Raw genomic sequence first — 57,260 nt, 5'->3', positions numbered from 1 at the left:
TGAGCCGTAGTCCCTGCGGATCAGGTGCAGGCACAGGTCGAGCCCGGCGGCGGCGCCGGCGGAGGTCAGGATCTGCCCGTTGTCGACGTACAGCACGTCAGGGTCGACGTCGATGTCCGGGTGGCGTCCGGCGAGTTCGGCCGCGGCCGCCCAGTGCGTGGTGGCGCGCAGCCCGGAGAGCAGACCGGCTGCGGCGAGCGTGAAGGTGCCCGTGCAGATCGAGGCGATCCGCGTCCCGTCGGCGGCCGCGGCCCGCAGCGCTTCGAGCGCGGCGTCGGGGACGGGCCGGGATAGGTCGGCGCTGCCGGGCACGATGATCGTGTCCGCGTCCGCGAGCCCCTCCAGGCCCCAGGGTGCCCGGAGGGTGAACAGACCGGCGTCGGTCTCGGTCTCGGCGGCGCAAACACGCACTCGATAACCCGGCCGCCCGCCGGGCAGCCGGGTGCGGCCGAAGACCTCGATGGGGGTGGACAGGTCGAACGGGATGACGGTGTCCAGTGCCAGGACGGCCACGGTATGCATGGCGGCAACGTACGTCAGAGCCGGGTTCTCGCCAAGCGCGTGCACCGGAACCGACGGCTGTATCCCCGCCCGTGGGCTGGCCTGGGATTCGATGGCGGTATCTCTGCGAAGCCTGTCACTAATGCCACTGTTCGGTGGGCGGGGCGCTGATTAATGTCTGCGTGAGGGTCCCGATCGGGGCCGTGTGACCTCTGCCTTTTTGAGGCTCCGCCGTTCTTCGAATCTTGAGGGCCCATAGTGACCAAGTTCTTCCTGACGCTGCATGTGCTGGCCGCCATCCTCGCGGTCGGCCCGGTCACCGTCGCCGCCAGCATGTTCCCCGCGGCCCTGCGGCGCGCCCAGGCCGACCCGCGGGATGTGTCCGCCCTCGCCTCGCTGCGGCTGCTGCAGCGCATCTGCTCGGTCTACGCGTTCGTGGGCATCGCCGTCCCCCTCACCGGACTGGTGACCGCGCAGAGCCTGGGCGTGCTCGGCAGTGCCTGGCTGATCGCCTCGATCATCCTCACGATGGCGGCGGCCGTGGTGCTCATCGTCCTCGTCCTGCCGCGCCAGGAGGCGGCGCTCGCAGCGGTGGCCGGAGCAGGGCAGGGTGGCGAGGGCGCTGGCGGCCAACTCGCGGAGGGGGCGGGCACGGTGGCCGTCGGAGAGCGCACCAGCTCTCAACTCGCCATGTACACCGGCATCTTCAACCTCCTCTGGGCCACCGTCACCGTCCTCATGATCATCAGGCCGGGTTCCACGACCGGCGCCTGACCCGCCCGCGACCGACAACCTCGGGCGGTGGCCCCCGTGGTACTGGAGCTTCAACCGTGAAGCCGGGGGCACACGGTCTTCCGTCAACCTCTGACCGGGCTGCATGGAAGGAGACAGGACGTGCACCCAGATACGTCGGTCGAGCTCGCCAAGGTGTGGGCGTCACGCGGAGGAGCGACGATGTTCGTCATCGTCTTCGTCGTCTTCGCGATCGCCCTCGTGGCCCTGCTGATGCGGGGCAAGCACCGCCGATGAGCGGGTGCCGCCACGCCGTCGGGCAGGCGAGGGTGATCAGAGGAAGTGGAAGCCCGGACGCGGGTGCATCAGGAAATCGTGGTGCGAGATGTTCCATGCGTACGCACCCGCCATCGCGAACACCACCCGGTCGCCGGCCCGCAGACCCCGCACCGGAACCTGCCGGGCCAGAACGTCCTTCGGGGTGCACAACTGCCCCGCGAACGTCACCCGGTCCTGCCGCGCCTCGGACCGTGGCCAGGGATGCGGCCACGGCCCGGCCGCCGGGAGCACGGTGCACGGCTGGTCGTGGCCCTTGGCCGCCGGGGTGCGCAGATGGTGGGTGCCGCCGCGCACCACCGCGAACTCCTCGCCGTGGTTGCGCTTCACGTCCAGGACCTCGGTGGCATACCAGCCGCAGTACGCGGTCAACGCCCGCCCCGGCTCGATGCGGAGCGTAAGGCCGGGGTGCGCCGCACAGAGCCGGGCGAGGCCCTCGCCGTACGCGGCCCAGTCGAAGCGCGCTCCGGGGTCGGCGTAGTCGACGCTCATCCCGCCGCCGACGTTCACCTCCGCGAGGCGGATGCCGTGCCGTGCGGCCAGTGCCTGCGACCACGTCACGATGGAATCGGCGACGGCGAGCTGCCGCGGTGCGTCGAGACCGCTGGCCAAATGGGCGTGCACACCCAGCAGATGCAGCTGGGGGAGGCTGCCGTCGGTGAACAGGGAGACCGCGGTGTCCGCGTCGACCGGGTCGAGACCGAAGGGCGTGGGGCGTCCCCCCATCGCGAGGGAACTGCCCGCGAGAGACGCGGCGTCGAGGCCGAGATTGAACCGGAGCAGGACGCCCACGCGGGTGTGCGGCGCCACCCGGGCGGCGAGCGAGGCCAGCATCCGCAGCTCGTAGAGGCTCTCGACGTGGAAGCGTGCCACGCCGAGCTCCAGGGCTGCAGTGATCTCCTCCGGTGTCTTGCCGGGGCCGCCGAAGGCCAGCGAGTGCCCGGCCACCGCCTTGGCCACATGGGCGAGTTCGCCGCCCGACGAGACCTCGTAGCCGTCGACGTGCGGGCCCAGGGTGGTCAGGATCTCCGGCTCGGGATTGGCCTTGGCGGCGTAGTGGAGCTCGACCTGCCGGGGCAGCGCGGCGCGCACCGCGGCGACGTGGGCGTCGAGCGCGGACAAGTCGTACAGATACGCCGGGAGTTCCTCGGCGGCGAGACCGAGGGCGTGCTCACGTACGACGGTGGTGGGGGCGGCGGTCATCCGGCGGTGCTCCAAGGTGCGTCGGTACGGGCACCCAGGTCCCGTACGTGCTCGGCGAGCGTAAAGGGTGAGGTGAGGCGGACATAGCCCGCGTCCCGGTCGGCCTTGCGCTCCCAGCGGGTGAGCAGATTGGCCTTCGCGGGCAGCGGCACCCCGGCGAGCAGGGCGCTGAGCCGCGGCGGGCAGCCGTTCGTGTCCGCGAACTCCCTAACAGTGGCGCGGACTTGCGACCAGAGGGCGGGCTCGGTCTGCGGATGGAGGTCGGCGAGGGCGGCGAGCAGCTCGGCGACGTGGTTCACCAGGAGGCAGTACACGACGCGGTCCCAGCCGCGCTGCGCGTCGTACGTCATCGGCCCCGCGACCTCCGGCGGGAGCGCGGCCAGGGTCCGTGCGTGACGCTCGGGGATCAGCTTGGTGCCCTCCAGGTCGCGGAAGAGCACCTGCGCGGGCATGCCGTCGCCGTCAACGCAGACGAGGACGTTCTGCAGATGCGGTTCGAGCACCAGGCCGTGGTCGAAGTACGCGGCGAGCACCGGAGGCAGCAGCAGCCTCAGATACGTCCGCCACCAGTCGAGCGCCCGCTGCGGACCCGCGCCCGCCAGGAGGCGGGAGATGTGGCCCGGACCCGTCGGATACTCGTCCGCGACGGCCGCGGCGAGCAGCGGCGTCGTACCGGGAAGGAGCCGTCCGGCCAGGCCTTCGCGGACGATGACGCCGAAGCCCTCCAGAAGGGCGAGGTCGGTGCGCCCGTCCGGCCCGGTGAGCGCCAGGCTGCGGTAGGCGGGCTCACGCAGTACCGCGCTGCCGGGGAAGCGGGCGGTCAGGTCGTCCAGGGCGCCTTCGAGTACCCGGGTGAGCGCGACGGCACCTGACAGCTCGTAACTGGCGTTCTTGCGGAGGCAGTTGGTGATGCGCACGTTCAGGCTGAACTTCAGGAAGGTGTCGCCGTCGTAGAGCGTGCGCACGGACGCGGTGGCCGCGAAGGGGGAGCCGGCGGTGCCCAGGTCGATGATGTCCTGGCGGGCAAGGGCGGCGCGCAGGCCCGGGTGCTCCCGCAGCAGGTCGTACTGCCAGGGGTGCACCGGCAGCAGCCGGTAGCCCTCGGGGACCGGCCCGAGGCGGTCGAGCGGTGCCGTGGCGCCCGGCCGCGCCGATTCCTCCACGACGAGGTGGTCCCGCACGGCGAGGTGGCGCAGCGGGAAGGAGGCCGCGGTCTCGGGGGCGTACGCGGACCAGTCGGCGAGGTCGCCGCCGCGGGCCTTGGGGGTGGGGTGGAAGCGGTGGCCGAACAGCAGGGACTGTTCGGAGGCGAGGTAGTCCGCGAGCCACTTCGGCTCCCTCTTCGTCGACTTGGGGGCCGCATCCGTCGCGGCGGCCGTTCCCGTGCCGGGTGCCGGACGGGCGGCGGCGATCGCGGCGCTGACCCCTTCATGGCTGGAGGCGATCTGCTCCAGGAACTCCTCGTTGCTCACCCCTGTACGCAGCGAGAGCTCGGCATGGGTGTATTCGGCGAGGCGAGGCCAGTCCACCTCCACCCAGGCGCCGTCCCGCTGCTCGGTCACCGGGCCGGTGAAGCGGTGGGCGCCGAGGAGGGAGGTGCGGCGCAGTGCGACACGCAGGAGGACCCCACGGCGCGGCAGCCGCAGCAGGAGATCGCCGTCGACGACGGCGGTCTGGCGCTCGGGTCCGGAGACTTCGCGCAGCAGACAGTTGAGGAGGGTGTGCGCCACCGCTTCGTCGGCGCTGGGCAGACGGGTGGGCGCGGCACCGGCGACGGGGGCGGGGGCACAGGCGACGCGGGCGGCGGACTGGGCGGGTGTCGCGGGCAGGCCGGGTGCTGCGGGCAGGGCGGATGTGGCGGAGGGGGCGGCGAACGTGCCGGTCGGCAAGGACATCAACGGCTCCAGCGGATGCGGGGCGAGCGGCGGAACAGGGCGGGAAGAGGGGCGTCGGCCAAGGCTGCCAGGGCGGTCGCGGTGCCGGTCAGGAGGGGCGCGGGCAGGCCGATGAGGCTGATTGCGGGCGCTGCCACGGGAACGGCGGCGACCGCGCGGCCTATGGAGCCGAGCTCGTAGGAGCCGGTGTTGGCGTCGGCGTGGGCCTGGTGGCGGCCGAGTCCCACGCCCGCGGCCGGGCCCTCCGTGAGCGTGTGCGCGGACGACACGACGGCCATCACGAAACTCCCGCGTGCAGCAGGTAGTTGGGTCCCGTCGTGTAGTGCTTGTTGATGTCGGTGGCTCCGGAGCGTTCCTTGGAGAGCAGGGTGCCCGCGGTGACCATCGCCTTGACGGGCAGCTCCGGCGCGTCCAGGACGTGGGTCCGCAGAAGGGTGCCCGGTTCGCCGGGCCCGAGCCTGTCGACGGCCTCGGTGAGCCGCTCGCGCACGAGCCCGAGCAGCCGCGACAGCGGGGCGCGGCCTTGCCGGGCGAGCCCGAAAGCGTAGGCGCCGGCGCAGAGGTGGAGGGTGATGGTGGTGAACACGTCGAGCACGGGCAGATCGCCGACGACGAAGATGCGCGCGTCATCGAACTCTTCGACATCCGGGGCCTGTTGCCCCATGACGTCACGCAGTCGGGCGAGGTTGATGCGGGGCCCGTCGTTGTCCTTGAAGAGCAGTCGCAGCCGGGTACGGCGGCCCGCACTCGCCTCCGCGGGGTGGTGGTCAAGGACCAGCGAGACGTTCTGCTGATGCGACTCCAGGGCGATCCCGTGGGCGAACAGGGTGGTCTGCCAGTCGAAGAGGAGGGTGAGTGTGGCATCCAGGAGGGCGAGGGGATCACCGCCGTAGAAGCGGTCGGCGAGGTGGTCGATGAGCAGGCGGTCGCCACCGGGTGCCGGGCACAGGAGCGCGGCCATCGGTACGACGACGGCATCGTCGAGACCGGCGGGGTAGCGGCGCAGCAGCACGGCCAGGAGTTCGTGGCCCGCATGGGCGAAACGGGTCTCCTCCGCGTGCAGGACGACACCCTTGAACCGGGGTTCGCGGTCGACGACGGCTTCGATCAGCCGCTGGCCCGCCGCGCCGTCGGTGAGGGTGCCCGGCTTGATGGTGCGCCGATTGCGCAGGCCCAGCGTGGCGGTGGCGAGCGGCAGCTTGAGGTGCCGGGTGGGGTCGGAGGTGAGGGCGACGGTGCGCATGGACAGGGTGGGTACGACGTCGGGCCCGGGATCACCGACGAACCGGGCCCGCCCGTCGAGCCCCGCTGCCCGCAGCGCGTCCCGCAGGGGTCCGTCCGCGGTCAAGGGGTGCACGGGCAGCACGAGATGACTTGCTTCGAGCTCTGGCGCGCCCGCCGCGCGAGGCGAGAGCCAGGCGTCGCTGTCACCGCCGACGGTGACGGCCTCGCGGGGCAGGGCGAGCTGTCGCAGGGTGAAGGCAGGATGGAACTCGGGTGCATACGCGTGCAGTCGAGCGAGGCTGAGCCCCGCGCGCCCGCGCGAGGTCGGGTACACGGGATGATCCGCGCGCGCGGCGAGGGTGTCGTAGCCGATGCCGCCCGCGAGCCCGGTCCAGGCAACGGGATCCGGGCCGTACCGCCGGGACAGCAGGGACTCCACCTCACCCTTCGTCTCGGCGTGCAGGCGCATGGCGTCGAGCGCCTGCTCGCACTCCTCGGCGAAGGCGTCAAACCCGCCACGGTCGACGGGGTCGGCGAGGTCACGCAGCGCGGCCAGGATGCTGTCGGCGTCGGCGAGTTCGCGCCCGTCGGACTCTCGACGGAGCAGGGGGAGCCGGGCGGCGTAGGTGGCCTGGAACCCGTCGGCCCGGACCGGCATGAGCAGCGCATCGCCGTCAACGCCCCTCGCCTCGGCCACCGGCGCCGGCGCCGGCACCGGCACCGGCACCGGCACCGGCACCGGCACCGGCACCGGGACCTGGACCGGCACCGGCAGCCTCAGCCACAAGCCGTCCGGGCGTCGCACTCCCTCGCTTCGGGTGCGCCACCCCAGGACGTCCTCGCGCAGGAGTGTGCTCAGTACGCGTAAGAGGAGCTCGGTCTCGGCCCCGGCCGTGGGCGTTCCGCCAGGCGGTCGGATCACGGTGTGATCTCCCAGTGGTGCGCGGCGAGGAAGTCGGCCACGGCTCGGTCGACCGCTGCCTGGTCGGTGCCGGTGGCGCGGACCACGCCGAGGAAGTCCCGGTTGGTGCCGTGGAGTTCGTGGCGTTCGCCGATCTCGCGCAGGGGGCGGTACGTGAGACGTACGCCGTCCACCGTCACCTCGGTCGCGCGTGGCGCCGCCGTCAGTGTTCCCGCACGCCGGGCGCACGGATAGTCGAGCCGCGCCCGGCCGTCCGTGCGCGCACCCAGGTCGGACGGCAGTGGCTCACTCAGGTGCGTACGCAGGATGTGCTCGAACAGGGGGATGTCCAGGAGTTGGGCGAGGAGCAGATCGCACTGGTCGCCGATGGCGCGGTAGTTGACCTCGATGAGCCGCGCTCGCCCTTCCGACACCACGAACTCCGTGTGGCAGGCGCCGAACCCCACCCCCAACACGTCCAGTTGCCGCAGGACTTGCGCCACCACCGGCGCCGGATGCGCGGGGACGAACGCCATCCGTTCCTCTATGAAGTGCGGCGGCGGCGACACTTCCGTACGGAAGCCGCCCAGGACATGCCTGACGCGGCCGTCGCCGAGCGTCTCCAAGGTGCACAACTCCCCGGCGAGGTACTCCTCGACGACCAGCGCGGCCCCCGGGCGCCGCTCCTGGATCTCCGCACACCGCCGTACCAACTGCTCCGGGCCCTCGACCAGCACCACGTCCTCGCTCGCCACTCCTTCGCGCGGCTTGACCACGCAGGGGAACGGCACGTCGAGAGAGGCGAGTTCGGCCGGATTCTGGCCCGCGTTCAGCTCCGCGCACCAGACCGCGTCGGCACCCTCCGCCGCGAGGTGGCGTCGCATGTGTGCCTTGTCCTTGGTGCGCAGCGCCACCCGCCAGTCCTTGCCGGGCAGCCCGAAGTACTCGGCGGCCAAGGCCGCCTGCGTCTGCAGGTGGTCACTGTTGGTGAAGATCGCGCCGGGGGAGTGGTGGGCGGAGATCCGGCTGATGACGGCGCGGAAGTCTCGCACGTCGCACTCAAGGATCTCCGGGGCGCCCGGTCCCTCTCGGAGACGGTGGGCGTCCGGCTGATCGGTGAGGAGGGTGACGTCGAGGCCGAGCCCGCGCGCGGCGGGCAGAAAGCCTTCGGTGACCGAGTCGGTGGGGTTGCGGGCAAGGACGTACAGCCGCATGTGCGAGTCCACTTCCGGGTGCGAGCGGAGGTGCTGTGTGGGAGAGGGGGCGGGGCGGAAGCGTCGGACGGTCCGCCGTCCGCGCTACGCGTGCGTCGGTTCGACCGTTGGAGCGACACCCGTCGCCACGGCCACACATTTCCCGCGGGTCCGATGGGGGCGACGGGCCCGGCGACCGCCACCGCCGGGCCCGCCAGCACTACGGCCGCGATGCCCCCGGCCATGTGGATCCCCACCACCGCGCGGGAGGAAGGCAGACGGACGGTGGGGGCGGGGAAGAGCGGCCAGAGCACATCGAGCGTGCCGGCGAGCATCACGGCACGGGTCCAGGAAAGCAACACCATGGCCGATCCGCCGTGTGAAGAGGCTGTCCGGCGGGACGGCCCGAGCGATCTTGGACACGGGGTGAGAGTTTAGGTTAGGTATACCTAACGATGTCAATTCGCCGTGAGAGATGGGCCACTCGCGACGGCCAGGTCCGCGGCGCGCCGTTCACGATGCGGCAAGTTGAAGCAAAATAAGGTAAGCCTTACCTAGTTCACGGTAGCGGGACCGCCGTCGGACGACCGATGGACCTGCCCTTCCAAGGAGTACGCGTGCCGCTCACCGTGGCCCCGGACCTGGCGCCCGACGCCACCGCCCTGAGCCCCGCCGCCCTGCTCGCCGCGACCTACCGGCGGCTCACCGCGCACTGCGAGACGCTCGCCGTCGCGGTGGCGCGACCCGACTCGTTCGCGGGCCAAGGATGGGTGACCGGCGCCGAACTGACGTCACATCACGGCGCGATGGAAGCCTTCGTCGCGGCGGAGGCCGCACGCATCCGCCGCGACCACGACCACACCCCGCGCCCGGACGTCGCCGCGTCCCGCGCCCTGCACGGCTACCTCTGGTCGGTGTCCCTGCTGATGAGCGGTGCCTGGTACCTGGAGCGGCGCGTGCCGCGCATCCGCCCGCAGGACGTACGCGTCCACCTGGAAACCGGTGCCTTCGAGATCGTCCCCGGCTCCTTCGCCTGCTTCCCGGACGATCCTGCGGCCGGGCTCCCCGGGACACGCGTCCTCGCCGACGAGGAGTCGCTCCGCGTCGAACTGCGCGCCGCTGTCGTCGCCCACATGCAACCGCTGCTCTCCGCCATCGGGCCCCGACTGCGGCGCGGGCAGCGGGCGTTGTGGGGCATGGCGGGGGACGATCTCATCTCCGGGATCTGGTACCTGGGGCGCGTGCTCGGCCAGGAGGACGAGGCGCTGCGGGCGGTGGACGCGCTGCTCCCCGGGCCGGTCGAGCCCTTCCCGGGTGGCGCGGCCTTCCGCCATCTGACGGCCCGTGACGGGGAGCGGTACCCGACCCGTACGAGGCTCGGCTGCTGCCTCTACTACACGATCCGTGCCGCCGAGGCGTGCGGCACCTGCCCGCGCGTCTGCGACGCGGAACGTCTGCGGAGGCTGGAGTCGGAAGCCGGTGGGTGAAACCGTGATAGGCAAGCGGGCGTAGCCCCTCGCTCGCGCCAGGAGACGCCCATGACCTTCCAGGTCCCCGTCATCGACATCACGCCGTACGTCGAAGGCGGCGCGGCATCCGAACGAGCGCGGGTGGCACGGGAGTTGGACGACGCCTGCGCCCGCGTCGGGTTCATGCAGATCCTCGGGCACGGCATTCCCGACGAGACGGTGGACGGCCTGACCGCCGCCGTCGACGGCTTCTTCGGCCTGCCCCTGGAAGTGCGGAAGAGCTACCGCGTCACCGGTGCGAACCGCGGCTACAGCCCGCCCAAGAGTGAATCCCTCAGCCTGAGCCTGGGCGTGGAGTCGGCCGGACGCATGAACGACTTCTTCGAGGCGTTCAACATCGGCACCGAAGCCCGCTCGTTCCTCGGACTCGACCTGTCCGAGGACGACTACGGACTCAACGTCTGGCCAACGCAGGTCGACGGCTTCGAACCGGCCGTACTGCGTTACTTCGCCGAGGCCGGCCGCGTGGCCCGCACCTTGACCCGGATCTTCGCGGACGCCCTGGGGGAGCCGGCGGACTTCTTCGAGTCGCTGACCGACCACTCCATCGACGTCCTGCGCATGAACAACTACGCCCTGCCCGAAGGTGCCGTCACCCTCGACGGCGATCTGACGGGGATGGGTGAGCACACTGACTTCGGCCTGGTCACCGTGTTGTGGGCGGACCAGGTCGCCGGGTTGCAGGTGCTCGGCGCCGACGGGGCCTGGCACGACGTGTCCCCCGTCGACGGCGCGCTCCTGGTCAACCTCGGCGATCTCACCGCCCGGCTCACCAACGACCGCTGGATGTCCACCCTGCACCGGGTCAAGCCGCCGATCGTGGACGGCGGCATCGTCCGGCGCAGGTCGGCCGCCTATTTCCACGACGGCAACGTCGACGCGGTCATCTCCACGCTGCCGAGCCACCTCGCCGACTCCGACGCGTGCGCCTACGAACCGATCCTCGTGCGCGACCACATCAAGGCGAAGCTCGCCGGATCCCGGCAGGGCAAGGCGAACGCGGCGGCCGTCCGGGAGGCGGCGCGGGTGCGCGCGGCCGGGTCCGGTCCGGTCACGCCTGGTCGAGCGAGGCCCGGATCGCCGCCAGAGCCTCGGTGATGTGCGCCTCGGCGGCAGCCTTGTCGATGCCGAGCCCGGAGAGGGGGCCCGTGCCGCCCTCGGCCTCCAGGAGCGAGAGCAGGATGTGCTCGGTCCCGATGTAGTTGTGCCCGAGCCGCAGGGCCTCGCGGTAGGTGAGCTCGAGGACCTTCTTCGCTCCGGCGTCGTACGGGATGAGGTCGGGCACCTCGCCGACCGCCGGCGGCAGCGTCTCGGCGACGCTCTCGCGGATCGTCTCGAGCGAACTCCCCTGCGCGACGAGCGCCTTCGCGGCGAGGGCGTCCGGTTCGGTCAGGAGGGCGAGCGCCACGTGTCCGGGGCCGATCTCGTCGTTCCCCGCGGCGCGGGCCTCCTCCTGGGAGGCCATGACCACGTTCTTGGCCCTGTCGGTGAACCGGCTGAAGCCCTGCCGGGGGTCGAGGTCCGACATCTCCCCGGGGTCCTTGGCCACGAAGCGCTTCTGGGCCGCCTGCCGGGTGACCCCCATGCTCTTGCCGATGTCCGTCCATGAGGCGCCCGAACGGCGCGCCTGGTCCACGAAGTGGCCGATCAGATGGTCGGCGATGTCGCCCAGGTGATCGGCGGCGATCACGGCGTCGGAGAGCTGGTCGAGAGCGGCCTCGGGGTGGGCCTTCTTGATGGCCTGGATCAGGTCGTCGAGGCGGATGGGCTGGGTGGGCTGCGTCATGTGTCAACGGTAGGTTGACAGCGAGAAGGGTGTCAACCCTGGGTTGACGCCCTTCGTTTCCTGCTCCCACACTCTCCTCGTCTACTCCGTCCAGGGGGAGTTCCGGATGACCTCGACGAAGTCACCGCGGGTGTAGCCGGGCACGAAGTGCGCGAGGACATCGGCCTTCACGTTCCCGAAGGTGGTCTCCGGCTTGGGGGCGATGCCCTCGGTGAACGCCTCCAGGATCCGCCGCTTGAAGTCGGGGCGCGGATGCAGCGCCGTGATCTCGGCGCGCTCGGCGGCGGTGAGATCGTCGTAGCCGATGCCCAGGACGTCGTACTCCACCCCGGCGGTGACCAGGGCGACCTCCGGCTCCATGAACTCGGGGATGCCCGGGGTGGTGTGCAGGGCGATGGCGGTCCACACCCGGCGCACGCTGTCCTCCGGTACGCCGTGACCGTGCAGGAAGCGGCGGGCTTCCTCGGCGCTGTCCACCTCGAAGCGTCGCCCGCTGTCCCGGAACCGCTCGCCCAGGCCAAGGTCGTGGAACATGGCGCCGATATAGAGCAGTTCGGGATCGAAGCTCAGTCCCCTACGCGCGCCCTGCAGGCTGCCGAACCAGAAGACGCGGCGGGAGTGGTGGTAGATCATCTCGCTCGCCGTGTCCCGCACCAGTTCGGTGGCGGCGGCAGCCAGCTTGGTGTCCGGCAGGGATACTCCGGCGGCGGAAGAGGCGTGAGCGGTCATGGTGTGGCTCCTGTGTCGGGTCATCGAGGGGGTCGGCTCCTGGGACCAGCCTGCTCGTCGTACGTGTTCCACGGCCATGTCCCTGTGGACACGTACCCCACACATCTGGACACGCCCTCCCGCTACCGTGTCCCTGTGAACGGTCAACCGGGTGGGCCGCGCCCCCACCACGTCTGCGTCCTCGCGTTCGACGGCGTGCGTCTCCTCGACGTCGCGGCGCCCTTGGAGGTCTTCGCCACCGCGAGCCGTTACACCGGCGGCCGCTACACCGTGCGGGTCTGCACGCCCGACGGGCTGGACGTCAGGACCTCCACCGGGTTGCGGATCGCGGCGGACCGGCCGGCGGCCGATGCGGGCGTCGCGGACACCCTCGTCGTACCGGGTCACGCCGAGCTCGTCACCTTTACCGAACGGCCTGACCTCGTCGAGCTCGTGGCCCGGCTGGCCAGCGGGGCAGGGCGGGTGGCCGCCGTGTGCACCGGCGCCTTCGCGCTCGCCGCCGCGGGGCTCCTGCGCGGCCGCAGGGCGACGACGCACTGGGAGCACGCGGCGAAGCTGGCCCGCCTCTACCCCGACATCACCGTCACGGCGGATGCCATCCACGTCCAGGACGGGCCGGTGCTCACCTCGGCCGGGGTCACCGCGGGCATCGACGTCTGCCTGGCTCTCGTGGAGCAGGACCACGGCCCCGACATCGCGCGGCGGGTCGCCCGTGACCTGGTCGTCTTCCTCCAGCGGCCCGGCGGTCAGTCCCAGTTCTCCGCGGCCTCGCGCGCCCCGGCGACCAGCCATCCGGTGCTGCGCCCCCTCCTCGACGCCATCGCCGCCGACCCGGCGGCCGACCACCGCCTCGCGACCCTGGCCGGGCGGGCCGCCGTGAGCTCCCGGCATCTGACCCGGCTCTTCACGCGACAGCTCGGCACCACCCCTGCCGCGTACGTGGAGTCCCTCAGGCTGGAGGCCGCCCGCATGCTCCTGGAACGCGGCGCAAGCGTCACCGAGGCGGCCGAGCGCAGCGGCCTCGGCAGCGACGAGACACTGCGCAGGGCCTTCGCCCGGCACCTGGGGACGACACCGTCGGCCTACGCCGCGCGTTTCCGTACGACACGGGTCGAGGTGAATCCAGCGGTCCGTGCCCAGCACTAGGACCTGGCCGAGGTGGCGTCAGGTGTGCGCCCGCCAGGCGCCGGGCGTGTGGCCGAAGGCTCGGCGGAAGACGTCGATGAAGGCGCTGCTCGATGCCCAGCCGCAGCGGTGCGCGACCACGGTGACCGGGGTGTCGTCGGCCAGCAGGCACAGGGCGTGGTGCAGGCGCAGTTGGGTGCGCCACTGGGGAAAGCTCATGCCCAGTTCGGCACGGCAGAGCCTGGTGAGGGTGCGGTCGCTGACGCCGGTCGCGGCGCCGAGCTGGGTCAGGGTCCGCGGATCGGCCGGGTCGGCGCGGAGGATGGCGCACACCGCGACCAGGCGCGGATCGCGGGCCGCCGGCACGTGGACGGGCTGCTGGGTCGAGTGGCGGAGCTGGTCGAGCAGGACGGCCCGCAGGCGCCGGCGCTCGGCACTGCGGCCGTCGCGAGGCTCGGGCACGTCGGAGGGCTCGGGCTTCCGGGTGTACTCGATGATCAACTCGCGGAGCAGCGGGGCGACTTCGAGGACGGCGGGCCGGTCGAGGCGCAGCGGGTTGTCCGCCACCGGCAGGCCCACCAGGTGCAGGTCCGTGTCACCGTACGCGCGATGCTCGTGGACGGTTCCCGCGGGGATCCAGAGGGCGCGCGTGGCGGGGGCGACCCAACTGCCCGCGTCGGTGGTGACGGACAGGACGCCGTGGCCCGCGTACACGATCTGGTGCTCGTCGTGCCGGTGCGCGTCGACCTCCGCGCCCGCTCGGAGGGGGAGGAGGCCGGTGGTCGCACGCGGTGTGTGGCGGATGTTCGACACAAGGGGAGATTTTACCGGGGGCGGGACGGAGTCAGGAGTCCGCCAGGACGCGGTCGAGCGTTGCCCGGCCCGCCACACCCCAGGTCCGCTTCCCGCCGGGAAGCCCCCGCTCCCCGGCGCGACCGATGTGGATGAGGCCGACGGCGCGGAGCAGTGCCCAGCCCCGGGCGCGCCTGACGGTCGCCTCGTCCGCTCGGGCATAGGCGTCGAAGAACCGTTGCGCCGCGCCCGCGGGAAGGAGCAGCCATGCCGCGGAGAGGTCGGTCGCGGGGTCTCCCGCGCAGAGTTCGCCGAAGTCGAGCACGCCGGAGAGTGTGCCGTCGGAGCCGACGACGTTCGCGGGATGCAGGTCGCCGTGCAGCCAGACCGGCGGGCCCGCGCCTTCCGGGGCCGAGACGGAGTCCTCCCACAAGTCCCGTACGCGGGTGGGCACTTCGCTGAAGGTGGCGAGTGCCTTGAGGGTTTCGTCGAACCCGGACGCGTAGTGGTGGAGGGGAAGGCCGCGCGTCGGGTTGACGGGTGCGTCCGCGGGCGCCTCCACGTGGAGCGCCCGCAGAAACCGGGCCAGCGTTTCGGCCGCGTGGTCACCGCGGCTGAGAGGCGTGCGGTCGGCCGGTTCGCCGTGGACCCAGGCCGTGACGGTCCACGGCTTCGGGAAGCGCGTGGACGGTTCGCTGATCCGCAGGGGTGTCGGCACCGGCAGGGGCAGGCGTGCGGCCAGGCCGGGAAGCCAATGGTGCTCCTTGCGGAGGAGGTCCGGGGCGCGTTCCGTGCACGGGATGCGTACGGCCAAGTCAGCGCCGAGGCGCCACAGTTGGTTGTCCCAACCGCGTACCGCCCCGTGGAGGCCGAGGCCGGCGAGGTCCGGGTGCTGCTCATGGAGCAGCGAACGGACCAAGGACTCATCGATCTCTGCGAGGTCACCCATGTGCGGAGTACCCATCCCTCGGCGTGCTGGTGGTCGGCCGACGAATATACGCCGCACCGCTTCCGTGCCCTTCTCGCACGCGCGCGGCCCTCGAGCGCTCCGCCCACCGCACGGCGGGCCCCGTCGCGAGGCTCGCCCCGACGAAGACCCCGCCGAGGATGAACCAGCCCGGCATGCCCCACACCACGAGGAGCGAGGTGAGCAGGAGCGGGCCCAGGGTGCGGGCGACGGGAACTCCGGAGCCGAAGAAGCCCTGATACTGGCCCACTTGATGGGCGGGCGCCAGGTCGAAGCTGATCTGCCAGGAGCCGGCGGACTGCTGCATCTCGGCGATGACCTGAAGCACCGCCCCCGCCACCAGGACCGCCACCGTCGCCCACACCGGAAGCCCCGCCGCCGAGAAGGCGAAGACCGCGCACGAGGCGAGCATGACGAGGCCGGAGCGTCGTACCGCGCGGGTGGCCGAGCGCGGGCCGTCGACGTCACGGGCCATGCGGACCTGGAACGCCATCACCGCGAGGGTGTTGAGGACGAAGAGCGCCGAGACGAGCCAGCTCGGCGCGTTCGTGCGCTCCACCACCCACAGCGGGATCGCCAGGCTCAGCAGCGGCATCCGCAGCAGCAGGACCGCGTTGAGCGCGGTGATGACGGCGTACGGCCGGTCGCGGAGGACCGCGAGGCGCGGCTCGCCCTTCCCGCGCCCCACGGACGGCGGCACCGCGGGCAGCCGCAGCAGCACCAGCGCGCAGAGCAGAAAGCTGACCGAGTCCAGTGCGAAGACCGCCAGATACGCCTCGCGCGTGTCGTGGTGCAGGGCGATGCCGCCGAGGGCCGCCCCGACGGCGAGACCGGCGTTGAGCGTCGACTGGAGGTGGGCCAGGACGCCCGTACGGGCCCCCGGCGTGACCAGACCCGCGAGCAGCGCCTGCCGTGCCGCGGCGAGCCCGCACTGGGCGACCGCGTACAGGCAGGCCGCGACGAGGAACAGGGCGAAGGAGCGGATGAACAGGAAGGACGCCACCGACGCGCCGGTGGCCAGGGCGAGCAGCACCGCCGTACCGCGCGGCCCCCTGCGGTCGGCGAGCGCGCCCAGCGGGACTCCCGTCACCGAACCGATGGCCCACGCGACCGTGAGCGCGAGCCCGATCTGGGTGGGGGAGAGGCCGACGACGCGGGTGAAGTAGAGGGCGGAGGTCACGTAGTAGGCGCCGTCGCCGAGCGAGTTGCACAGCTGGGCGGCGGCGAGCACGCGCGGCGCTCCCGCGGGCGGCAGGATCTGGATCGGCACAACGCTCCCGGAGCAGGCGGCCGTCGGGCCGGTTCCTTCGCTGACGGGAGGAGGCTAGCCAGCCGAATGGTCCGGGCCGTGGACCATTCGGGGGCCTTGGGCGTGGGCCACTTCTCAGCCCGGCCGCCGCACCATGAAGACGTCCACGGGGTCTTCGTCCTCCACGCCGAAGCCATGGCGCTCGTAGAGACGCCGGGCCGCGCTGCCCCGCAGGACGTTCAGGCGGACGACGTCGCCTTCGGTGTCGGTCCGGTCGAGCAGCCGGCGGAGTACGGCCGATCCCAGGCCCCGGCCCTGGCGGGCGGGGTGGAGGTAGAAGTGTTCGAGCCACTGGCAGTCGTCGGCCGGTCGCAGGGCGACGCAGCCCGCGAAAGCGCCGTCGACGAGGACCACCGAAGTGTCCCGAGGGGCAAAGGCGTCCCGGAATCTCTGGCGCACCCGATGCTCGTCGAACCGGCCGAGCCGCTCCAGGTCCGGTCGCATCACCCTCGCGCGCAGCTCGGCGATGGTCTCGACGTCGGTGGGCTCAGCGGCTCGCAGCGTCCACTCCGGGGCGGGGGCCGCCGCGTCCCGCGACCGTTCGGGGTGCGTGGTCATGACCGGAAGTATTCCTGGGCACCGCCTGACGGCAGGGGTGGGGTCCTGCCGTCAGGCGGCGGTCGGGGTCCGTCAGCGGATGACCTGCCAGCTGAGCGAACGGGTCATCAGCTTGCGCAGCTCCGGGGCGCGCACCGCCTTGTTCGGGTCGGCGGCGCGTGCCGTGACGGTGTGCGCGCGGCCGTCGGCCGGTACGCCGAGCGCCTTGAGGGTCACGCTGCCCGCGCCCCGTGCCTTTCGTGCCTCGCGGCCGTCGACGTACCAGCGCAGCGTGGCGTGGGAGGACGCCGTGACGCGGATCCGCTCGGTGCCGCGCACCTTGCGGTCGGTGGGGGTGGCGGAGGTGAGCACGGGTGCGTGCTGGTGGAAGCCCGCGATCATCGCCTCGCGTCCGGGCAGGTTGAACTCGCGGCCCAGGGTGCGCATGATCGAGTCCTCGGTGGGGCGGTTGAGGCCGTGCCCGTGGTAGCCGCCGCCCTCGTACGCGCCGACCGTGCCCCCGTCAGGTGATGCCTGGCCGAGCCAGCGATGCCACTTCACCTTCTGCGCGGCCATCTCGTCGGCGCTGAGCTTGGTGAGGTTGGACTCGCCGGGCTCGGGGCCGGTGTAGGTGCTCTCGTCGTACCAGTACTCGTCGGCGAGCTTGCCGAAGGAGTGGCCGGTCTCGTGGACGGCGACCTGGTCCGAGTCGGGGTGGTCGGAGGACGCGGTGCCGATGCCGTCGTACCCGGACGGCGAGGTGATGTCGTTGTAGCCGGCGCCGCCGTACTTGGTGGAGTTGCTGAGCACGATGACGAGATCGGGGTCGGCGGCCTTGCTCGCGTACGCCTCGACCTTGTTGGTGTCGACGCACAGCAGCCGCTCCGTGCCGTCACAGAAGAAGGCCGAGTTCAGGGCGGTGTTCTTGCGGACATCGCTCGTCGGGTCGCCCGAGACGCCGGAGTCCTGCGAGTGCGCGTCGACGGCCCAGACGTTGAACAGGTCCTTGTACTGGGCGTACGGCTGGACGGCGGACATCTCCTTCCACTTGGTGCGCACGTCGGCGTGGAAGTCCTCCTGCTGGGCGGCGGTGTAGCCGTCGCCGATGAAGACGACGTCGACCTTGGTGGCGCTCGCACCGGCCTCCACGATCGGCAGGACATCGCCGTCGTCCTGGACCGTGGCCCGCTCCTTCCTGGTCAGCGGGGCGGAGGCCGGGACGTCGGTGTGGCGGGGGTGGCTGTCGGGGCCGGTGAAGTACTCGACCTCGACGCGGTCGGTGTTCCGGGCGGCCGGCGCGCTGCCGTCCTCGCCGTGGCCTTGGCCCATGGCGACGGGCGCGGTGACGGCGAGCGTCGCGGCCAGAGCGACACCGGTGGCGACAGCGAGCCGCTTGCGGGGCAGGCGGGGTATGCCGGATATACGGGAAGCGTGTCTACGCATGGACGATCTCCCGGGATCAGCGCGGACCGGATCGCCGCAGCACGGCAAGTCCGCGATATAAGTGGGGGGTTAAGGGAGCTTAAGGCGGGGTTCAATGTAGGGGCTGAGGGGAAGCCAGGCAATGCCTGGGACGCAAGGTGGCTGCGTGAGCGCAGAGTTGAAGACATGCACCACCACGTCCGCGTGCCGCAGACCTGGATGAACCTCGCTCGGACGCGGGGCCGGACCGGAGGGGAAAACATGGCAGGGAGCGGATCAGGAGGCGTACGACCGGACGAGCCCGCGGAGATCGGGCGCCGCGTCCTGCGGCTGCGTACGGAACTCGGTCTCACCCAGCGCCAGTTGGCCGAACCCGCGTACACGCCCGCCTACGTCTCCACGCTGGAGTCGGGCAAGGTGCGGCCCTCCGAAGCGGCCCTTCGGCACTTGGCGCAGAGGCTCGGCGTCACACCCGGGGAGCTCGCGACGGGACGCCCGGCCCGCCTCGCCGCCGAACTGCGCCTGCGCCTCACCGACGCGCGCCGTGCCCTGGCCACCGGCTCCCCCGAGGACGCCGCACCCCTCTTCCGCGAGCTGTGCGCCGAAGCCGTCGAGCACGCCCTGCCGGAGGAGCGGGCAGCCGCACTCCTCGGCCTCGGAGAGTGCCTCCTGGAATCCGGCGACCTCGACGACGCCCACGCATGCTTCACCTCCGTGGAGCGCCTGCTCGCCGACGAGCCGCTGCCGCGTCGCGTCCCCGCCATCCGCGGCCGCGCCAACGCCCATCGCCTCACGGGCGAACTCCGTTACGCCTGCCACCTGTTGGAGACCGCACTCGACCAGCTCAACGCCTCGGGACTGCACGACCCCGACGCGCTGCTCCTGCTCTACTCGGCGTCCATCGCCCCGTACATGGACATGGGCGCACACGAGCGCGCCGCGCACGCCGCCGAACTGGCCCTGGCCCTCGCGCCGCGCGTGGAGGACCCCGCGCTGCTCGCGGGCATGCACCGCGGGGTGGCCCGTACGCTCATCGCCCAGGGCCGTGTCGCCGAGGCCGACGCGTCCCTCGCCAAGGCCCAGGACCTCTACCAGCAGCTCCACCTCCGCACCGAACTCGCCCACTGCCACTGGATGCGCGGCTATGTGCACGCCCAGGACGGCGACCTGGAAGGTGCCGAGCACGAACTGCGCACCGCCCACGACATGCTCACCGCCAAGCGGGCCGCGCTCTACGCCCACCAGGTCGAGGTGGAACTCGCGGACGTGCTGCGCAGGCGCGGCAGGACCGAGGAGGCCGAGGCGCTGCTGCGGCCGCTCCTTGCCGCCGGTCCGCGGGCCACGGAGATCCCGGCTCTACGGGCAGGCCGCGGCGCGGTGCACAAGGGCGCCGCGCACCGGCTGCTCGGGCTCATCGCGGAGGAGTGCGGTGACACGGAGGGCGCCGAGGAGCACTACCGCGCCGCCCTGCCGCTGCTCGAACGGGCGGGCGCGGCCGGGGACGTGGCCGGCCTGTGCTGCCTGCTCGGCGATCTGCTCCGGCGCACGGGACGCACGGAAGCCGCCATGGACGCCTACCGCACCGGCCTCGCCCGACGGACCACTCCGGGCACGACGACGCTGGGGCCCGCGCCCGCGCCGCCGCCGATGTGAGGGGCCGTCGGCGGACCGTCGAGTGATTGTCCGGCTTTTGTCACGGTGCTGTGCGAGCGGACAACCTGATGTCCACTCATGTCCGTCCGCCTGCTAAAAATACGGGCGGCACAGGGACGCGGACCGCCTTGTGCGCATCCATCGCACCATTCTGACAGTTGGCCCGAGAGGGCCGCAGGGGGAAAGGCACCAGCCTTGATGAACCACGCACGCACGACCGCCGCAGTCCTGGCCACGGCGGGGGCTCTCACGGCCGCTCAGCTCGGCCTGGCCGGATCGGCTTCAGCGGCGGACGCACCGAAGGCGCCGAAGGCGTCGACCGCCTCGGCGACGAGCGCCGGCTGCCCGATCGACATCGTCTACACGTCCCGGTTCTACATCGGCGCGGGTGGCTGGGTGAAGGGCGACGGCCTGTACTTCGGCCTCAAGAACAAGAGCACCAAGAGTTTCAAGAAGGTCACCTTCACCGTCAGCAACGTCAAGAACGTCCGCTTCGGTTCGGCGAAGGCGAAGGGCGGCAAGATCACGCACAAGACCTCGAAGACCATCTCCGTCTACGACAAGAGCCTGGCGGGCAAGGCCAGCCTCGGGGTCAGGGTCAAGACGCGCCTGCTGAACACCAGGTCGTACAAGGTGAAGTTCAAGGTCCACGGCACCGGCTGGAACTGCGCCGTCAACCAGGGAACTTGGGGCGCCTGAGCACCACGCACCAAGCACCACGCGCCCGCGGGACCCGGTCGCTCCGGGGCCCGCGGGCGCACCCGTCTCCGCCGGTCGCGCATCCTCTTCTCCGAGGGCCCCGGCAGGCTCGTCCCGACGGGTATGCCCCGCACACGCCAGGCGAACGTGATCGCGAGTAGCATCCGCACCATCGGCGGTTCGTACGTGGGGCAACAGAAGCTCGGGGGCGGTCAAGTGGGCGAGGCAGCGCAGGCAGGGCTCGGCGCGGGGAAGTACCTCCTGGTCACCAGCTACCGCAAGAACGGCACCCCGGTGCCGAGCCCCGTCTGGGTGGTCCAGGACGGGGCCGCACTCGGTGTCTGGACGGCCGCGGACTCCTGGAAGGTCAAGCGGATCCGCAACCGCGCGGACGTCCTGATCGGCCCCTGTGACCTGCGGGGCAACCCCACCGGCAAGCAGGTCCCCGCCACCGCCGAGATCTGCGACCCGCAGGAGACCGCGCGCTACCGCACCCTCATCGCGCGCAAGTACGGCCTGATCGGCCGCCTCACGCTGCTCGGCAGCAGGATCCGGCGCGGCACGAAGGGGACGGTCGGCATCCGGATCACCCGGGCGGAGTGACACCCCGGTACGCGGGCGTCAGGTCATGCTCGGCTCCGCCTGTGCGGCCATCTCGGCGCGGAACTCGACCGCCGCCTCCCGCGCCTGCCGCAGCCCGATCCGCGCGAAGTCGGCCTCCAGCGCGGTGAGTTCGGCCAGCGTCTCGCCGCGGTCGTGGCCGAGCCTGGCCCGCGACTTGACCAGACCCAGCCGGGACAGGGCCGCGCCACGCGGCTCACGCATGACGTCGAACTCCTCCAGGGCGATGGCGTACATCTGCCGTGCCGCGGCATAACGCCCGTCCCGGTACAGGACGTTGCCGCGCATCTTGTGGTTGTAGGCGAGCGCGCTCGCCAGATCCATGGCCCGGCAGATGACCTCCGCCTCGGAGAGCAGCGCGAGCGCCTTCTCGGCCTCGCCCCGCAGCGAGAGGACGTCGGCGACCCCGCGCAGCGACCAGGCGCGCCCCCGCGCGTCCTGGGCGTCGGCCGAGATCCTGACGCACTCCTCGAACAGCTCGAGCGCCTCGGTGTAGTCGCCGGTGTTGCGCCGCATCTGGGCGATGCCGGACATCGCCCACACCATGTGCCGCGCCTCGCCGTGCTTCCTGCCCTGTTCCAGAAGCTGCTCGTGCAGGGCTGCCACCGCCGCGTAGTCCCCCTGGATGCGGCCCGTCTCGGCGAGCCCGGCGAGCGCGTAACCGTGCGCGAGCCGCTCCCCGCTGTCGGAGGCCAGCGCGACACCCCAGGCCAGAAGCCGTCGCGCGAGCCGCAGTTGGCCGCACTGGCGGGCGAGCGTGCCGCCGCTCCACAGCGCCCAGGCCATGGCGCCCGCGTCCCCCGCGACGCGTGCGCTGCGGTAGCTCTGGCGCCAGGCGGAGCCCGCGTCGTCCACCTGGCCGAGGCGCCGGTTGGCCTCGGCCAGGGCGAGTGCGGCGCGCGCCCTCTCCAGTGCGGTGTCCGCCCGGGAGAGGGCGCGGTCCGCCGCCGTCAGCACCTCCTCGTAGGAGGAGTTCACCCCGAGTGCCGCGCCCAGCTCGCCCTGATACTCGGGCGCGAATGCCTTGCCGTGCATAGATCCATGACCTCTCGATCAACTCCGTACGTCGGTCTCCGTACGTTGATCAAGAAGCTACGAGCGCGGCGGGGTGCGGCGAATCCCTCCGCGTATGGGTCATTCCGTACGACTCCAGGGCTACGCGAGAGGCCATGGTCATCATCGGGATGTACGGGGAGGGCGGGGTCCGCGGACGTCAGCCGGACACCTGCGCTGTGTCGGTCGTCCCGTCGGTGCCTGCCGTGGCGTCTGTGCCGGCCGTGTCGTCGAAGACGGGCATGTCGTCGAAGACGGCGACGGCCTCGGAGGCGGCGGCGAGCGTGGCGGAACCGGCGGCGGCCGAGCCCGCCGTCGCCGTCTGCAGCGCCGTGATGCACGCGGCGATCGACTTCTGCAGCTCCTCCAGGCGCAGCAGCATGTCGTCCTCGTAGATGTCCTCGACCTCGGCGTCGTCGAAGGTCAGCTCCTCGAAGACCTTCGTCGCCTTCTGCAGGCTGCTGTAGAACTTCGCGCGGCGCTCCTGCACCCGCAGCTGCGGGTCGCTCTGGACGGTCTGGGCGACCAGGTCCTTCACGGTGTCGTACGCCTCACGCGCCCACTCGCCGGAGTCCTCGCCGTCGTCGAGCTCGTCGATGAGGGACAGGTGCCGCTCGGCCTCCTCCTTCAGCTCGGCGGGCGCGTCGATCAGCTGGCCCGCCGGCGTCTTGACCTGCCCCTTGTCGACGATCTGGCGGACGTAGTCGACGCGGTCGCCCGCCTTGGCCTCGGCCGCGACGGCCTTCTTGAGGTCGTCGGCCCGCACGATGTCGCGGACGAGCTCGGTGCGCAGCGCCGGGTCCTCCTCGAGCCGGTCCATCAACGCGCGCCGCGCCGCCTCGGCGGTGCCGGGGTCGGCGAGGATCGCGGCCCGCAGCGCGGTGGGGTTCTCGGCGACCTCCAGGGCCTTGGTGGGGCGGATGCCCTCGGCCTCGGCGGCCTCCGTGATCGCCGTGCCGCGCGGGGAGAGGGCGCTGGAGCGGGAGGCGTAGTACGTCAACCAGACGTCGGAGTCCGGAAGTTCGATGTCCTCGCCGGGCGTGAGCGCCTCGAAGAGGGGTACGAGGCCGTCGTCAGCTGCCTTGTCCCAGGCCTTGTAGTAGCGCATGACGCGCTCGGCGGAGCAGCCGGCAAGTTCGCTGAACTCCTTCGCCGAGACCTTCGGCGTCTCGTCGGCTCCCTGTCCGCCGGGGCGCACACTGCGCGCCACCTTCAGGGCGAAGGCCCAGCCGCCGGTCCGTGCGTAGGCACCGAACTCGCGGGCGTCCCGGGCCACCGGCTCGGACACTTCCGACGGCGTGGCTGCTTCAGACGGCGCGATGGCAAGAGTCACGGAGGTTCTCCTGGATGGTGATGACAAGTATCTGAGAGCTGACTCGACACCTTATCGCCTCTATTGAGGTGGTATGAGGGCGAGTTGTTCTTGGGTGAACAGGTGTCCCACGGTACGGAGGCGAATCCTCCGGTGACCTGCGACTTGATGTGGGTCCTACACATCCTGATCACATCTCCTCCCCGAGGATGACCCAGCGTGCACGGCACTACAGCGCCCGTGGGCCGACAGTCCGACTCTGAGTCTGACTTCCGGGCCACCAGGGGACAGGACCATGGAAGGGAACCTGCTGACCTGCCGAAACCGACGGGAGCCCCTTCGCCGTGGCTACGTTCCTCTACAAACTGGGCCGCCTCGCCTTCCGGCGACGCCGCTATGTGGCACTGATGTGGGTGGTGCTGCTGGCCGGCGTCGGCTTCGCCTCGGCCACCGCACCCGCACCGCCCGAAGACTCCTTCTCCATGCCGGGGACGGAGTCCCAGAAGGCCTTCGACCTCCTCGACGAGAAGTTCCCGGCGGCCAGCGCCGAGGGCGCCACCGCCCGCGTCGTCATCCGCGCCCCCGAGGGCGAGAAGCTGACCGAGTCGGGCCCCAAGGCCGACGTCGAGAAGCTGGTCAAGACACTGGGCGCCGGGCCGCAGGTCAGCGAGGTCGCCGACCCCTTCAAGGCCAACGCCGTCAGCAAGGACGGCACCACCGCGTACGCGTCCGTCACGTACAAGGTGGCCGCCCCCGAGCTGACCGACAAGGCGCGTGACGCGCTCACCAAGGCCACCGACGACACCCGCAAGACGGGCTACACCGTCGAGACCGGCGGCGACGCCGTCATGGCGGAGCAGGAGATGGGCGGCACCGCCGAACTCATCGGCATCGCGGTCTCCGCCGTCGTCCTGATCATCACCTTCGGCTCGATGGTCGCCGCGGGCATGCCGCTCCTGACCGCCATCATCGGCGTGGGCATCGGCGTCTCCGGCATCGCGGCCCTCGGCAGCGTCCTCGACCTCTCCGGCACGACCTCGACGCTCGCGATGATGATCGGCCTCGCCGTCGGCATCGACTACGCGCTCTTCATCGTCTCCCGCTACCGGGCCGAGATCGCCGACGGCCGTGAGCCAGAGGAGGCCGCGGGCCGCGCCACCGGGACCGCCGGTTCGGCCGTGGTGTTCGCCGGACTCACCGTCATCGTCGCCCTCTCCGGACTCGCGATCGTCAACATCCCGATCCTCACCAAGATGGGTCTGGCCGCGGCCGGCACGGTCGCGATAGCCGTCCTCATCGCGCTCACCATGATCCCCGCGCTGCTCGGCTTCGCGGGCAAGAAGGTGCTGCGCCGCAAGGACCGCAAGAAGCCCGCGAGCGAACTGCGGGACGCGAACGCCAAGCCGAAGCTCGGCACGCGCTGGGCACGCTTCGTGCTGCGCCGCCCGATCCCGGTGCTGCTGCTCGCCGTGGTGGGCCTCGGTGTGGTCGCCGTACCCGCCACCAGCCTGGAGCTCGGCCTGCCCGACGAGGGCACGTCGGCGCCGGACACCACGCAGCGCAAGGCGTACGACATGCTGTCCGAGTCCTTCGGCGCCGGCTTCAACGGCCCGCTGATGGTCACGGTCGACACGGACAAGGACAAGGGCGCCGCCGCTGCGGCCGGCACCGTCGGCAAGGAGATCGCCAAGATCGACGGCGTCGCCGCCGTCACGCCGGCGAACGGCAACAAGCCCGACGACACCGCGATCTTCAACGTCGTGCCGGAGACCGGTCCGAGCGACCACAAGACCGAGGGCGTCGTCAAGGAGATCCGCTCGACGGTCGACGGTCTGGGCGACAAGACGGGCTCCGAGGTCCTGGTCACCGGCGCGACCGCCATGACCATCGACTTCTCGCAGACCCTGGACGACGCGCTCCTGCCCTACCTGGGACTCGTCGTCGGCCTGGCCTTCCTGCTCCTGATGCTGGTCTTCCGCTCGGTCCTGGTGCCGCTCAAGGCAGCGCTCGGCTTCCTGCTCTCGGTGGCCGCCGCGCTCGGCGCCGTCGTCGCGGTCTTCCAGTGGGGCTGGCTCGCGGACATCGTCGGCGTGGACCAGCCGGGCCCGATCATGAGCATGATGCCGATCTTCATGATCGGTGTGGTCTTCGGACTCGCCATGGACTACGAGGTGTTCCTCGTGACGCGCATGCGTGAGGCGTACGTCCACGGGGCGCGCCCCGGCGAGGCCGTCGTCACCGGCTTCACGCACGGCGGACGCGTCGTCGCCGCCGCGGCGGTCATCATGATCAGCGTCTTCTCCGGCTTCATCATGGAGAACGACGACATGATCAAGATGATGGGCTTCGGCCTGGCCATCGCCGTCCTCTTCGACGCCTTCGTCGTCCGCATGGCGATCGTCCCGGCCGTGCTCGCCCTCCTGGGCAACAAGGCGTGGTGGCTGCCGAAGTGGCTCGACCGCGCGCTGCCGAACGTCGACGTGGAGGGCGAGAAGCTGCACAAGCAGCTCGGCGACTTCCCCACGGCGCGCCAGGACGACCAGGACCGGGAGCTGGAGTCCGTACGCGGCTGAGCACCTGACGCTCCGCCAGGAGCATCCCGCCGGCCCGGTGACCGATCACGGTCACCGGGCCGGCGCCTGTGCGGGGGCCAGGCCGGTGGGGCTCAGCGGTCCGCGAAGACCATCCAGACCTGCCCGCGGGCGAAGGGCATCCGCTGTCCGTTGGAGAGCGTGAAGGTCGTGCCGCCCTCGGGGCTCGTCCGCTTCCACTGGGTGTGGTACGCCTTGCCGTCGCGCAGGACGGTCGCCCTGCCGCTGCCGACCGTCTTGATGTAAGGCGTCGCCGCGCCGTTGACGTCCTTGTAGCGCGAGGGGGGCATGCTCACGCGCTGGATGACGATGGTCCGCGCGCCCAGCTGCGCCCCCGAGGTGCTGCGGGCCGGGACCCCGTCGAAGGACGCGAGCCAGCGGCGCTCACCGGGCGACCAGCTGAAGGTGTGGCTGGCCGAGGCGTAGCGGACGGTGCGTGCCGCGGTGCGGGAGCCGCCGGCCGGGGCAGGCCCGAAGCGGAAGCCGATGTCGGCGGCGTGGTCGGCCTTCGGTGCCGAGCGCAGCACGGCCTCGGGGCGGACGAAGAGGTTGTGCGGGGCCGGCCGGTTGCCGTCGCGGAAGTAGGCGCCGGGCAGGCGGCCGTGCGAGCGGGCGTACAGGGGCGACTGCTTGAGCATCTTGTTGAGCGAACTGCGCACCCCCGAGTAGGCGAGGGCCGGGCGGCCGAACTGCCGCAGCAGTTCGACGTCGGACTCCCGGGCGCTGCGCACCGGACCGACGGCCTGGGGGAGGCGGCTGGAGTACACCCCCATCAGCCGGCTCATGCCGCCCTCGACCTTCTCCACGTAGACGATGTCCGCCTGCGCGAGGCCGGTGTGCGGCCTGGCCATGCGCGCGTTGTCGAACTTCACCGCGAGCACCGGGCCCTGCTGTGCCCGCATCCCGGTGAAGGGCGACCTGCCCTGCTCCGGGGCCCCCGCGTCCGCCGGTGCGCTCTCCTGCGCGGTGCCCATGGTGAGCGCGCCCACGGCCACCGTGGCCAGGAGCCTCGTGCCGACGCGGGTGCGGCGGCGGGCCCCGCTCCCTGATCCGGCCCGATCCAAACGAGAGGCCCTTGCTGTCATCGCGCTTCTCCGTCCGTCCCCGAACGCGCGGTTCCGGGACCAGTTCGTTCCTGGCAGTGGCAGCCGCAGTCCTTCCTCCGGGGTGCGCGCGGTGAACCCGGTTAGGGCCATCCAGCCGCCAGGACTCACCGCAGCGGCGTACGCGCCGGACCCTCCCGCGGGCCCGGCGCGGTCCGCCGCCGCCGTCAGGCGGTGTGCAGGGTCAGGCCGTAGCGCCCGAGGATCTCGTTGACGGGCTGGTGCCAGGTCTCACCGCCGCCGCTGCAGTTGCCCCAGCCGCCCGAGGTGACGCCCTGGGCCTGGTCGCCGCTGATGAACGAGCCGCCGGAGTCGCCGGGTTCGGCGCAGACGCTCGTCTTGGTCATCTGGTGGACGGCGCCCTGGCTGTAGTTGACGGTCTCGTTCTTGGCGAGGACGGTGCCGCAGTGCCAGTGCGTGGTGGAGCCGGAGCGACAGATCGACGCCCCCACGGGCGCCTCCGCCGAGCCGCGGACCAGCTGGTCGGAGACGGTGCCCCAGCCGAGCACCACCGGGACGGTCCACCAGCCGTTGCCCACGCTCACGTACGCGTAGTCGTTGCCGGGGAACGAGGAGCCCTGGAAGTTGCCGATGTTCGAGCCGTCCCAGCCGCGCACACCGGCTCCCGCCTGCCCGCAGTGGCCCGCGGTGACGAACCCACCGTGCACCGAGAAGCCGATGGAACAGCGGACGTTGCCGGTGTAGTAGGGGTCACCGCCGACGGTGCCCGCGGCGAACGTGGTCGGTGCCGAGCCGACCGTCTCGACCTGGACGGGACCGGCCTTGCGGGCCCGGTCGACGAACCGCCGGACATCGTTGTCGTTCTTCTGAGCAGCGACGACGTTCACCACGACCTTGTTGCTGCGCGGCGCCACGTGCCAGCTGCTGACGCCCTTGGGCGCGTCCAGTGCGTCGATGCGCTCCTTGGCGGCGTCCAGTTCCTTGGCGCTGTGGCGGACCACGCGGACGGTGGCGCCGGTCTCGCGCAGGGCGTCGGTCTTGCCCGCGCTGGTGGTGGCGACCGTGAGCTTGGCGGTGTCCGCGTCGTACCAGGAGCCCGCGTAGGTGGAGCCGGCCGCGCGCTGCGCCGCGCGGTCGACGCGGGTCGCGGTCTTCTCGGCGGCGAGGCGTTCGCGCGCCTGGCCCGCGGTGAGTCCGAAGTCGTCCTGGAGGGCGCTGAGCATGCCCGCGGAGGCGGGGGGAGGGGTGGGGGCGGGTGCGGCGCCCGCGGTGGAGGTGAGCGAGGCGCTTGCCCAGGTGCCGACCAGGAGCAGGGAGGAGACGGCGATGCGGGCTCCGGTTCTGCGTCTCATGGCAGTGCCCTTTCTGTCGTTCCGTCGAGGTGGGGAGGAACAGGGTGATGAGAGCGCTCTCACGATGAGTTCAGGCGGAGCATAAGAGCGGCGCGGCGGTCATGTCCATACCAACTGAGCGCTGGAGCAAGGCATTTGGGGCCGGAAATCGACGTCGGAGAACTACTGGGTACGGTGTACGCGCACGACTGGGTACGGTGTACGCTTTTCCTTCCGCCCGTTCAGGCCAAGGAGCAGCAGTGACGGTCATCCCCGCCGACAGCCACCACGTGATTCAGGTGCGAGGCGCCCGCGAGAACAATCTGCGGAACGTTTCCCTCGACATCCCCAAGCGGCGGCTCACCGTCTTCACCGGAGTCTCGGGCTCCGGAAAGTCCTCGCTCGTCTTCGGCACCGTCGCCGCGGAGTCGCAGCGGCTGATCAACGAGACGTACACCGCGTTCGTCCAGTCGTTCATGCCGAGCCAGAGCCGCCCCGACGTGGACAGCCTGCGCAACCTCAGCGCCGCGATCGTCGTGGACCAGGAGCGGATGGGCGCCAACTCACGCTCCACGGTGGGCACCGCCACCGACGCGTACACCATGCTCAGGATCATCTTCAGCCGCCTCGGCGAGCCGCACATCGGGACGGCGGGCGCCTTCAGCTTCAATCTGCCCGAAGGCATGTGCCCCGAGTGCGAGGGCACCGGTGAGGCCTCCACCGTCGACGTGGACCAGCTCGTGAACCGCGATCTCTCGCTGAACGAGGGCGCGATCACCGTCCCCTACTACGCGGTGGACTCCTGGAGCTGGCAGATCATGGTCAACTCCGGCTTCCACGACCCCGACAAGAAGCTCAGGGACTTCACCGAGCAGGAGTGGGCCGACCTCCTGCACAAGCCCCCGGTCAAGGTGAAGGTCGGCTCGAACGGCTTCACGTACGAGGGCCTGGTGGCCAAGATGCAGCGGACCTGGCTCGCCAAGGACCGCGACTCCCTCCAGCCCCACATCAAGGCCTTCGTCGACCGGGCCGTGGTCTTCGCCCGGTGCCGGCTCTGCGACGGCACGAGGCTGACCGCGGACGCCTTGTCGTCCAGGATCGACGGCCTGAACATCGCCGACTGCTCGGCCATGCAGATCAGCGACCTGGCCGCGTTCGTACGGGGCCTCGCCGACCCCGCGGTCGCGCCGCTGATCACGGGCCTGCGCGAGCTGCTCGAATCACTGGTGGAGATCGGACTCGGCTATCTCAGCCTGGACCGCACGTCGGGCTCGCTCTCCGGCGGCGAGGCGCAGCGCGTGAAGATGGTCCGCCATCTCGGCTCCAGCATCACCGACGTCACGTACGTCTTCGACGAGCCGACCATCGGCCTGCACCCGCACGACATCCGGCGCATGAACGACCTGCTGCTGCGGCTGCGCGACAAGGGCAACACGGTGCTCGTGGTGGAGCACAAGCCCGAGGTCATCGCCATCGCCGACCACGTGGTGGACCTCGGCCCCGGTGCCGGTACGGCGGGCGGCGAGATCTGCTTCACCGGCGACGTGGCCGGGCTGCGCGCCTCCGGCACGCTCACCGGACGGCACCTGGAGCACCGGGCCCGGCTGCGCGAGCAGGTGCGGGTGCCCAAGGGGCAGCTCTCCATCAAGGGCGCCGACCGGCACAACCTCAAGGACGTCGAGGTCGACATCCCGCTCGGGGTGCTCACCGTGGTCACCGGCGTCGCCGGGTCCGGCAAGAGCTCGCTGATCCACGGCTACCTCTCCGGGCAGGAGGGCGTGGTGGTGGCCGACCAGTCGCCGATACGCGGCTCGCGCCGCTCCAACCCGGCGACCTACACCGGTCTGCTCGGCCCGATCCGCACCGCGTTCGCCAAGGCCAACGGCGTCAAGGCGGCCCTGTTCAGCGCGAACTCCGAGGGCGCCTGCCCGAAGTGCAACGGCATCGGTCTGATCTACACCGACCTCGCGATGATGGCCGGGGTGGCGTCCGTCTGCGAGACGTGCGAGGGGGAGCGGTTCACGGCCGAGGTCCTCACCTACCGGCTGCGCGGCAAGAACATCAGCGAGGTCCTCGGCATGTCGGTCGCCGAGGCGCACGACTTCTTCCCCTCGGGCCAGGCCCACACCATCCTCGGCCGCCTCCGCGATGTCGGGCTCGGCTACCTGCGGCTCGGCCAGCCGCTCAACACCCTCTCCGGCGGCGAGCGCCAGCGCCTCAAGCTCGCCATCCACATGGCCGAGAAGTCATCGACGTACGTCCTGGACGAGCCGACGACCGGGCTGCACCTGGCCGACGTGGACAAGCTGCTCGCGCTGCTCGACCGGCTCGTCGACGACGGCAACTCGGTGGTCGTCATCGAGCACCACCAGGCGGTGATGGCGCACGCGGACTGGATCATCGACCTGGGCCCCGGCGGCGGTCACGACGGCGGTCAGGTGGTGTTCACCGGCACGCCCGCGACCCTCGTGTCCGAGGGGGAGACCGTGACGGCGCGGCACCTGCGGGAGTACGTCGCGGGATGAGGTCAGGCCGGCGGTGACCGGCCGATCGTGCTCGGGGCCCGTGTCCGCGTAGGGTGCGTGAATGAGCATGCTGGATGACGCCCACGCGGGCATGAACCCCGAGATCCGGCCGCAGGACGACCTGTTCGGCCACGTCAACGGTCACTGGCTGGAGAACGAGCCGATCCCCGAAGATCGCTCCAGCTGGGGCCCCTTTGTGCAGTTGGTCGACACGGCCGAGGAACAAGTAAAGGTGATCATCCAGGAGCTCGCGTCGGCCGCGACGGCCGGCGCCGTCCCGGATGACGCGCGCAAGATCGCCACGCTGTACGCCTCCTTCATGGACGAGGAGACGATCGCCGTCCGCGGGCTCACCCCGGCGCAGCCCCTGATCGACGAGGTCACGGGGCTGCGGGACACCCGGGAGCTCGCGGCGTTCCTCGGCCGCTTCGAGCGGATCGGCGGCTCCGGTCTCTTCGGCTCCTACATCGACTCGGACGACCGCGACTCCGACCGCTACCTCTTCAACATCGTTCAGGGCGGCCTCGGCCTGCCCGACGAGTCGTACTACCGCGAAGAGAAGTTCGCCGAGATCCGCGAGAAGTACGTCGCCTACCTCACCGAGCTGCTCACCCTTGGACAGCACGCCGCGCCCGCGGAGGCCGCGCAGGCGGTCCTCGCCCTGGAGACCCGGCTCGCCGGCGGTCACTGGGAGCGGGCCGAGACGCGTGATGTGCAGAAGACCTACAACCTCCTCACCCTGCACGAACTGATCACCCTGGCGCCGCACTTCGACTGGCGCGGTTACGTCGCGGGGCTCGGTGGCTCTGAAGCGACCATCGCCGAGACGTGCGTCCGTCAGCCGTCCTACCTCCGTCACCTGTCCGCGGTCCTCGACGAGGTGCCGATCGAGCAGTGGCGCGACTGGGCGCTGGTCCGGGTCCTTCGCTCCTGCGCGCCCTACCTCACGGACGCCTTCGTCCGGAACAACTTCGAGTTCTACGGCCGCACCCTCAACGGCACCCCGGAGCTGCGCGCCCGGTGGAAGCGGGCCGTCGGCTTCGTCGAGGGCTGCATCGGCGAGGCGGTCGGCAAGGAGTACGTGGCGCGGCACTTCCCGCCGAGCTCCAAGGCGATGATGGACGACCTCGTCGCCAACCTCCTCGAGGCCTACCGCCAGTCGATCGCCCGGCTCGACTGGATGACGGACGAGACGAAGGAGCGCGCCTACGAGAAGCTCGCCACCTTCCGTCCCAAGATCGGCTACCCCGACACCTTCCGCGACTACTCGGCCCTCCAGGTGTCCGCGGACGACCTGCTCGGCAACGCGCAGGCGGCGGACGCCTTCGAGTCCGACCGGCAGCTCGCGAAGATCGGCGCGCCGGTCGACCGCGACGAGTGGTTCATGCTGCCGCAGACCGTCAACGCCTACTACAACCCGGGCACCAACGAGATCTGCTTCCCCGCGGGCATCCTGCAGAAGCCGTTCTTCTCGCCCGACGCCGATCCCGCCGAGAACTACGGTGGCATCGGCTCGGTCATCGGCCACGAGATCGGCCACGGCTTCGACGACCAGGGCGCGCAGTACGACGGCGCGGGCAACCTCAACGACTGGTGGACCGCGGCCGACAAGACCGCGTTCGAGGCGAAGTCGAAGGCGCTGGTCAAGCAGTACGACGCGTTCTCACCCCGCAACCTCCCCGGCGAGTTCGTCAACGGCTCGCTGACGGTGGGCGAGAACATCGGCGACCTGGGCGGCCTGACCATCGGGCACACGGCGTACAAGATCGCGCTCAACGGCGACCCGATGCCCACGAAGGACGGCCTGACCGGCTCCCAGCGGCTCTTCATGAACTGGGCCTACTGCTGGCGCACCAAGCGCCGCAAGGAGCAGGAGCAGCAGTACCTCACCATCGACCCGCACTCGCCGCCGGAGTTCCGGGCCAACATCGTCCGTAACCTCGACGAGTTCCACGAGGCGTTCGGGACGAGCGAAGGCGACGGTCTCTGGCTGGACCAGGCGGACCGCGTCAGGATCTGGTGATCTTTGGGACGGCCGCGGCAGCTTGGCCGTGGCGCTCTGGCCGCGGCCGTCCCGATCCGTCGGACGTATCGGCGCGGGGCCGGAACAGATGGAGCGGCCCGGCGGTTGTGCCTGTCGAAGGCGGACGCCGAAGGGTGCGGCGTGTGCGGTGATGTCAGCCCGGTCATGATCAAGGGGCATTGCGCACGGCTGCGGCCTCACGTAGCGTCCGAGCAGGTTCCAGCGCGAGACCGGCGAGGCCACGGGCTCGCCGAGCCGGAAGGGCGGAGGTGACGGTCGTGGCACTGCTGCTGCCTGTGCCCCTGCTGCCGCCCGTGTCGCCGCTGCCGTCCGGGCCCGGTCCGCGCGTCCTGGTGATCGCCCCGAGCCGCCAAGTGCATCTGTACTCCCGGCACCACATCGACCTGCAGCGTGTCGCCGGCGCGCTCTGTCGTTCCTGACCCGTCACCCGCCGCCGCGCACCCTCGGAGCCGAGGGGCCGGTGTTCTCGTACGGTCGATCAGGAAGGCACCCTTCTCGTGTCGTCATCACCTTCATCCCGTCTGCCCTCTTCCGCTCCCTCGTCTCCTTCTGGCGCGCTGCACCTCGCCGTCGCGCTCGACGGGGCGGGCTGGCACCCGGCCGCCTGGCGTGAACCGGTCTCCCGCCCAACGGAGTTGTTCACCGCCCGGTACTGGGCCGATCTGGTCACGGAGGCCGAGCGCGGCCTCCTCGACTTCGTGACCATCGAGGACGGGCTCGGCCCGCAGTCCTCGCACTTCACCGAACCCGACCGACGCACCGACCAGATCCGCGGGCGGCTGGACGCCGTTCTGATCGCCGCCCGCGTCGCCCCGCTGACCAGCCACATCGGTCTGGTGCCGACGGTGGTGGCCACGCACACGGAGCCCTTCCACATATCCAAGGCCATCGCCACGCTCGACTACGTGAGCACGGGCCGTGCGGGCCTGCGCGTGCAGGTGTCGGCGCGCCGGAACGAGGCCGCGCACTTCGGACGCCGCACGTTTCCCGCCTTCGGCATCGAGGACCTCGAGCGTCCGGACGTACGGGAGTTGACCGCCGATCTCTTCGACGAGGCGGCCGACCACATCGAAGCGGTGCGCCGCCTCTGGGACAGCTGGGAGGACGACGCGGAGATCCGGGACGTCGCCACCGGCCGCTTCATCGACCGCGCCAAGCTGCACTACATCGACTTCGAGGGCAAGCACTTCAGCGTCAAGGGCCCCTCGATCACACCCAGGCCACCGCAGGGCCGGCCGATCGTCAGCGCGCTCGCCCACGAGTCCCCGACCCACGCGCCGTTCCGGCTGCTCGGGCGCTCGGCCGACATCGGATACGTCACTCCGCGCGACGCCGGACACGCACACGCCGTCGTCAGCGCGGTCCGCGGCGAACAGGACGCCGCCGGGCGCGCCGAGGAGCCCCTGCACCTCTTCGGTGACCTGGTCGTGTTCCTCGACGGCGACGCGGCCACCGCCAGGGACCGTCGCGAGCGTCTGGACGCCCTCTCCGGCCACCCGTACACCAGTGACGCACAGGTGTTCACGGGCACGCCCGCCCAACTGGCAGATTGGCTGACGGAGTTGAGTCAGGCCGGGCTCACCGGCTTCCGGCTGCGTCCCGCCGTCGTCGGCCACGACCTGCCGGCGATCACCCAAGGGCTGGTGCCCGAGCTCCAGCGGCGCGGCGTCTTCAGGCGCGCGTACGAAGCCGACACCCTGCGCGGCCTCCTTGGCCTCGCCCGCCCCGCGAGCCGTTACGCCGCCGCCACCGCCTGAGCCGGAAGGACCCCGTCATGAGCAAGTCACCGGACAAGCCGCTCAAGCAGATCCACCTCGCGGCGCACTTCCCCGGCGTCAACAACACCACCGTATGGAGCGACCCCAAGGCCGGCAGTCACATCGAGTTCAGCTCCTTCGCGCACTTCGCGCGGACCGCCGAGCGCGCCAAGTTCGACTTCCTGTTCCTCGCCGAGGGCCTGCGCCTGCGCGAACAGGGCGGAAAAATCTACGACTTGGATGTCGTGGGCAGGCCCGACACCTTCACCGTGCTCAGTGCGCTCGCCGCTGTCACCGAACACCTCGGCCTGACCGGCACCATCAACTCCACCTTCAACGAGCCCTACGAAGTGGCCCGCCAGTTCGCCAGTCTCGACCACCTCTCGGGCGGACGCGCCGCGTGGAACGTCGTGACCTCCTGGGACGCCTTCACCGGCGAGAACTTCCGCCGCGGCGGATTCCTGCCGCAGGAGGAGCGCTACTCCAGGGCCAAGGAGTTCCTCGGCACGGCGAACGAGCTGTTCGACTCCTGGCACGGGGACGAGATCGTCGCCGACCAGGAAACCGGCACCTTCCTGCGCGACGCCCAGGCGGGCGCCTTCGTCCACCAGGGTCAACACTTCGACATCCAGGGCCAGTTCAACGTCCCGCGCAGCCCTCAGGGGCGGCCGGTCATCTTCCAGGCAGGCGACTCGGAGGAGGGGCGGGAGTTCGCGGCCTCCAGCGCGGACGCGATCTTCAGCCGGTACAGCACGCTCAAGGAAGGCCAGGCGTTCTACACTGACGTCAAGGGCCGCCTCGCCCGCCACGGCCGCACCCACGACCAGCTGCTCATTTTGCCCGCCGCGACCTTCGTCCTCGGGGACACGGACGCCGAGGCGGAGGAACTCTCCCGGGAAGTGCGGCGCCTCCAGGTCAGCGGAGCCACCGCCATCAAGCACCTGGAGTTCGTCTGGAACCGCGACCTCTCCGCCTACGACCCGGAAGGCCCGCTGCCCGACATCGACCCGGACCTCGGCGAGCACACCATCGCCCGCGGACGGGCCCAGGTACGGATGTACCGCGACCCGCTGGCCACCGCCCGGGAATGGCGCGAGCTCGCGGCCGCGAACAAGTGGTCCATCCGCGACCTGGTCATCGAGACCGGCAGCCGCCAGTCCTTCGTCGGCTCCCCGGCCACCGTCGCCGAGACGATCAACTCCTTCGTGCAGGCCGACGCCGCCGACGGCTTCATCCTCGTCCCGCACCTCACCCCCGGCGGCCTCGACGCCTTCGCCGACACCGTGGTCCCGCTGCTCCAGGAGCGCGGCGTCTTCCGCACGGAGTACGAGGGCACCACCCTGCGCGACCACCTGGGCCTGGCCCACCCCGACACGGGCGCGCACGCGAGCGCCCCCGAGCCCGTGCCCGCGTCGGCCGGCCACTGAGGAGGACCCCACCCATGTCACAGATCCCTCTCGGCGTCCTGGACCTGGTCCCGGTCTCGTCCGGCTCCACCGCGACCGAGGCGCTGCACCACTCCATCGACCTGGCCCAACAGGCCGAACAACTCGGATACGCCCGCTACTGGTTCGCCGAGCACCACCTCAACCCGGGCGTGGCAGGCACCTCACCCGCGGTGGTCCTCGCCCTCACCGCCGCCGCGACCTCCACGATCCGGCTCGGGGCAGGCGCCGTACAGCTCGGTCACCGCACCGCGCTCTCCACCGTCGAGGAGTTCGGCCTGATCGACGCGCTGCACCCCGGGCGCCTCGACCTCGGGCTCGGCCGCTCCGGCGGCAAGCCACCCGCGACGCCCGCCGCCACGCCGCCGACCGCGACCCCCGTCGTCGACGGCCGCGCCCCCAACGGGCTGCGGATCCCGGCGCGCTTCTCCTACGAGCATCTGCTGGGCTCACCCCGTGTCGCCCTCCAGCGCAAGCTGCTCCAGCAGCCGCACGCTAAGGCGCAGGACTACGGCGAGCAGGTCGACGACATCCTCGCCCTGCTCGCCGGGACGTACCGCTCCGACGACGGCGTGGAAGCGCATGTCGTTCCCGGCGAGGGCGCCGAGATCCAGGTGTGGATCCTGGGCAGCAGCGGCGGTCAGAGCGCGGACGTCGCGGGCCGCAACGGCCTGCCCTTCGCCGCCAACTACCACGTCAGTCCGGGCACGGTGCTCGAAGCGGCGGAAGGCTATCGCGCCGCGTTCACGCCCTCCGACGTACTGGACAAGCCCTACGTCAGCGTCTCCGCCGACGTGGTCGTCGCTCAGGACGACGCGACCGCCCGCGAACTCGCCGCGGGCTACGGCCCCTGGGTCCGCAGCATCCGCACGGCCGAGGGTGCCATCCCGTACCCCACGCCGCAGGAGGCGCGCGCCCATGTCTGGACCGACGCGGACCGCGCACTGGTCGAGGACCGCGTCGAGACCCAGTTCACCGGCTCCCCGGGCCGCGTCGCCGACCTCCTGGAACAGCTCCAGGAGGCCACCGGCGCCGACGAGTTGCTCATCACCACCATCACCCACGGCCACGCGGACCGGGTGCGCTCCTACGAACTGCTCGCCGAGGAGTGGCGGCGCAGGTAGCCGGTCCGGTCCGGCCTTCCGTCGTGGAGGGCTGGGATCAGGCGATGGGCCAGCAGTTGTACGCGTTGTAGTTGGTGCCGTTGCAGCCGAACCACTTGCCGTACAGGCAGGGGCCGATGTCGTGCCAGCCGCCGTGACAGCAGGCCAGGCAGGTGAAGCCTCCGTACCCGTCGCTCACGCAGGCCGAACTGCCGTCCACGCACTGGGCCTGGGCCCGGGGCGTGGCATCGGGCGGCGTGCCCTGCGGGGAGACGCCCCAGGTGAGGGGAGGCGCGGCCGGGCTCGGGGCTCCCGGGCCCCGTACTCCTGGGGTCTGCGCTGCCGGGCCGTGCGGGCCGGGGTGCTGGGGCGGCCGTGGCTGGGCCTGCGGGCCCGGCGGAGGGGGCTGGGTGTGAGCCGGGGTTCCGCATGGCGAGGGGCCGGGTGCGGCGCCGGCGCGCGCGTAATGGACGAGCAGCGCGGCCAGCACCGCGTGTTCGGGGGAGTCGGACTCCTTGAGGGTGAGCTGGACGAGGCTGTGCGTGTGGTCGTCGCAGGGGACCTGGCGCAGCAGCTCCACCCGGTCGATGAGGCCGACGGGGATCGTCGTCCAGTCCTGGCACGTCGTGCCGGGAGCGAACTGGACGCTGTCCGCGCCGCCCTCGGATTTCTTGACCATCCCGACGAGGGCGGGCTGCTCGCGGACCGTGTCCGACGCGAGTGCCTGCAGGAATTCCGTACCGCTGAACGACCTGGGCATGTGTCTCCTCTCGGCACGCCATGCGGGCGCGCCCGTCGATGTCGATGCCACGAGGTTCGCCTGATCGTCGGGAGCGGCACAACAGAGACGGAGGTGATCAATCCGGATAGGTGAACTCGGCCTGTAAGCGGGCGCGTTGAGCGGTCGGCGCGCGCCGGGGGGGAGAGCCCGAGCGCAAGGGAGACAGCTCCGCGCGCCCTCCTTGTCGTCAGCGGCCGGGGCCCTGCCCGCCCCGGCTCTCGCGCACGAGCGTGCGGGCGATGTCCAGGGTCAGGCGCTGCCAGGGGTCCTGGGGGTCGCGGGCCGTGATGTCGCGGACGCGGCGCAGGCGGTAGCGGACGGACTGGGGGTGGAGATGGAGTGCGCGGGCGGCGGCGTTCGCCGAGCCGGTGTCGATGTACGCGATGAGCGCTTCCAGGAGGTGGCGTCGGGCGCCGTCGACGAGCGGGCCGAGGACGATGCGGCCGATCTGGTCGGGGCTCACCACCGGGTGGCCCGCGAGCAGGGCGAGGACGTGGGCGTCGGCGTCGGTGAGGACCCGCTCGGGGTGGTGGGCGTGCGGGGGAGCGGTGTCCAGGGCGCCCGCGGCGAGCCGGTGGGCGACGGCCACACGGTCCAGGCTCTCGCCCGAGATCACGCAGCCGCGCCAGGCGTGCCTGCGCAGGACCTCCGGCACGGCGTCGGCGGAGGCGGCGGGCAGGAGGAGCACGGCGCGCGATCCATGGGTCGTGGCCAGGGACGTCGTCGTCGGCGGTGGTCTCTGCGCCCCCTCTCCGCCGAGGGCCGCGAGCAGGGCCGTCGAGGTGGTGAGGGAGATGTCGGACGAGTGGCCGTCCTGGTCTTCGGAGTCCGCCGGTTCCGCCACCAACAGGCAGTAGCGTTCCGGCAGGTGCACGCCCAGGCGGGAGGCCCGCGCGCCGAGCGCGCCCAGCGACGCGTGCCGGCCGGCGATCAGGTCGTCGAGCAGCAACTGCAGTGACCTGTCGCGGTCACCGGCGAGGCGCTCGCTGGTGGCCGCGTACGCCGTCGTCATCTCCTCGGAGAGGGTGTCCATGGCGGTGAGCAGCAGTCGGGTCAGGGCGAAGGCGTCCCGCGCGGACAGCTGCGGGGCGCGGGCCGCGACCTCGTCGGCGAGTACCGCGGCCGCGACCCGGTAGGCGCGGAGCACGGCCTGCAAGGGGCGGCCGTCCGCCGCCCGCGCCGCCGCGATCCCCCGGAAGCGCCGCAGATCGGCGTCACCGATCATCCCGTCCGTCACCCAGTGGTCGAGGAGGCGGTCCGTCGCCCAGGCCGCGATGGCCCGCACCTCGGGGAACCTGCTGCCGTCCAGCGCCGTGTACGCCGGAACCTGCTCGTGCACCGCGTCGACGACCGCCTCGACGAGGCGGGGATCGGCCAGGAGTTCCTGCCGGACGCGTTCCCGCTTGTTTGTCACAGGGTGATGGTCCCATCGGAAAAGAGTGCGTACGGCCATGGACGGGGCTTGTCACTGTGGCAAGGATCGTCGGGTAGGCGGTGCCGCTTTCGCGGACCGGCTGTCTACCGCAGTCGCACGCAGTCTCCAGGCCATCGGACGGGACCCACCACATGACGACGACGCCGAACTGGGCGGACTTCCAGTACGAGATCTACCTCAACGGCATGACTGGCGCCGTGCCCCGCCTGCCCACCGACCTGACCCGCCTGGAGGAGCTGACCGAGCAGCGCCTGGGCCCTGGGCCGGTCGGCTACGTCTCCGGAAGCGCGGGCAACGGCAGCACCGCCCGCGCCAACCGTGAGGCCCTCGAGCGCCGCCGGATCGTGCCGCGCATGCTGCGTGACGTGCACGAGCGCGATCTGTCCGTGGAGGTGCTCGGCCACCGGCTGCCCGCGCCGCTGGCCCTCGCGCCCGTCGGCGTCCTGTCGATCATGCATCCGGAGGGCGAGTCCGCCGCCGCCCGCGCGGCCGCGGCCCGCGGCGTCCCGTTCATCCTGTCCTCGGCCTCCAGCACCCCCATGGAGCAGGTCGCCGAGGAGATGGGCGACGGGCAGCGGTGGTTCCAGCTGTACTGGGCCAAGGACCGTGACGTCACCAAGAGTTTCCTGGACCGGGCGAAGGCCGCGGGCTTCACCGCGCTCGTCGTCACGCTCGACACCCCGCTGCTCGCCTGGCGGCCGCGCGACCTGGACCAGGCGTACCTGCCCTTCCTGCACGGCGTGGGCACCGCCAACTACTTCACCGACCCCGCGTTTCAGGCAGGCCTCGCCAAGCCGGTGCACGAGGACCCGAACGCGGCCGTGATGCACTTCGTCGGCATGTTCGCCGACCCCGCGAAGACCTGGCCGGACCTGGCGTTCCTGCGCGAGAACTGGGACGGCCCGATCGTGCTCAAGGGCATCCTGCATCCGGACGACGCACGCCGCGCCGCCGACGTGGGCATGGACGGCGTGGTGGTCTCCAACCACGGTGGCCGCCAGGTCGCGGGCTCGGTCGCGGCGGCCGACGCGCTGCCTCGCGTCGTGGAGGCGGTCGGCGACCGGCTCTCCGTCCTGTTCGACAGCGGTATCCGTACCGGTGACGACATCTTCAAGGCGCTCGCCCTGGGCGCCGAGGCCGTTCTCGTGGGACGGCCCTACGCCTATGGGCTCGGCATCGACGGCCAGGCGGGCGTGGACCACGTGATCCGCTGTCTGCTCGCCGAACTCGACCTCACCCTGGCCCTGTCCGGACACGCCGGACCCGCCAGCCTCACCCCCGACGACCTGATCGAGGAGACCGCATGACCCCCGTGAAGAACGTCCTGGCCATCGTCTCGCCCCACGTGGGCGGCCGCGCGGCGGGAGGTGCCCTCGCCGGGCTGCTCCCCGCGACGGCGCGTGTCACCGTCGTCGAGTCGGCCGACGAGGACCCCGCGGCCCTGCGCGAGGCACACGTCATCGTCACCGGCCTCGCACCCGTCACCGCCGAGCACATCGCGGCGGCCCCCGCCCTGGAAGTCGTCCAGTGCGCGAGCCACGGCTTCGACTACGTCGACCTGGAAGCGGCCCGCGCGCGCGGCATCGCCGTCTGCTCGATCGGCTCCAGCGGCGCCGAGAAGCAGAACGTGGCCGAGCAGACCTTCGCCCTCATGCTCGCCCTCGCCAAGCAGCTGATCCCGGCGCACACCGCGCTGACCGAGGCGGACTGGGCGCTCCCGCGTCTCCAGCAGTCCATCACGGAGCTCTCCGGCAAGACGCTCGGCATCGTAGGGCTCGGCCACATCGGCGAGGAAGTCGCGCGCCGCGCGGTCGTGTTCGACATGAGCATCGTCTACGCAGGGCCGCGTGCCCTGGACGCGGAGACGGAGGCCCGCCTCGGCGGCGCGCGTCACGTCGAACTCGACGAGCTCCTCCGTACGTCCGACTACGTCAGCCTGCACGCCCCGCTCACCGAGCGGACGCGCCATCTCCTGGACGCCGAGCGTCTCGCCCTCCTCAAGCCGACGGCGTTCGTCGTCAACACGGCACGGGGTGCGCTCATCGACCAGGACGCCCTTGCCGACGCGCTCACGGCCGGGAAGTTGGCCGGTGCGGGCATCGACGTCTTCGACCCCGAACCGCCCACCGCGGCCCTGCGTCTGCTGAAGGCACCCAACGTGGTGCTGTCACCGCATGTGGCGGGCGTGACCCGCGAGACGCTGGTGCGCATCGGCCTCGCCGCGATCCAGAACGTCGCGGGCCATCTGGAGGGCAAGCCGCTGGCTGACGTGGTGTCCTGACGTCTCATCAGCGAGGTTGTGGCAGCGGCCCGTGGTCCGCCGCTGCCACAACCGGTGGCCGTGCTCTACCAGATCGCGCCGACCCACTCGGGGTGGTCGACGAACGGGTTGCGGTTGTGCTGGTACTGGTCGTAGATGGCCTGGTTGCGGTTCTTCTCGAACGCGTCCGGCGGGTCCTCGTCGCTCCACTGCTTCAGTACGGAGAGGCGTCCGATGGCGGGGGCGCTGCCGTTGTCGACCTTGTCGTTGGGCTCCAGGTCGGCGAAGCCGTCCTCGCCGTCGTAGCGTACGGCCATGTAGAGGATCATGCGGGCCACGTCGCCCTTGACGGCGTCGCGGGGCTCGAAGGAGTCGGCGTCGGTGTAGTTGCCGGGCGCCTCGCCGACCTCGGTGCCGCCGTTGTCGAAGTCCTTGTTGCCGCGGGTGCTGTTGACCGAGACGTCCGTCGGGCGCAGGTGGTGGATGTCGGTGCCGGGTCCGGTGGCGGTGCCGAAGTCGCCGTGGGACTTGGCCCAGGTGTGCTCACGGTTCCACTGGTCCGGGTCGCCGCCGTTGCTGTCCTTGCTCTGCGAGCGGCCGGTGTAGAGCAGGATCACGTTGCTGCTGTTCGCCGGGTCCTCGTCGGTGACCTTCAGGGCGTCCCAGACCTGGTCGTACGACAACTTGGTCTGCTCGCTGATGATGGTGTGCAGGGCGCTCTTCAGCTCCGGGCCGGTCTTGCCGAGCGCGTCCTTGTAATACGTGTCGTCGTAGCCACCGGCGGACGCGGCGGGCGGCGTGGGGGCCGTGGTCGTGGCGTCGGCGGCGGCCGGGACGGTGATCCCGACAAGGACCGCGGCCGCCGTCATGGCCAGCGGTTTCCAGTGACGTATGTGAGGGACGGGCATGTGGGGGGTGTCCTCTCCCGGAGACTCGCGCGCACCACGGATCCCTCCAACAGGACCTGCGTTCTACGCGAGTTGACTAGTGGGCCAACGGGAGAGTGGCACGGTTGAGCACGTCACTGTATGAACGTCGTGGGTCGACTGTGTGACGATGTCGTGGACACGACATACGCGTCGCATCGGCGCATCTCAGGACATGCGTACGCCGTCGAGCACGACGGAAACGGTGCGGCGGGCGAAGTCGTCGTCCAGCGGCAGCCGGCGGAAGACCGCGCGCAGCCAGACCGCGCCGGCGAGCAGGTCCATCAAGGTCATCGTGTCGGTGTCCGGCGGCAGTTCGCCGCGCTCGACGGCGCGGTCGATCACCGACTGCTCGCGTGCGAGGCGGTCGGCGAAGAACCCCTGGATGTAGCCGGCGAGCCCGGGATCGCTCACCGCTGCCCCCAGCGCGGAGCGGGCGACGGCGCCCGACGGCTGGGCGGTCAGCAGTCGCACGAGGCCCTCGACGAGGTGTTCCAGGTCGCCCCGGAGGTGCCCGGTGTCGGGGATCGGCAGGTCCAGGAGCGGCGCGTCGATGAGGGCGGCGCCGAGGAGCGCGGACTTGGAGGGCCACCAGCGGTAGATGGTCGTCTTGTTGACGCCGGATTCCTCCGCGATGCCCTCGATCGTCATGGACGCGAAGCCGTCACGGGCGAGGGCCTTCAAGGTGGCGTCGAAGATCTGCGGCTTGCGCCGCGGGCCGTCGCCCCGGGCGGGCTGCGGGCGGTGATGCGTCGTCATGTCCCGAAGCCTAACGCAACGCAACGGTGCGTTGCATCGGCGGGATCGGAAGGCTACGGTCGGCGAAAGCGCAACGCACCGTTGCGTTTTCGGGGAGGAGACATCATGGAGCGGTCACTGCTCAGCGACGTGGAGCGGGAGTTGGGCGTGCGCGGCGCGGACGAACCGGCCGCCGACGCCGCGGCAACGGTCGCCCGGCTGCGCGCGACGTTCACAACGGGCCGGACGCGGCCGACGGCCTGGCGCCGGCGGCAACTGCGCGCGCTGCGGGCCCTGCTGACCGAACAGGCGCCCGCGCTGACCGACGCGCTCGCCGCCGACCTGGGCAAGAGCCCCGTGGAGACGCACACGTCGGAGCTGGGCTTCGTCGTCAACGAGATCGATCACACACTGCGCCACCTGGAGCGCTGGCTGCGCCCGCGACGCGTCCCGGTCCCCATGGCGCTGCTCCCGGCCCGCGCCCGCACGGTGCGCGACCCGCTCGGCGTGGTCCTGGTCATCAGCCCGTGGAACTACCCGGTGATGCTCGGACTCGCGCCCCTGGTGGGCGCCCTCGCCGCGGGGAACTGCGCCCTGCTCAAGCCGAGCGAACTGGCACCCGCGACCTCCGCCGCGCTGGCCCGCCTCCTGCCCCGCTATCTGGACCCGGACGCCGTCGCGGTCGTCGAGGGCGCGGCGGCGCAGACCACGGCCCTCCTGGAGCAGCGCTTCGACCACATCCTCTACACGGGCAACGGCACAGTGGGCCGCATCGTCATGGCGGCCGCCGCCCGCCATCTCACCCCCGTCACCCTGGAACTGGGCGGAAAATGCCCGGTCCTTGTCGAGCCGGGCACCGATCTGGCCGCCGCCGCGCGCCGGATCGCCTGGGGCAAGTTCCTCAACGCGGGCCAGAGCTGCACCGCCCCCGACCACGTCCTGGCCCTCGGCGGCACGGCGGAACCGCTGGCCCGCCACCTCGCCGACGCGATCACGTCCATGTACGGCACCGATCCCGCGCGCAGCCCCGACTACGGCCGCATCATCGACGACCGGCACTTCGACCGGCTCACCGCCCTGCTCGGTGACGGCCGTGTGGTGACCGGCGGCGCGCACGACCGGGCCACCCGCTACCTCGCGCCGACCGTGCTCGCCGACGTCGACCCGGCCGCGCCCGTGATGTCCGAGGAGATCTTCGGCCCCATCCTGCCGGTCCTGTCCCTGCCCGATCTGGACGCCGCCATCGCCTTCTTCAACGCGCGCGCCAAGCCGCTCGCCCTCTACGCCTTCACGCCCCACCGGGAGACCCGCCGCCGGCTGCTCGGGGAGACATCGTCGGGCGCCGTCGGCTTCGGGCTCCCCAACGCCCATCTCACCGTGCCGGGCCTGCCCTTCGGGGGTGTGGGCGCGAGTGGCTTCGGCAGCTATCACGGCCACTACTCGGTGGAGACCTTCAGCCACGCGAAGGCCGTCCTCGACAAGCCGCTGTCGCCCGACACCATGCGAGCGGCCTACCCGCCCTTCACCGCGGCCAAGGAGCGGCTGCTCCGTCGCTTACTGTGAACGGGCCGGGCGAATTACAGGGGCCGGACCGTGAGGATCTGTTGGGCGTGGCCGACGGGGCCGTGGAGGTCGTGCAGGACGGTGCTGGTGAGGCCCTGACCCGTCGGGCCGAAGGTCACCGTGGTGTCGAGGCCCGTCCAGTCGCCCTCGGGCTGTCGGTGCAGGTGGACGGTGAGGTCGACGTTGGGGAACATCCAGGCGGTGGGCGGCTGGCGTACGGCGATGCCGTTGGCGGTGTCCACGAGCGCGACGTACGACGCGAGAGGGCTCGCGGTCTGCCCGGCGACCAGGTCGAGCGGGGTGGAGATCCACGCCGTCGTACGGCCGGGCTGCGGGGGAGCGACCGGGCGGACGTCGACCGAGGCGATGTATCCGCCCGGCCACAGGGAAGCCATGGGCCAGGACTCCAGCGCCTCGGGAGAGGTGAGCTTGTCGGCGCCGCCGCCCGCGACGGAACGGGTGTCACCGGCCGCGAGGAGCCATGCCCGTGCCCGCACCACGGGACGGTCGGCCATGAGCACGACGGCTTCGACCAGTTCGATGGTGCGGCCGGGACGGACGGTCTCCACCCGGATCTCGCACTCGTCGAGGGCCAGGCGTCCCAGGATGTCGAAGCTGATCCGCGACATGACAAGGCCGCTGTCCGGCCGGGCGGCCAGGTACCGGTCGATGGCGTGGACGGTGAGGCCGCCGAGCGGGCTGAAGTGCTGCTCGTCGGTGTCCCAGGCGCCACCGGCGTGCGAGGTGGGCTTGTAGCGGTGCTCGTCGATGGGTTCGTAGTAGCTGCCGGTGTTCAACGGTGCTTCCCTCTCGGCCTTGCGGATGCGGGGGTATCCGAAGATCGTACTGACCGTGGAGCCGGCCGCGGAGGGGAGCAGACGTCCCGTTATCGCAGGCTGTTGAGGTAGTGCTCGCCGATGTCACGCAGGCGGTGCGCGGTGGAGTCGTGGGCGGTCAGGGCCCGGGCGTTGCGCCAGAACCGGTCGAGTCCGGGGTCCGTCGCGGGCGAGGGGACGTCGGCGGTGAGTTCCAGGACGCGGGTGGTGATGTGCAGGGCGGACCGGGTGGTGACGGCCTCGGCCGCGGCCACGAGGAACGCGATGTCGGCACGCTCGTCGGCGTCCAGCGCGGGCCCCGTCTCCAGGCCGCGGGCCAACGCCTCCGTCGCGCGGTCCACCACGGCGGCGGCGCTGTGCGCGGCCGTCGCCAACTCCCCGTAGGCGAGCAGCAGGTAAGGGTCGGTGGGCGGCGGACCACAGTCCCGGCCGGTGTCGAGCGCGCCCATCAGGGTGGGGCGCGGCAGCGCACGGCTGATGTCCCGGGCCTCGGCGAGCGCGCCCTCCGCGTTGCCCAGGCCGACCTGGACGAGCAGGAGACGGCGGGTCAGCGGGGCGAGGGAGGTGAACGGCGCGATCTCGTGTTCGTCGACGGGGACCGTGCCGAGCACCTGGTGCGCGGCCACCGGTACGTCGTCGTAACTGACGCCTCCCGCACCGCTCAGGCGCTGCCCGAGCAGATCGTGCGCCGGTTCGGCGCGGACGCCGGGGTGGGCCGGGTCCACCTGGACGACCACCCACTCGCCGCTGTCCGTGCGACGCGCCGTGTGGACGAGCCGGTCCGCGACGGCGACGCCCGCGGTCGAGGGCCGCATTCCGTGCAGGACGTACCCGTCGGCTGCCGGGGTCAGCGCGAGGTCGGTTCCCGTCTGCGCGTCCGGCAGTTCGATGTCGCCGCCCCAGAGCCACTGTTCGTGCACGGCGCGCAGTTCGAGGGCCGCGGCGTCCGCGGGGGCGGCGAAGAGGCGCGGGCTCCACGACAGGGCGTGGTGATGGGCGAGGAGTTCGGCGATGGAGCTGTCCGCCGCCGCGATGTCCCTGATCGCCGTACAGGCGGTGGGCCAGTCCACGCCCCGGCCGCCCGGACCCTCTGGGCCGGAGGGCGTCAGAAGCGCGGGCAGTCCCGCCTCACGCAGCCGCGAGACCTCGTCGAGCGGGGGTTTGCCCGCCCGGTCGCGCAGGTCCGCGTCGACGGCGAGATCGTCGGCGAGTTCCCGGACGACGCGCGGCGAGGCGGAGGGGAGCAGCGTTGTCACGGCGACGCCTCACAGATTCCTAGTTTCCCTACCTGATTGATAGGAATAGTGGTCGTGAACACCGCCCGCAACAAGGGGGTGTTCAAGGGCTGGACTGCCGCGTCTCACAGTATGGGACCGAGACGCCCGTCCAGACGGCTGCCCTGGCCTCCGGTGCCGGCGTGCGCGCCGAAATTCGGTTACGGAAGCGCGGCCGTCATGCCTACCATCCGGCCATGCCGAGACCTTCCGGATTCACCTACGAGCAGCGCCCCGACGCCAGCGTGACGATCACCCATCACGGCCGCGCCGCGGGCACGCTGCGCGGTGCGCGCGCCGAGAAGTTCCTCGCCGAGGTCGAGTCGGGCGACGCACAACTGGTGATGGCCCGCTGGACGGGCGCGTACAAGCACGGCAACGAACGCACGGCACGCAACCATCCGCGCAATCGGCGCTGAACCCGAGGCGGGGGCGGAAAGAGGCGTGGGACTGGTCCAGCGGCTGTGGGCGGCAGGGGAGATGCCCTTCCGCGACGGGCTCTACCGGCCGGACGACACCGGCCTCGCGGTGCACGTAAACGGCCCCGGGGCCTACCACCCGGACGCCGGGCAGCCGATCCCCTTTCGTCTCGGAGACCCGCTCGACGTGGCCGAGGCCATCGAGGAGGACGGTGTCACCGAGGCATACGCCCACTTCGAGAGCGCACTGCCGGACGGATCAGGGTGGATGTCCGGCGGAGGCAGCGGAATGGGGAACGTCGGCTACCTCGCCCGTCTCGGAGCCGACCGCTCCTTGAGATGGGTCGTCGTCATGTTCCACTCCAACCCGTTCGTGGGCGTCCGCCATGAAGGAATGACGGCCGTCTTCACCAACGACTGGGGAAACCTGCTGGCCCTCGACCTCGCCGGGCCCGCCCCTGCTGAGAGATCGTCCGTGCCTACGGGTTCGTCCAGGCCGCCGGGTCCGCGGCGAGTTCCGTGACCGGGGTGGGCAGGTCGGCGCCGGCCACGTCGGCCAGGGAGACGCCCTCGAGGATCTGGCGGACGTTCGCGCGCAGGGCGATCCAGAGCGGCAGCAGCGATTCCGCGGGACCGCTGTAGGCCAGCTCCGGCGGACGTACGCCGCGCACCGACACCAAGGGGCCCTCCACGACGCGGATGACGTCCGCGATGCTGATGAGGTCGGCGGGCCGGGCCAGGCGGTAGCCGCCGTTGCCGCCGCGCTGGCTGAGGACGAGACCGCCGCGCCGCATGTCGTTGAGGATGCCCTCGAGGAACTTGTGCGGGATCTCCTGGGCGTCCGCGATGGCCTCGGCCTTCAGCGGCCCGTCGTCCTGGCACGCGGCGAGTTGCAGCGCGGCACGTACCGCGTAGTCCGCCCTGGCTGAGATCCGCATGGCCGCATTATGCTGCACCGCCCTGAACGGTACGAATCGCCACGGACCCGGGGTGCCGTCCCAAGGGCTCGCTCGCGCGATGTCGGGGGCGTTGCAGGGTCGTGAAGCGGGCGGGGCAGACCTTGACCATGCTTCCGGCCGACGGCCATGCTCCAGGACATGACCGCGATGACCCCTCTTGTCCCGCGGCTCCACGTAGACCTGGGCCGCCTCGCTTCCGCGGCGTGTCGTCTGCGCGTGGCCTGACCGCCGCATTCGTTCGCGGCTGAGGTCGGCGCTGCCTCGCTCTTCCCACTCCCTCATCTCGCATTCGCATGCCCCAACTCGGCGGCGGAGGCGAACGAGACCGCTTGGCCTGCGCGCGCGCCGACCCTTTCTTCCCCTCCACGAACACGCAACTCCCACCCCACGAAGGGATTTCGAGCCATGACTTCCGCACCCGCAGTGGAGACCACCCTCAGCCCGGCTGAGCCCGCGCCCCTCACCGTCCAGAAAGTGGGCGGACGTATCGGCGCGGTCATCTCCGGGGTCCGCCTCGGCGGTGACCTGGACGAGGCGACCGTGGCCGCCGTGCGCGTCGCGCTTCTCGAGCACAAGGTCGTCTTCTTCCGTGACCAGCAGCATCTCGACCCGGAGAGCCACGAAGCCTTCGCCCGGCTGCTCGGTACCCCCGTCGCCCACCCCACCGTCCCGTCCGTGGACGGCCGTTACGCCCTCGGCATCGACAACGAACGCGGCGGCCGCGCCAACCAGTGGCACACCGACGTGACGTTCGTGCCCGCCTACCCGGCCTTCTCCATCCTCCGCGCCGAGGTCATCCCGCCGTACGGCGGCAACACCCTGTGGTCCAACACCGCCGCCGCGTACCGGGATCTGCCGGAGCCGCTGCGGACCCTCGCCGACAGCGTGCGCGGCGTGCACACCAATGACTACGACTACGCGGCCACCCGCCCCGAAGCCTCCTCCGCGGCGCTCGACCAGCACCGCAAAGTGTTCACCGCCGTCAAGTTCCAGACCGAGCACCCGGTGGTCCGCGTCCACCCCGAGACAGGCGAACGCACCCTGATCCTGGGCAACTTCCTCCAGAAGCTCAGCGGCTTCCGCGCCGCCGACTCCCGCGCTCTGATCGGCGTACTCCAGTCCCATGTGGAGCGGCCGGAGAACACGGTCCGCTGGCAGTGGCGCGCGGGTGACGTGGCCATCTGGGACAACCGCGCGACGCAGCACTACGGGGTGGACGACTCCGACGACCACGAGCGCACCCTGCGCCGCGTCACCATCGACGGCGACGTCCCGATCGGCGTCGACGGACGCCGTTCGGTGCTGCTCGCCCCGGAGTCGGTGCCCGAGCCCGGCCACGGAATTGCCTCCGGCGCGTCGACGGACGGAGTGGTCGCGGAGGTCTGAACCGGCGGACTCCGTGTCCCCTTCGGCCACCATTCGCCGCGCCTTCAATAAACCTGCACATCGAATGCGCAGCCCAGTCACGCCATTCGGCGAATACTCCCCGCGCGGTCCTTGTGTATTGACCACAGAACTTTCGCTTTGATGCGAGAGTGTCCGCTTTGGTGGAGGGAGTCCTTCCGCTCACGCGATTCCCGTCTGTGAATCTTGTGAAGGAGCTGCTCCCGCGCCGTGAACATGCCTGCACGCAGCGGTGATTCGACGCCACGACGGCTGCCGGCCGTCGCCACATCGATTGGATGTACGACCTGCGAACGTGCTTTGATCCTGGCCACCGCGGAATTCGCACCTCAGGTTCCGCAGTGTTGGAAACACCTTTGCACCATTCATGAGAAGGGCAGCTCACACCATGAACTACACCCCCCAGGTCGAGACCCTCGAGATTTCCGACGCCGACCTCGACAACGTCTCCGGTGGCCTCGTCGCCGGTGTCGCGGGCAACGTCACCAGCACCGTTGACTCCATCGCCCCGGTCTCGGGCGTCGTCGGCGGCGTCGTCGGCACCGTCGAGGGTGTCACCGGTCTGAACACCGGCGCCGTCACGGGCCTGGCCTCCGGCCTGACCGCTGGTCTCTGAGCCTCAGCTCACTGAGACGCCATGATTCGTGAGCCCCGGAACCATTGGTTCCGGGGCTCACGGACGCCACAGGCAAAGTAAGGGAAGCGTTCCGTGCAGTTCCGCCAACAGGCCCTGTCCAAGCTGCAGTCGCCCGAGGAACTCGACCTGCCGGTGCGCTACGCCCGACCCCAGGGCCTGCTCGTGCTCGCCGTCACCGTCGTCGTCATGGCCGCCGCGAGCATCTGGGCCGTGACCGGCTCGATCTCCTCCACACTCCGCGCCCCCGGCATCCTCACCCACGGCCAGGGCAGCTACGTCCTGCAGAGCCCGGTCACCGGACAGGTGACGCGCGTCCTCGCCGAGGAAGGAAAGCGGGTCGCCGCCGGCGCTCCCGTGCTCAAGGTCCGTACCGACCAAGGGGACAGGGTCGTACGTTCCATCGCCGCGGGCCGCGTGACCACCCTGGTCGCCAGGATCGGCACCGTCGTCACCACCGGCGCCGACGTCGCGACCGTTGAGCGGGTCTCGGGCACCGACGACCCCCTCCTCGCCATGCTCTACGTACCGGCGGACAGCGCGGCGACCGTCCCCGTCGGCGCCTCGGTGGACCTCACCGTCCAGTCCGTGCCCACGGAGGAGTACGGCAAGCTGCGCGGCCGCGTGAAGGCGATCGGGCGAGCGGCCCAGAGCGAACAGAAGGTCAGCGGCTTCCTCGGGGACAAGGAGCTGGCCGGGCAGTTCACCAAGGACGGGCCGCCCGTGGCCGTCCTCGTGAGCCTGGAGAACTCCTCCGCCACCCGGTCCGGCTACCAGTGGTCGTCCGCCGACGGCCCGCCCTTCACCCTCGACTCCATGACCCTGACCAGCGGCGCCTTCCACCTCGCCGAGCAGCGCCCGATCGATTGGCTGCTTCCGTGACCGCACCGCACCCCTCCCCGGCGCACCAGCAGCAACTGCCGCCCCCCGGTGGCCGCCGCAGACACCGCCCCGAACCCCAGCGCAGCCGCCGCCGCGCCGCACCGCGCCCGGCGTCGAAGGGCAAGCGGCAAAAAACCGTCCGTACGCCCACCGTCCTGCAGATGGAGGCCGTGGAGTGCGGCGCCGCCGCCCTCGCCATGGTCCTCGCCCACTACGGACGCCACGTCCCGCTGGAAGAGCTGCGCATCGCGTGCGGCGTCTCCCGCGACGGCTCACGGGCCAGCAACCTCCTGAAGGCGGCCCGCAGTTACGGTCTGACGGCCAAGGGCATGCAGATGGAACCGGCGGCGCTCGCCGAGGTCAAGGCGCCCGCGATCCTCTTCTGGGAGTTCAACCACTACGTCGTCTACGACGGCGTGGGCCGCCGCTTCGGGCGACGCGGCGTGCACATCAACGACCCGGACAAGGGGCGCCGCTTCGTCCCCTCGGAAGACTTCGACACCAGCTTCACCGGCGTCGTCCTCGTCCTGGAGCCGGGCGAGAACTTCCGCCCCGGAGGCCGCAAGCCCGGCGTCATGAAGGCGCTCCCGGCACGGCTGCGCGGCACCACCGGCACCATGCTCGCTGCGCTCTTCGCCAGCCTGCTGCTCGTCGCGGTCGGCGCGGCACTGCCCGCACTCAGCCGGACGTACATCGACCTGTTCCTGATTGGCCATCAGACGTCGCTGCTCGGCGCCCTGTTCGCGTCGATGGGCGCGATGGTGGCGCTCACCGTCGTCCTCACCTGGCTGCAACAGGCGAACCTGCTGCGCGGCCGCATCATCTCCTCCACGCTGAGCAGCGCCCGCTTCCTGCGCCACCTGCTGCGCCTGCCCGTCACGTTCTACGCCCAGCGCAGCCCGGCCGACCTCGTCCAGCGCCTCGCGTCCAACGACGCGGTCGCCGAGACCCTGGCCCGCGACCTGACGGCCGCGGGCGTCGACGGCATCGTCGTCCTCCTCTACGCGGCCCTGCTGTGGACGTACGACCCCCAGCTCACCCTCGTCGGCGTCGGCATCGCCCTGCTGAACATCGTCGCGATGCGCATCGTCATCCGGCTACGGGCCACCGGCACCCAGAAGCTGCGGGCCGACAGCGCCAAGCTCACCAACACCTCGTACACCGGGCTTCAGCTGATCGAGACGATGAAGGCGACCGGAGGCGAGAACGGCTACTTCCGGAAGTGGGCGGGCCAGCACGCCACCACCCTGGAGGAGCAGCAGCGCCTCGGCGTGCCCAGCGCCTGGCTCGGCGTCGTCGCACCGACCCTCGCCACGCTCAACAGCGCCCTGATCCTGTGGATCGGCGGCCTGCGCGCGGTCGAGGGTCATCTCTCGATCGGTCTGCTCGTCGCGTTCCAGGCCCTGGTCACCCGCTTCACCGCGCCGATCACCCGCCTCAACGGCGTCGCGGGCCGCATCCAGGACTTCGGCGCCGACGTCGCCCGTCTCAAGGACGTCGAGAACTTCCCCGTCGACACCCTCTACTCCCGTCCCGAACCGGAGGCGAGCACCCGCCGCCTCAAGGGTCACGTGACCCTCGAGAACATCACCTTCGGGTACAGCCCCCTCGACAAGCCGCTCCTGACAGGCTTCTCCCTCGCGGTCGGCCCCGGCCAGCAGGTCGCCCTCGTCGGCGGCTCCGGCAGCGGCAAGTCGACCGTCTCCCGGCTGATCTCAGGGCTCTACAGCCCCTGGGAGGGCACGATCCGCATCGACGGACAGCGCCTTGAGGACATCCCGCGCGGGGCGCTCGCCGCCTCCGTCTCCTTCGTCGACCAGGACGTCTTCCTCTTCGAGGGCACCATCCGCGACAACGTGGCGCTGTGGGACCCCTCCATCCCGGACGACGCCGTCGTGGCCGCCCTCAAGGACGCCTGCCTGTTCGACATCGTGGCGCGCAGGCCCGGCGGCATCCACGGCCGCGTCGAGCAGGACGGCCGCAACTTCTCCGGCGGCCAGCGCCAGCGCCTGGAGATCGCGCGGGCCCTGGTCCGCCGCCCGAGCATCCTCGTCCTCGACGAGGTGACCAGCGCCCTGGACGCCGAGACCGAACAGGTCATCATCGACAACCTGCGCCGCCGCGGCTGCGCCTGCGTCGTCATCGCCCACCGCCTGAGCACCGTGCGCGACAGCGACGAGATCGTCGTCCTCGACCATGGCACGGTCGTCGAACGCGGACGCCACGAACACCTCGTCGCCGCCGGCGGACCCTACGCCGACCTGGTCAAGGAGCACTGAGGTGACCTCGGTACCGGAGCAGTACACCTCCTACAGCGGTGACTCGGTCGCCGCCGCCTTCGGCGCGCTCGGCACCCCGGCCGACTGCACGGGCCTGCGCAGCGTGCACCTCGAAGGCCCGCAGGTCCTGTGGCTCGTCGTGGCCGGCGCGCTCGACCTGTTCGCTGTCGACGCCGTGCAGCAGGGCCACTGGCACTTCCTCGGCCGCCTCGAACCCGGCACCCTGCTCCTGGGCCCCGTCGAAGGCCCCCAGCACACCCTCGTCGGGCGTCCGCTGCAGGGCTGCGAGCTGCGCCGCATCCCGCTGCGCGAGCTGTACCGCCCCGACTACGGCGACACCTGGGCCTACGAGCAGCAGTACCCCAGCCAGTACGACACCCAGGACGCGTCCCTCAGCCTCCTCGAGCACGCCTTCGCGCTCGGCATCGGACGCAGCCACCGGGTCCTGTTCGAAGCCCCGCTCGACGGCCGCACCATGGCCGACGACGTGGTGACCGACGACGACATCCTCTGGATGCCGGTCGCGCCCGGCAGTGTGCAGTACGGCTCCGCCTACAGCTCGGAGGCCGCGGGCGATCTGCTCGTCGACGCCTCCATGTGGCAGCGCATGGTCAACCAGCAGTACCGGCTGCTCTCGACCCTCGACCGCTGGATCGAACGCCTGGAGCGGGCCCACGAGGACCGCACGGCGGCCGGCATCAAGGCGGGCGAGACCGTCCGCGAGCAGGCCGACAGGACCCTGATCGCCTCCATCGGCCGCTCCGGCAGGGGCGGTACGCGCCGCACCGAGGCGCGGGGCGGCGACGACGCGACGTACGCCGCCTGCCGCCTGGTCGCCGACGCGGCGGGCATCACGCTGTCCGACGCCGCGCAGGGCGGTGCGGTCAGCGACCGGATCGACCCGGTCGAGCAGGTCGCCGTGGCCTCACGCATCCGCACCCGTGCCGTACGCCTCGACGGGCGCTGGTGGCGCGAGAACGCGGGCCCCCTCGTGGGACACCGCGCGGCGAGCGGCGCGCCGGTCGCGCTGCTGTGGCGGCGCGGCGGCTACGAGTCCGTGCACCCCACGTCCGGTCGGCGCACGCGCATCGACAAGACCAACGCGGAGGAGTTCGAACCGCAGGGGGTCATGTTCTACCGCCCCTTGCCGGAGCGGGCGTTGACGCCGTGGCGGCTCTTCCGCTTCAGCCTGCGGGGCACCGGCGGCGACGTACGCAATCTGGCGATCGCCGGTCTGGTGACGGTCCTGATCGGGGCGCTCGTGCCGATCGCGACGGGGCAGGTGCTCGGCGTGTTCGTCCCGAACGGCGAGAAGAGCCTCATCGTCCAGGTGTCCCTGGCGGTGATGATCACGAGCATCGTCTCCGCGGCGTTCATGCTGCTCCAGAACCTCACCATCCTGCGGATGGAGGGCCGGATGGAGAGCACCCTGCAACCAGCGGTCTGGGACCGCCTGTTGAACCTCCCCACCCGCTTTTTCGCCTCCCGGTCCACCGGTGAACTGGCGAGCGCGGCGATGGGTGTCAGCGCGATCCGCCGCGTCCTGTCGGGCATCGGTCCCGTCGCGCTGCAGGCGGGCACGATCGGCGCGATGAACCTGGTCCTGCTGCTGCTCTACAGCGTCCCCCTTGCCCTGGCCGCCCTGGGGATGCTGGTGGTGATCGCGGCCGTGTTCCTGACCCTCGGCCTGTGGGAACTGCGCTGGCAGCGCCGCCTGGTCGAGCTCTCCAACAAGCTCAACAACCAGGCGTTCCAGACGCTGCGCGGCCTGCCCAAACTCCGCGTCGCCGGAGCGGAGAGCTTCGCGTACGCGGCGTGGGCGGGGGAGTTCGCCCGCAGCCGTGAGCTGCAACAGCGCGCGGGCCGCATCAAGAACGTCACGACGGTCCTCAACTCGGTCTACCTCCCGCTCTGCACCCTCATCATGTTCATCCTCCTCGCCGGCCCGGCCCGCGGCAGCCTCACGGCGGGAGAGTTCCTCACCTTCAGCACGGCCGTGACGATGCTTCTGACGTCCGTCACGCAGCTGACCGGCGCCTTGATCTCGGCGGCATCGGTGCTCCCGATGTTCGAGCAGATCAAGCCGGTGCTCGACGAGGCGCCCGAGGTGCGGGGCGCGAGCACGCAGCCGGGCGAACTGCAGGGCGAGATCGAGGCGCGCGCCCTGTCCTTCCGCTACGCGGACGACGGCCCCCTGGTCCTGGACGATGTGTCCCTGTCCATCCGTCCGGGCGAGTTCGTCGCGGTCGTCGGCCCCAGCGGCTGCGGCAAGTCGACACTCCTTCGCCTCCTGATCGGCTTCGACAAACCGGTCTCCGGCAGTGTCCTCTACGACGGCCAGGACCTGTCGGCCCTGGATCAGGCGGCCGTACGCCGACAGTGCGGCGTCGTCCTGCAGAACGCGCAGCCGCTCACCGGATCGATCCTGGACTGCATCTGCGGCGCCGAGACGTTCACGCAGGAGGAGGCGTGGGAGGCCGCGGCGATGGCGGGCCTCGCCGAGGACATCAAGCGCATGCCGATGGGCCTGCACACGATGATCTCCGGCGGCGGAGCGGTCTCCGGCGGCCAGCGCCAGCGCCTGATGATCGCCCAGGCCCTGATCCGCCGCCCCCGCGTCCTCTTCTTCGACGAGGCCACCAGCGCCCTGGACAACGAGACGCAACGCACGGTCATCGACAGCACCCGAGCCCTGAACGCCACCCGCATCGTCATCGCCCACCGCCTCTCCACGGTCATGGACGCAGACAGAGTCATCGTCATGTCGGAGGGCAAGATCGTCCAACAGGGCCCGCCGGCACAGCTGTTGGCGGATACGGGCGGACGGTTGCATGAGTTGGTGCGGCGGCAGTTGAACTGAGTGGCGCTACGCCGGGCCGTCGTCCCGCACGTACTCCCACACGTCGTCGGCGCTGACGTCCACCTCGACGCCCGCCGCCTCCAACGACTCCCTTAGGCGGGTGCGCAGAGCCTCGCTCAGGAAGTTGTGGTGCGCGTCGAACTTCTTGAGGTGCGTCAGTGGTTGCCCGGTCAGGAGCGCCGAGGCGCCCGTGTCCCGCAGCGTGCCCATGGAGAGGTCGAGGCCTTCGAGGCGGGCCACCACCGGGGCGGACGCCATGGCTGCGGCGATCTCGTCCTGGATGCCGCTGTGCGACAGGGCGAGCTGCCGCAGACGGGGCAGCCGCGCGCCGGTGAAGAAGGGCTCCAGGTCCGAGACCGTTGCGTCGCAGCCGAACTCCGGCGTCCCGAGCCACAGGTTCAGCTGCTCGAGGGCGGGCAGATCGCTCGCGGCGATCCCGCGCACCACCTTTGCCGGAAGACCGCCCGTCTCGCACGTGAGTGACCGCAGCCGCGCGTGCCGCACGGCGGGAAACGCGAGGCCCGCGCTGCCGCGCACGGCGAACTCCTCCAGCTCGGGAAAAGCGTCCAGGAGCGGGGTGACACAGCTCTGCTTGATGTAGGAGATCTCGCACTCGTCCGAGTCGATGTCG

Annotated in this window: 51 protein-coding genes (2 of these 51 running past the window's edge); 26 read left to right on the top strand and 25 right to left on the bottom strand. The window is 71.2% G+C overall.

Going from position 1 to position 57,260, the window contains the following annotated elements; all coding sequences use genetic code 11:
- A protein-coding gene (locus AB0M70_RS00760) for a helix-turn-helix domain-containing protein (protein ID WP_365814886.1) crosses the window boundary here: on the bottom strand, positions 1–522 show its 5' portion. 417 nt of this gene lie to the left of the window's left edge; the window shows 522 of its 939 coding nt (coding positions 1–522); the start codon lies at positions 520–522; its stop codon lies off the left edge, out of view.
- Between the two features lie 237 nt (positions 523–759).
- Between AB0M70_RS00760 and AB0M70_RS00755 the strand changes: the two genes are divergently transcribed.
- Both AB0M70_RS00755 and AB0M70_RS00750 read left to right on the top strand, forming a co-directional pair.
- Positions 760–1,275: a hypothetical protein gene (locus tag AB0M70_RS00755; protein ID WP_365814884.1), complete on the top strand. Its 516-nt coding sequence runs from the start codon at positions 760–762 to the stop codon at positions 1,273–1,275.
- A 120-nt stretch (positions 1,276–1,395) separates the two neighbouring features.
- A complete protein-coding gene (locus AB0M70_RS00750; RefSeq protein WP_365814882.1) occupies positions 1,396–1,530 on the top strand; it encodes a hypothetical protein in 135 nt (44 codons plus the stop codon).
- Between the two features lie 36 nt (positions 1,531–1,566).
- On the opposite strand, the gene AB0M70_RS00745 is transcribed toward AB0M70_RS00750, so the two are convergent.
- Genes AB0M70_RS00745 through AB0M70_RS00725 form a run of 5 tightly spaced genes read right to left on the bottom strand, consistent with a single transcriptional unit; the run spans position 1,567 to position 8,006 of the window.
- Complete coding sequence (locus AB0M70_RS00745; RefSeq protein WP_365814880.1) at positions 1,567–2,772, bottom strand: type III PLP-dependent enzyme; 1,206 nt, start codon at positions 2,770–2,772, stop codon at positions 1,567–1,569.
- Positions 2,769–4,667 (bottom strand): IucA/IucC family protein, encoded by a 1,899-nt coding sequence (locus tag AB0M70_RS00740; RefSeq protein WP_365814878.1) that lies wholly within the window; start codon positions 4,665–4,667, stop codon positions 2,769–2,771. Before AB0M70_RS00740 ends, AB0M70_RS00745 begins: the two co-directional genes overlap by 4 nt.
- Positions 4,667–4,945, bottom strand: a complete 279-nt coding sequence (locus AB0M70_RS00735) for a hypothetical protein (RefSeq protein WP_365814876.1) — start codon at positions 4,943–4,945, stop codon at positions 4,667–4,669. Before AB0M70_RS00735 ends, AB0M70_RS00740 begins: the two co-directional genes overlap by 1 nt.
- Positions 4,945–6,813: an IucA/IucC family siderophore biosynthesis protein gene (locus AB0M70_RS00730; RefSeq protein ID WP_365814874.1), complete on the bottom strand. Its 1,869-nt coding sequence runs from the start codon at positions 6,811–6,813 to the stop codon at positions 4,945–4,947. The genes AB0M70_RS00735 and AB0M70_RS00730 overlap by 1 nt, the downstream gene beginning before the upstream one ends.
- Positions 6,810–8,006, bottom strand: a complete 1,197-nt coding sequence (locus tag AB0M70_RS00725; RefSeq protein ID WP_365814871.1) for an ATP-grasp domain-containing protein — start codon at positions 8,004–8,006, stop codon at positions 6,810–6,812. The genes AB0M70_RS00730 and AB0M70_RS00725 overlap by 4 nt, the downstream gene beginning before the upstream one ends.
- Positions 8,007–8,602: 596 nt before the next feature.
- Between AB0M70_RS00725 and AB0M70_RS00720 the strand changes: the two genes are divergently transcribed.
- Both AB0M70_RS00720 and AB0M70_RS00715 read left to right on the top strand, forming a co-directional pair.
- Positions 8,603–9,472, top strand: a complete 870-nt coding sequence (locus tag AB0M70_RS00720; protein ID WP_365814869.1) for a (2Fe-2S)-binding protein — start codon at positions 8,603–8,605, stop codon at positions 9,470–9,472.
- A 51-nt stretch (positions 9,473–9,523) separates the two neighbouring features.
- Positions 9,524–10,612: a 2-oxoglutarate and iron-dependent oxygenase domain-containing protein gene (locus tag AB0M70_RS00715; RefSeq protein WP_365814867.1), complete on the top strand. Its 1,089-nt coding sequence runs from the start codon at positions 9,524–9,526 to the stop codon at positions 10,610–10,612.
- On the opposite strand, the gene AB0M70_RS00710 is transcribed toward AB0M70_RS00715, so the two are convergent.
- Both AB0M70_RS00710 and AB0M70_RS00705 read right to left on the bottom strand, forming a co-directional pair.
- Positions 10,566–11,300, bottom strand: a complete 735-nt coding sequence (locus tag AB0M70_RS00710; RefSeq protein ID WP_365814865.1) for a Clp protease N-terminal domain-containing protein — start codon at positions 11,298–11,300, stop codon at positions 10,566–10,568. The genes AB0M70_RS00715 and AB0M70_RS00710 overlap by 47 nt on opposite strands.
- 81 nt (positions 11,301–11,381) lie before the next feature.
- Positions 11,382–12,029, bottom strand: coding sequence for an HD domain-containing protein (locus AB0M70_RS00705; RefSeq protein WP_365814863.1), 648 nt, complete (start codon positions 12,027–12,029; stop codon positions 11,382–11,384).
- Positions 12,030–12,164: 135 nt separating this feature from the next.
- Here AB0M70_RS00705 and AB0M70_RS00700 point away from each other — a divergent pair, with 135 nt between their 5' ends.
- The gene (locus AB0M70_RS00700) at positions 12,165–13,175 is read left to right on the top strand and encodes a DJ-1/PfpI family protein (RefSeq protein ID WP_365814861.1); all 1,011 of its coding nucleotides are present in this window, start codon (positions 12,165–12,167) and stop codon (positions 13,173–13,175) included.
- Between the two features lie 18 nt (positions 13,176–13,193).
- On the opposite strand, the gene AB0M70_RS00695 is transcribed toward AB0M70_RS00700, so the two are convergent.
- The 5 genes from AB0M70_RS00695 to AB0M70_RS00675 all read right to left on the bottom strand — a co-directional run bounded on the left by AB0M70_RS00695 (position 13,194) and on the right by AB0M70_RS00675 (position 18,202).
- The gene (locus tag AB0M70_RS00695) at positions 13,194–13,967 is read right to left on the bottom strand and encodes a helix-turn-helix transcriptional regulator (protein ID WP_365814859.1); all 774 of its coding nucleotides are present in this window, start codon (positions 13,965–13,967) and stop codon (positions 13,194–13,196) included.
- A 31-nt stretch (positions 13,968–13,998) separates the two neighbouring features.
- Positions 13,999–14,895, bottom strand: coding sequence for an aminoglycoside phosphotransferase family protein (locus tag AB0M70_RS00690; RefSeq protein ID WP_365814857.1), 897 nt, complete (start codon positions 14,893–14,895; stop codon positions 13,999–14,001).
- Positions 14,888–16,183 (bottom strand): MFS transporter, encoded by a 1,296-nt coding sequence (locus tag AB0M70_RS00685; protein ID WP_365814855.1) that lies wholly within the window; start codon positions 16,181–16,183, stop codon positions 14,888–14,890. Before AB0M70_RS00685 ends, AB0M70_RS00690 begins: the two co-directional genes overlap by 8 nt.
- Before the next feature lie 114 nt (positions 16,184–16,297).
- Positions 16,298–16,780 carry a GNAT family N-acetyltransferase gene (locus AB0M70_RS00680; protein WP_365814853.1) on the bottom strand — a complete coding sequence of 161 codons (483 nt, stop codon included), beginning with the start codon at positions 16,778–16,780 and terminating at the stop codon, positions 16,298–16,300.
- Between the two features lie 72 nt (positions 16,781–16,852).
- Entirely contained in the window at positions 16,853–18,202 is a 1,350-nt protein-coding gene (locus tag AB0M70_RS00675) for a M64 family metallopeptidase (protein ID WP_365814851.1), read from the bottom strand.
- Positions 18,203–18,442: 240 nt separating this feature from the next.
- On the opposite strand from AB0M70_RS00675, the gene AB0M70_RS00670 reads away from it, so the two are divergent.
- The 3 genes from AB0M70_RS00670 (at position 18,443) to AB0M70_RS00660 (ending at position 21,136) form a co-directional block, all read left to right on the top strand.
- Complete coding sequence (locus AB0M70_RS00670; protein WP_365814848.1) at positions 18,443–19,834, top strand: helix-turn-helix transcriptional regulator; 1,392 nt, start codon at positions 18,443–18,445, stop codon at positions 19,832–19,834.
- A gap of 198 nt (positions 19,835–20,032) precedes the next feature.
- Positions 20,033–20,533: a hypothetical protein gene (locus tag AB0M70_RS00665; protein ID WP_365814847.1), complete on the top strand. Its 501-nt coding sequence runs from the start codon at positions 20,033–20,035 to the stop codon at positions 20,531–20,533.
- A 216-nt stretch (positions 20,534–20,749) separates the two neighbouring features.
- Positions 20,750–21,136, top strand: coding sequence for a PPOX class F420-dependent oxidoreductase (locus AB0M70_RS00660; RefSeq protein WP_365816219.1), 387 nt, complete (start codon positions 20,750–20,752; stop codon positions 21,134–21,136).
- 18 nt (positions 21,137–21,154) lie between these two features.
- Here the strand turns inward: AB0M70_RS00660 and AB0M70_RS00655 are convergent, their stop codons facing one another.
- A complete protein-coding gene (locus AB0M70_RS00655) occupies positions 21,155–22,189 on the bottom strand; it encodes a tetratricopeptide repeat protein (protein ID WP_365814845.1) in 1,035 nt (344 codons plus the stop codon).
- A 178-nt stretch (positions 22,190–22,367) separates the two neighbouring features.
- Positions 22,368–23,540 (bottom strand): hypothetical protein, encoded by a 1,173-nt coding sequence (locus AB0M70_RS00650; protein ID WP_365814843.1) that lies wholly within the window; start codon positions 23,538–23,540, stop codon positions 22,368–22,370.
- A gap of 323 nt (positions 23,541–23,863) precedes the next feature.
- Here AB0M70_RS00650 and AB0M70_RS00645 point away from each other — a divergent pair, with 323 nt between their 5' ends.
- Entirely contained in the window at positions 23,864–26,092 is a 2,229-nt protein-coding gene (locus AB0M70_RS00645) for an MMPL family transporter (RefSeq protein ID WP_365814841.1), read from the top strand.
- Between the two features lie 92 nt (positions 26,093–26,184).
- Here the strand turns inward: AB0M70_RS00645 and AB0M70_RS00640 are convergent, their stop codons facing one another.
- On the bottom strand, positions 26,185–27,195 hold the full coding sequence (locus AB0M70_RS00640; RefSeq protein WP_365814839.1) for a DUF3048 domain-containing protein: 1,011 nt from the start codon (positions 27,193–27,195) through the stop codon (positions 26,185–26,187).
- Between the two features lie 185 nt (positions 27,196–27,380).
- Entirely contained in the window at positions 27,381–28,526 is a 1,146-nt protein-coding gene (locus AB0M70_RS00635) for a S1 family peptidase (protein WP_365814837.1), read from the bottom strand.
- A gap of 239 nt (positions 28,527–28,765) precedes the next feature.
- Here AB0M70_RS00635 and AB0M70_RS00630 point away from each other — a divergent pair, with 239 nt between their 5' ends.
- The 6 genes from AB0M70_RS00630 to AB0M70_RS00605 all read left to right on the top strand — a co-directional run bounded on the left by AB0M70_RS00630 (position 28,766) and on the right by AB0M70_RS00605 (position 37,400).
- A complete protein-coding gene (locus AB0M70_RS00630) occupies positions 28,766–31,030 on the top strand; it encodes an excinuclease ABC subunit UvrA (RefSeq protein ID WP_365814835.1) in 2,265 nt (754 codons plus the stop codon).
- 61 nt (positions 31,031–31,091) lie between these two features.
- Entirely contained in the window at positions 31,092–33,053 is a 1,962-nt protein-coding gene (locus tag AB0M70_RS00625; RefSeq protein WP_365814833.1) for a M13-type metalloendopeptidase, read from the top strand.
- Positions 33,054–33,331: 278 nt separating this feature from the next.
- Complete coding sequence (locus tag AB0M70_RS00620; RefSeq protein ID WP_365814831.1) at positions 33,332–33,493, top strand: putative leader peptide; 162 nt, start codon at positions 33,332–33,334, stop codon at positions 33,491–33,493.
- A gap of 78 nt (positions 33,494–33,571) precedes the next feature.
- Entirely contained in the window at positions 33,572–34,831 is a 1,260-nt protein-coding gene (locus AB0M70_RS00615; RefSeq protein WP_365814829.1) for an LLM class flavin-dependent oxidoreductase, read from the top strand.
- A gap of 17 nt (positions 34,832–34,848) precedes the next feature.
- Positions 34,849–36,258 (top strand): NtaA/DmoA family FMN-dependent monooxygenase, encoded by a 1,410-nt coding sequence (locus AB0M70_RS00610; protein WP_365814827.1) that lies wholly within the window; start codon positions 34,849–34,851, stop codon positions 36,256–36,258.
- Positions 36,259–36,272: 14 nt separating this feature from the next.
- The gene (locus AB0M70_RS00605) at positions 36,273–37,400 is read left to right on the top strand and encodes an LLM class flavin-dependent oxidoreductase (protein ID WP_365814825.1); all 1,128 of its coding nucleotides are present in this window, start codon (positions 36,273–36,275) and stop codon (positions 37,398–37,400) included.
- Positions 37,401–37,437: 37 nt separating this feature from the next.
- On the opposite strand, the gene AB0M70_RS00600 is transcribed toward AB0M70_RS00605, so the two are convergent.
- Positions 37,438–38,139 carry a hypothetical protein gene (locus tag AB0M70_RS00600; RefSeq protein WP_365814823.1) on the bottom strand — a complete coding sequence of 234 codons (702 nt, stop codon included), beginning with the start codon at positions 38,137–38,139 and terminating at the stop codon, positions 37,438–37,440.
- Between the two features lie 208 nt (positions 38,140–38,347).
- Positions 38,348–39,574, bottom strand: a complete 1,227-nt coding sequence (locus tag AB0M70_RS00595; protein ID WP_365814821.1) for a helix-turn-helix domain-containing protein — start codon at positions 39,572–39,574, stop codon at positions 38,348–38,350.
- Positions 39,575–39,726: 152 nt separating this feature from the next.
- Between AB0M70_RS00595 and AB0M70_RS00590 the strand changes: the two genes are divergently transcribed.
- Together AB0M70_RS00590 and AB0M70_RS00585 are read left to right on the top strand one after the other, a co-directional pair.
- Positions 39,727–40,902 carry a lactate 2-monooxygenase gene (locus AB0M70_RS00590; protein ID WP_365814819.1) on the top strand — a complete coding sequence of 392 codons (1,176 nt, stop codon included), beginning with the start codon at positions 39,727–39,729 and terminating at the stop codon, positions 40,900–40,902.
- Positions 40,899–41,876 carry an NAD(P)-dependent oxidoreductase gene (locus AB0M70_RS00585; protein ID WP_365814817.1) on the top strand — a complete coding sequence of 326 codons (978 nt, stop codon included), beginning with the start codon at positions 40,899–40,901 and terminating at the stop codon, positions 41,874–41,876. The genes AB0M70_RS00590 and AB0M70_RS00585 overlap by 4 nt, the downstream gene beginning before the upstream one ends.
- A 65-nt stretch (positions 41,877–41,941) precedes the next feature.
- Here the strand turns inward: AB0M70_RS00585 and AB0M70_RS00580 are convergent, their stop codons facing one another.
- Together AB0M70_RS00580 and AB0M70_RS00575 are read right to left on the bottom strand one after the other, a co-directional pair.
- Positions 41,942–42,763 (bottom strand): endonuclease, encoded by an 822-nt coding sequence (locus tag AB0M70_RS00580; protein ID WP_365814815.1) that lies wholly within the window; start codon positions 42,761–42,763, stop codon positions 41,942–41,944.
- A gap of 186 nt (positions 42,764–42,949) precedes the next feature.
- Positions 42,950–43,540 carry a TetR/AcrR family transcriptional regulator gene (locus AB0M70_RS00575; protein WP_365814813.1) on the bottom strand — a complete coding sequence of 197 codons (591 nt, stop codon included), beginning with the start codon at positions 43,538–43,540 and terminating at the stop codon, positions 42,950–42,952.
- Between the two features lie 105 nt (positions 43,541–43,645).
- On the opposite strand from AB0M70_RS00575, the gene AB0M70_RS00570 reads away from it, so the two are divergent.
- Positions 43,646–45,082 (top strand): aldehyde dehydrogenase family protein, encoded by a 1,437-nt coding sequence (locus AB0M70_RS00570; protein WP_365814811.1) that lies wholly within the window; start codon positions 43,646–43,648, stop codon positions 45,080–45,082.
- 14 nt (positions 45,083–45,096) lie between these two features.
- Here AB0M70_RS00570 and AB0M70_RS00565 read toward each other — a convergent pair whose 3' ends face one another.
- Both AB0M70_RS00565 and AB0M70_RS00560 read right to left on the bottom strand, forming a co-directional pair.
- Positions 45,097–45,879, bottom strand: a complete 783-nt coding sequence (locus AB0M70_RS00565) for a thioesterase family protein (protein WP_365814809.1) — start codon at positions 45,877–45,879, stop codon at positions 45,097–45,099.
- 89 nt (positions 45,880–45,968) lie between these two features.
- Positions 45,969–47,174 (bottom strand): acyl-CoA dehydrogenase, encoded by a 1,206-nt coding sequence (locus AB0M70_RS00560; RefSeq protein WP_365814807.1) that lies wholly within the window; start codon positions 47,172–47,174, stop codon positions 45,969–45,971.
- A 215-nt stretch (positions 47,175–47,389) separates the two neighbouring features.
- Between AB0M70_RS00560 and AB0M70_RS00555 the strand changes: the two genes are divergently transcribed.
- Both AB0M70_RS00555 and AB0M70_RS00550 read left to right on the top strand, forming a co-directional pair.
- Positions 47,390–47,611, top strand: coding sequence for a hypothetical protein (locus AB0M70_RS00555; RefSeq protein ID WP_365814805.1), 222 nt, complete (start codon positions 47,390–47,392; stop codon positions 47,609–47,611).
- A gap of 25 nt (positions 47,612–47,636) precedes the next feature.
- Positions 47,637–48,134, top strand: a complete 498-nt coding sequence (locus tag AB0M70_RS00550) for a hypothetical protein (protein WP_365814803.1) — start codon at positions 47,637–47,639, stop codon at positions 48,132–48,134.
- Here AB0M70_RS00550 and AB0M70_RS00545 read toward each other — a convergent pair.
- On the bottom strand, positions 48,091–48,549 hold the full coding sequence (locus tag AB0M70_RS00545) for an Rrf2 family transcriptional regulator (protein WP_365814801.1): 459 nt from the start codon (positions 48,547–48,549) through the stop codon (positions 48,091–48,093). The genes AB0M70_RS00550 and AB0M70_RS00545 overlap by 44 nt on opposite strands.
- A 147-nt stretch (positions 48,550–48,696) precedes the next feature.
- Here AB0M70_RS00545 and AB0M70_RS00540 point away from each other — a divergent pair, with 147 nt between their 5' ends.
- The 6 genes from AB0M70_RS00540 (at position 48,697) to AB0M70_RS00515 (ending at position 56,629) form a co-directional block, all read left to right on the top strand.
- Positions 48,697–48,795 carry a putative leader peptide gene (locus AB0M70_RS00540; protein WP_365814799.1) on the top strand — a complete coding sequence of 33 codons (99 nt, stop codon included), beginning with the start codon at positions 48,697–48,699 and terminating at the stop codon, positions 48,793–48,795.
- Between the two features lie 180 nt (positions 48,796–48,975).
- A complete protein-coding gene (locus tag AB0M70_RS00535) occupies positions 48,976–49,956 on the top strand; it encodes a TauD/TfdA family dioxygenase (protein WP_365814797.1) in 981 nt (326 codons plus the stop codon).
- Between the two features lie 406 nt (positions 49,957–50,362).
- Entirely contained in the window at positions 50,363–50,590 is a 228-nt protein-coding gene (locus AB0M70_RS00530) for a type A2 lantipeptide (RefSeq protein ID WP_249585724.1), read from the top strand.
- 93 nt (positions 50,591–50,683) lie between these two features.
- A complete protein-coding gene (locus tag AB0M70_RS00525; protein WP_365814794.1) occupies positions 50,684–51,490 on the top strand; it encodes an HlyD family efflux transporter periplasmic adaptor subunit in 807 nt (268 codons plus the stop codon).
- On the top strand, positions 51,487–53,769 hold the full coding sequence (locus tag AB0M70_RS00520) for an NHLP family bacteriocin export ABC transporter peptidase/permease/ATPase subunit (RefSeq protein ID WP_365814792.1): 2,283 nt from the start codon (positions 51,487–51,489) through the stop codon (positions 53,767–53,769). Before AB0M70_RS00525 ends, AB0M70_RS00520 begins: the two co-directional genes overlap by 4 nt.
- 1 nt (position 53,770) lies before the next feature.
- Entirely contained in the window at positions 53,771–56,629 is a 2,859-nt protein-coding gene (locus tag AB0M70_RS00515; protein WP_365814790.1) for an NHLP bacteriocin export ABC transporter permease/ATPase subunit, read from the top strand.
- A 6-nt stretch (positions 56,630–56,635) separates the two neighbouring features.
- Here AB0M70_RS00515 and AB0M70_RS00510 read toward each other — a convergent pair whose 3' ends face one another.
- Positions 56,636–57,260, bottom strand: partial view of an STM4015 family protein gene (locus AB0M70_RS00510; protein WP_365814788.1) — the 3' portion only. The gene runs 314 nt beyond the window's last position; 625 of the gene's 939 nt are visible here — the last part of the coding sequence; the start codon falls outside the window, past its right edge; its stop codon occupies positions 56,636–56,638.

It is taken from the genome of Streptomyces sp. NPDC051214 (genome assembly GCF_040682375.1).
Lineage (GTDB): Bacteria > Actinomycetota > Actinomycetes > Streptomycetales > Streptomycetaceae > Streptomyces.
This window is presented reverse-complemented; position numbering and strand designations above follow the sequence as displayed.

Bases quoted from the DNA above. Each gene is read 5' to 3' on its own strand.
- AB0M70_RS00535 (WP_365814797.1), top strand. From the start codon at position 48,976: ATGACTTCCGCACCCGCAGTGGAGACCACCCTCAGCCCGGCTGAGCCC.
- AB0M70_RS00530 (WP_249585724.1), top strand. From the start codon at position 50,363: ATGAACTACACCCCCCAGGTCGAGACCCTCGAGATTTCCGACGCCGAC.
- AB0M70_RS00675 (WP_365814851.1), bottom strand. From the start codon at position 18,202: ATGCGTAGACACGCTTCCCGTATATCCGGCATACCCCGCCTGCCCCGC.
- AB0M70_RS00705 (WP_365814863.1), bottom strand. From the start codon at position 12,029: ATGACCGCTCACGCCTCTTCCGCCGCCGGAGTATCCCTGCCGGACACC.
- AB0M70_RS00715 (WP_365814867.1), top strand. From the start codon at position 9,524: ATGACCTTCCAGGTCCCCGTCATCGACATCACGCCGTACGTCGAAGGC.
- AB0M70_RS00570 (WP_365814811.1), top strand. From the start codon at position 43,646: ATGGAGCGGTCACTGCTCAGCGACGTGGAGCGGGAGTTGGGCGTGCGC.
- AB0M70_RS00600 (WP_365814823.1), bottom strand. From the start codon at position 38,139: ATGCCCAGGTCGTTCAGCGGTACGGAATTCCTGCAGGCACTCGCGTCG.
- AB0M70_RS00710 (WP_365814865.1), bottom strand. From the start codon at position 11,300: ATGACGCAGCCCACCCAGCCCATCCGCCTCGACGACCTGATCCAGGCC.
- AB0M70_RS00580 (WP_365814815.1), bottom strand. From the start codon at position 42,763: ATGCCCGTCCCTCACATACGTCACTGGAAACCGCTGGCCATGACGGCG.
- AB0M70_RS00690 (WP_365814857.1), bottom strand. From the start codon at position 14,895: ATGGGTGACCTCGCAGAGATCGATGAGTCCTTGGTCCGTTCGCTGCTC.
- AB0M70_RS00670 (WP_365814848.1), top strand. From the start codon at position 18,443: ATGGCAGGGAGCGGATCAGGAGGCGTACGACCGGACGAGCCCGCGGAG.
- AB0M70_RS00680 (WP_365814853.1), bottom strand. From the start codon at position 16,780: ATGACCACGCACCCCGAACGGTCGCGGGACGCGGCGGCCCCCGCCCCG.
- AB0M70_RS00725 (WP_365814871.1), bottom strand. From the start codon at position 8,006: ATGCGGCTGTACGTCCTTGCCCGCAACCCCACCGACTCGGTCACCGAA.
- AB0M70_RS00555 (WP_365814805.1), top strand. From the start codon at position 47,390: ATGCCGAGACCTTCCGGATTCACCTACGAGCAGCGCCCCGACGCCAGC.
- AB0M70_RS00635 (WP_365814837.1), bottom strand. From the start codon at position 28,526: ATGAGACGCAGAACCGGAGCCCGCATCGCCGTCTCCTCCCTGCTCCTG.
- AB0M70_RS00655 (WP_365814845.1), bottom strand. From the start codon at position 22,189: ATGCACGGCAAGGCATTCGCGCCCGAGTATCAGGGCGAGCTGGGCGCG.
- AB0M70_RS00665 (WP_365814847.1), top strand. From the start codon at position 20,033: ATGAACCACGCACGCACGACCGCCGCAGTCCTGGCCACGGCGGGGGCT.
- AB0M70_RS00625 (WP_365814833.1), top strand. From the start codon at position 31,092: ATGAGCATGCTGGATGACGCCCACGCGGGCATGAACCCCGAGATCCGG.
- AB0M70_RS00575 (WP_365814813.1), bottom strand. From the start codon at position 43,540: ATGACGACGCATCACCGCCCGCAGCCCGCCCGGGGCGACGGCCCGCGG.
- AB0M70_RS00740 (WP_365814878.1), bottom strand. From the start codon at position 4,667: ATGTCCTTGCCGACCGGCACGTTCGCCGCCCCCTCCGCCACATCCGCC.
- AB0M70_RS00590 (WP_365814819.1), top strand. From the start codon at position 39,727: ATGACGACGACGCCGAACTGGGCGGACTTCCAGTACGAGATCTACCTC.
- AB0M70_RS00545 (WP_365814801.1), bottom strand. From the start codon at position 48,549: ATGCGGATCTCAGCCAGGGCGGACTACGCGGTACGTGCCGCGCTGCAA.
- AB0M70_RS00610 (WP_365814827.1), top strand. From the start codon at position 34,849: ATGAGCAAGTCACCGGACAAGCCGCTCAAGCAGATCCACCTCGCGGCG.
- AB0M70_RS00585 (WP_365814817.1), top strand. From the start codon at position 40,899: ATGACCCCCGTGAAGAACGTCCTGGCCATCGTCTCGCCCCACGTGGGC.
- AB0M70_RS00735 (WP_365814876.1), bottom strand. From the start codon at position 4,945: ATGGCCGTCGTGTCGTCCGCGCACACGCTCACGGAGGGCCCGGCCGCG.
- AB0M70_RS00745 (WP_365814880.1), bottom strand. From the start codon at position 2,772: ATGACCGCCGCCCCCACCACCGTCGTACGTGAGCACGCCCTCGGTCTC.
- AB0M70_RS00640 (WP_365814839.1), bottom strand. From the start codon at position 27,195: ATGACAGCAAGGGCCTCTCGTTTGGATCGGGCCGGATCAGGGAGCGGG.
- AB0M70_RS00540 (WP_365814799.1), top strand. From the start codon at position 48,697: ATGCTCCAGGACATGACCGCGATGACCCCTCTTGTCCCGCGGCTCCAC.
- AB0M70_RS00605 (WP_365814825.1), top strand. From the start codon at position 36,273: ATGTCACAGATCCCTCTCGGCGTCCTGGACCTGGTCCCGGTCTCGTCC.